Origin of the sequence: Acinetobacter sp. YH12108, from assembly GCF_013419055.1 — a bacterium.
In the GTDB taxonomy this organism is placed as follows: domain Bacteria; phylum Pseudomonadota; class Gammaproteobacteria; order Pseudomonadales; family Moraxellaceae; genus Acinetobacter.
In genome coordinates this window covers 115,017-172,687 of sequence record NZ_VPAW01000007.1, presented here as the reverse complement: position 1 = coordinate 172,687, position 57,671 = coordinate 115,017, and the positions used below count along the sequence as shown (strand labels likewise).

The window sequence follows — 57,671 nt, the reverse complement described above, 5'->3', positions numbered from 1 at the left end:
CAACTCATCCTGCGTTTATTTATTTTACCGTTCCGTCCTAAGCGGGTTTCCCGTGCTTATGCACAGGTCTGGGGTCAGGATTCACCGATGCGTGAGATTCTTTTGCAGCAGGTGAGTCAAGTAAAGGCCAAACTCATTGAACAATATCCGCAATTTGAGCTAAATGTGGTGCCTGCCATGACTTATGGCAATCCTAATATTCAGGCTGTCCTTGATCAGATTTCGGTTCAACCGCAAGATCACATTATTCTGTTTCCGTTATTTCCCCAGTATTCAGCGACCTCTACCGCACCTCTGTATGATGCAGTCGCAAAATGGGTATTGAAACAGCGCAATTTACCTGGTTTGTCGATTATCCGCGATTATTTTCAGCATCCTTTATTTATTCATTCACTGGCGCAAAGTGTTCGGGATTATCAGGCGATTCATGGGCAGCCGGAAAAACTATTGATGTCATTTCATGGTATCCCGCAGCCCTATGCCGATAAAGGCGATCCCTATGCGGATCGTTGCCGGATCACAGGCAAACTGGTTGCAGAAGCCTTAGGTCTATCTGAAGATCAGTATGCAATTAGTTTCCAGTCCCGGTTTGGTAAACAGGAGTGGGTTAAGCCTTATACGGATGCCTTAATTGAAGAGTGGGGCAAACAGGGCGTGAAATCAATTCAGGTGATGAGTCCGGCTTTCTCGGCCGACTGTTTGGAAACACTGGAAGAGTTGGCCATGGAAAATGGAGAGACCTTCAAGGCCAATGGCGGGGAAAGCTACAGTTATATTCCGGCTTTGAACAACCGTGAAGATCATGTGCAATTGCTCAATACGCTGTTACAGGCTAATCTTGAAGCATTGAATCAGACGCTTGCCCATTAATCTTTTGAGGTTTCTTATCCTATGTTACAAGTCAAAATTGTTCCTGTGACTGCATTTCAGCAAAACTGCTCGATTCTTTGGGATAGTGGCAGTAAAGAGGCCGTTTTGATTGATGCAGGGGGCGAACCTGAAAAATTAAAAGCGGAAGTAGAAGCACTGGGCTTAACGGTCAAGGCTTTATGGCTGACTCATGGTCATCTCGATCATGCTGGAGCAGTTGGTGCTTTAAAAAAAGTTTGGGATGTGCCGGTGATTGGTCCGCATAAGGACGATGCATTCTGGTTAGATATGATTCAGGAAGTGTCTGCCCGTTACGGTTTTCCGATTCCGGAAAAAGTAGAAGTCACGCAATGGCTGGAAGGTGGAGAAGTTCTCAAACTGGGTGATGAAGAGTTTGAAGTGCGTTTTGCTCCGGGTCATACCCCAGGTCATGTGATGTTCTATAACAAGAATCATGCTTTGTTATGGACAGGGGATGTACTGTTTAAAGGCTCAATTGGACGGACAGATTTCCCGCGTGGCGATCATCAGCAGTTACTCGATTCAATCCAGCGCGAATGTTTTAGCCTGCCGGATGAAACCCGGTTTATTTCAGGACATGGTCCGATCAGCAATATTGGTTTTGAAAAACAGCATAATCCTTTCGTTGCGGGAAAAGCAGGTTAAAGTAGGTGAAAAGATCAGCCTAGCTGGTCTTTTTATTTGCTAAAAGGGTTATTCAAAGACTGGCGGGTTTGTGTATAGATCAGCCAAGTCATAATGGCAAGGAGAATTCCAACAACAATAAATAAGCCATCCTGTTGGACAATGCCTATCCCTAATGACAATATCGCAAGTATTCCTACCCCAATTAAAATGATCTTTAGAATAATGTAGCCCATGTTCTTGCTCTAAAATAATGTGATATTTCTGCGTAAGAACATAGTATTAAACTGGCATATGTGCTGTTAACTTGTGTTGGTTTTCTATAAGCCTTTTATAAAAATCATGTGATTATTTAGGATATGCTTAAATAGGATATTTTAAAAGGTTCAGTCTTCTTCAGAAGATTCAGTTGTTGGAGCATCTTGGGTTGGCAGTTTGTATTCCTCACTGGCCCAAGCGCCTAGATCAATCATTTTGCAGCGTTCCGAGCAGAAAGGACGAAATTCATTATTTTCCCAAGTGGTCAGTTTGCCACAGCGTGGACATTTTAAAGTGGTCGGCATCAGCACACTCCCTAGAAAAATAAAGCTTCGATTAGGCAAATATAACTGCACTTGTTAGACTTATACAGTTTTTATTAGTTTGATCTGATTATGTCGATTCGTCAATTTCAAGCACAGCGTATGCATGCGCCTCGTGATTTCCAAAGTATCAGTTCTGAACCGGTTTGTGTGGAAATCGGTGCGGGCAAAGGTAAACACGCATTGCTCTTTACCCAGACCAATCCGAACAGCAAGCTGATAGCGATCGAGCGGACTCGAGAGAAATTTTTAGCCATGCAAAAACAGCATGCGCTGGAAGGACAACCGAATTTACAGACAGTTCATGCCGATGCCTTGCCTTGGATTGTGCATGCTCTCTATCCAGCGCAAGTCGAACAGTTTTTTATTTTATATCCGAACCCTGAGCCGCATAACCCGGCGCAGCGCTGGTTGAATATGCCATTTTTTGAGTTTTTATTATCGCGTTTAAAAACCGGTGGCACGATTACTTTAGCCAGCAATATTCCTGAATATATTGATGAAGCAGAGCAGCAGGTTCAAAACCTGTGGAAGCTGCCTTTTGTTAAAGAAGTCATTGGCCAAGACTCGGCAAGAACTCATTTTGAAATTAAATATCTAGAGCGTGGTGAGTTGTGCCAGCAATTGATTATTAGTAAACCGGAAGGCTATACAACGCGTTTTGATGAGTTTCAGCCGTTACAAGGGCAGAATGCGAGTTCGGCGGAATAAGTCATGACGAAGCGCATTGCAATTGTGGGTGCTGGCCCGGCAGGCTTGATGGCTGCAGAAGTACTGAGCCAGTCTGATTATGAGGTGCATGTGTTTGAACAAAAACCTTCGGCTGCACGCAAATTTCTGATGGCTGGCAAAACCGGTCTAAATATTTCTCATGCCGAACCCGTCGAGCAGTTTGTGCAGCGTTATGATCAGGTGAACTGGTTAGCACCTTGGATCAAACGCTGGGATGCCATATGGATTCAAAACTGGATGAGAGATCTTGGTATTGAACCTTATATTGGTTCTTCAGGTCGGGTCTTTCCTACCGAAATGAAAGCCGCTCCACTATTGCGTGCCTGGTTAAAACGTTTAACTGAGCAAGGGGTAAAATTTCATTATCGCCATCAAATTCTAGATCTAAAAAATCATCAGCTACAGATGCATGATTTAAAAAATGATTGCGCATTCACAGAAAACTTTGATGCGATTGTTTTGGCTTGTGGTGCAGTGTCATGGTCAAAACTCGGCAGTGATGGGAAATGGCAAGCATGGCTTGATTGCAGCGAGATTGAACCTTTTCAAGCCAGTAATGCGGGTGTGGAATATTCATGGTCCAAGTTTATGCAGCCAATCTTCGGTCAGCCCCTAAAACGGGTCGAGGCTTGGGTTAATGGCGGTGACAAGACTATGGGTGATATTGTGATCAGTCACTATGGTCTGGAAAGTGGTCTGATCTATAAACAAGGCCGGGGGCTGCGTCAACAGCTGAAACAGGGGCAGCCGATGCAGCTGAATCTGGATCTTTTCCCGGATCAAACAGTTGAGCAGCTGGCTAAAAAATTACAGCCATGTAAAAAGCAGTCTTTGAATAATATCTGGCGGAAAGCAGGTTTGGAGGGTGCAAAAGCTGCTCTGGTGCGTGAACTGTTACCAAAGCCACTTTGGCAAAATGCTACTGAATTAGCACAGCAGATTAAGCAATTGAAAATTCCTTTAACAGGTTTCCGTCCTATACAGGAAGCGATTAGCTGTGCAGGTGGTGTTAAACGCGAGGTTCTGTCAGAGCAGCTTCAGCTTAAATCCAATCCACATGTGTTCTTATGTGGTGAGATGCTGGACTGGGATGCGCCTACAGGGGGTTACTTGCTGACAGCCTGTTTTGCCACTGGACGAGCAGCCGCAGAAGGGGTGCAGCAATATTTAGTTCAAGCTCAATAATACGCATTCTTCAGAAAGTGAAAGTTAAATCTTAGAACTGCATATAAAATTTCAGGAAGCGTCCGCTTCCTGAAATGTATTATTTATTGTGCTGGGGCTTTATTTGCGGTGGTCATCTCTGGATATTGCGAACGCCAGCGTTCCAGTTGCTCTTGGGCATGTAGATATTTGCCCAGACCTTTTACATTTTCACTGGCTTCATTTACGGTAGAGGCCTGAGATTTCGGACTATTCACCAGTTTTTCCTGATGTTCCCAGTATTGATACATCAAACCCTGAATATAACGGCCCTGTTCAGTTTTAAGCTCCAGATCTTTGAGCATATTTAGCGAAGACTGGACATGATCGCGTTGACGTTGCTGGACAAATTCCGGAGTCAGATTGTCATCATTGCGCATGCCATTGAGCTCAGCTTCCAGATCCGCGCTCATTTCCTGAAAACGTTCTTCATAGTCATTCAAGACAGCAATATCATGGGGATCATCTTCCGTTTTAGGGAAGTTTTTCACGGGTCCAGTTTTCAATTCCTGCATGATTTCCTCTGATGCAGAGTCTTCTGTTGCTTGCTGTTCTACAGATTGTGAACTTTTCTGGTCACAGGCCATCAAAAACATGGCAGCAGTGAAAAGTGCAGTTCGTGACATCAATTGAATCGTGTGCATGATTGAATCCTGTTCCTAATTATTTTTCTTGAATACATAAACATAGGTGATATAAGGGAAATTAATCATATCTTCTGCACCCTTGTCCGTATAGTTTTTGATAATTTGTTCGAATTGCTGCTTGAGCTGTTGTTGCTGTTCTTTTGGTAGTGCGGCAATAAAGCTGGTCGACAATAAGCGTTTGGAAACTACCTGCCCGACAGGGCCATGCTGTAGCTGTTGCATTTGCGTTTCAGCATAAGGCTGAAAGAGATTCTGTTCCTCAAATACTTTACGCCAGGCACCACTATGATAGCGTGGTGTATCGCCTTCCAGTGGTGCAATGCAATCTGCCAGAGCTTTGACCCAGTCGACTGTGATATCACGCTGGTTCCAGACCAGTACCAGAAAGCCTTGAGGTTTAAGTACCCGATCCAGCTCCTTTAAGGTTTTCAGATTGGAAAACCAGTGAAATGACTGTGCACAAAACACAGCATTCACGCTATGATCGGGCAGAGGAAGCTGGTGGCTCATCCCTTCGAGGGTATGAATATCCGGATGTGCCAGTTTTAACTGGGCCAGCATCTCAGGGACAGGATCAATGGCGGTGATGTGACTACTGAGTGGACGCAAATAGGGAATAAATTTACCTGTTCCTGTTCCCAAATCGACAAGATCTGCATCTACAGGCAATGACAGTGTCTCGGCAAGCCATGGGCTAAGATCTGCCGGATAGTCAGGGCGTACCTGCTGATAAAGCTCAGCCGCTGTACTAAACCCTTGTTGAGCTGCAGGATGCAGTGATTGTGTCATATTTTGCGCTTTTTAATCTTTTTCATCGATATAAAATAGCATATTCACTTTTTCGGCCCTATTCATTGAGTGAATTGTTGCCGAAAAGTTAGATTCACCAGCACGGGAAAGTTATGGATAAGCAGATTGTTTTTGAAGATGAGCATATACGCGCAATTTTTATGCCGGGGTCATCTTCAGAATTGATTTTTTCATTTGGAGATTTGATTACCCGTGCCAAGGGCTTGAGCATCAATGCCGAAAAATCATTAGCGAAATTTGAATTTAATGTTTTGGGAATCATGCCCAAACATAAATCCTGGTTTCCAAAAAGTTCCATGTGGAACATGTTGCAAGCCATTGCCGAGCTGATTGCGCCGTTTCAGCAGCGCATTGCCTATGGTGGCTCCATGGGCGGCTATGCTGCGATTAAATATTCCAATCTGCTGAATGTTCAGCGAGTGGTGGCGATGGTGCCGCAATATTCGATTGATCCGGAAGATGTCGAAGATGCCCGCTACAACATGTTTTACCAGCCTGAGCTGAATGAAGGTATGCGGATTGAGGCAGAAGACGTCAGTCCGGAACGGGAATATATTCTGGTATATGACCCGTATTGCACCGAAGACCGGGTACATTACCTGAAACTAGAAGCCGTACTTCCGCAGCATCATGTACTGCATCTGCCATTTACCGGCCATGACGCCATCGCTGTTCTGGCCAGCTCCGAGCTGCTGTATGACTTTTTATTGCATGAATATGATGAAAGTTATTTCTACCAGAAAATGCGCCGGGTCAAAAAAAACAGCAAGTTCTATTATCGCAAGGTGATTGAGAATATCCTGCCGAGGCATCGTTTTGCTTTAGGACGTATTCTGAAAAATAATGATCTGCTGCTGGATACCCAGTTTTTTGATGCAGCGCAAAAACAGGTGATTTTGCGTGAATTGCTGAGTAATAAACAGGTCGATCAGCAGGATCTGCTTAAGCTCGGAATTCACGTCAATCTGCCGCAGGAAAAGCGCCAGTTATTGCTGGATGCCTATGGACATGCACTGGTCTTTAACGTCATCAGCAACAAGATCGAAAGCTATACCGGTGATGCGATTGCACTGAACCATAAATTCCTGATTCCAATCTATGCCAAAGGTAATGGCTTGCTGACCATCAATCTGAATGATGAACGTTATCTGGTAGTGATGAATGACCGGCATATCATGAAACTGGTCAAGGAGCAGGATGAATTAAATGTAGGCATGCATCCGATTATTATGAAACGCTATGCTGATTTTTATATGTTCAGCTATAAACATCTGAATTTGCATACAGATGAATACGGCGCTTCCGGTTTCGTTGACGCAAGTGACAAAAATACACAGTTTGTGACACGAAGTGAAATGAACTAACCAAAAAATTTATCTAAAAAACAAATACTTGACTTATGTTTGCTAAGGCCTAATATGGTCTTAGGCGGTATGAAAAATAGTCACACCGCTCCCGGTTGTTTATATGACAAGGGAGTAAATATATGCAATCCAAACAAGTTACAAGTATTTGTTTTATTCTTGGACTGATGCTGCCTAATTTTGCACACGCGGAAAGTGTGCATCCTGCAGTGATCTTGCTCAGTTCTTCTCTTATTTTTCTGATCTTTCTCAGTGTATATGTGATTTATAAGGTGCGCCGTTCTCTGCGTAACCATATTGATAAGTCTGTAGATTAACCACTTCTGACAGTAAGTTGCTTGAAAACCCTGCAGGACTTGTTTTAAATGGCAATCAAAATAAATTGTCAAACAAGGTTGAGGGTAAAGCCATGAAAGCCGCTTATTTAGATTATGCTTCTTTAGACCAACAGGATTTGGACTTTCATGCACTACATGCAGTATTTGATCAGCTGGTCTTATACCCGGCCACATCGGCTGCAGAGATTCAGTCTCGTGTGGCCGATGTCGATGTCATCATTACCAACAAAGTTATGATTGACGCGGCAACCATCCAGCAATGCCCTCAACTGAAACTGATCCTGATTTCTGCTACGGGCACCAATAATGTCGATCTGGCTGCGGCCAAGGCATGTGGCATTGTGGTGTGTAACTGTCAGGCTTATGGCACCTCTGCCGTCGCTCAGCATACCCTTATGCTGATGCTCAATCTGGCCACTTCATTTTTAACCTATCAACGTGCAGTACAGCAGGGCGAATGGCAAAAGGCCAGCCAGTTCTGTCTATTGGGTGCGCCAATTGTAGAATTGGCAGGCAAGACCTTAGGTATTGTTGGTTATGGTGAGCTGGGCCATGCAGTTGCCAGACTGGCAGAAGCCTTTGGCATGAAAGTACTGATTGCCGCTTTGCCCAACCGTCCAGCAGATGATTCCCGTATTCCATTTGCAGAGTTATTGCCACAAGTGGATTTTTTAAGCCTGCATTGCCCTTTAACGGAAGATACCCGTCATTTAATCAGTCATGCCGAACTGGACACGATGAAACCAAGTGCATTTTTAATTAACTGTGCACGTGGCGGAATCGTTGATGAACAGGCATTGGCTCAGGCCTTATGCGAAGGCAAAATTGCCGGTGCTGCGACGGATGTACTTACCGTGGAGCCACCAAAAGAAGGCAATGTATTGCTCGATGCCTCAATTCCTAACCTGATTGTTACACCGCACAATGCCTGGGGTAGTATCGATGCCCGTCAACGCATTGTGGATCAGATGGTTGAAAATGTAGCAGCCTTTAAGCAAGGCCGGCCTATCCGTCAGGTAAATTAAAAACTGCCAAATAAAAACTAAATGCTGATTAAATTCGATCAGCATTTTTTTCGGTTTTCTGGCGTAATATATTTATCTAATAGCTTTAAAAATTCACTCTGAACCAGTGCAGACCGGGGGTTAAATATAATTTCCTGATAGACGCGCTTAAATTCGGGTACCCGTTCATCGGGACGCTTGTCATAAGATGTTCGATAATGGGTTTCAAACATATAGATCAGATGATTCTGCGAAAAATAAGCTGTTCGATAACTATAAATGTCATCTCCCTGAACCCCGATTCTTAATTTACACATATCCTTGATCCGATACAGGTCGGCATTATTGCCAGAGGCGGGCCTAAATTCAGCTTCCTCCAAGTGTTCTATATGCTGGATTTTTTCGCCTTCGGTTTTATGGTTATAAGAAGCGGCACTAGACAGGCTCGGGATGGAGGATAATTCATCATCAATGGCAGCAATTGAGGTTACGGTTTCACCTGAAACCAGTAAAGTAATGTATAGAATGGCTACGCCACACAGAATGCCGGCGATAAAGCTGAGGAGAATTTTTTTCATTTTTATTATCTTCTCATGATTTTATTTGAGTTCAGTCTAAAGAAAGACTCAACTATCTTCAATGCTTAAAAGAAAAAGCCCGTAATGGGCTTTTTTCAATGCGATGATTTAGAGATCATCTACTGCATAACTGGTCGCTGTACCGGAACTTGACTGGGGCTGTGATACCGATGAATTTTGAGTTGCGGTAGATGGCTGACTCAAAGGCTGCTGCACGATCGGTGCCTGTTGTGAATTGCCGCGCCAGACTTCACGGGTCTGCTGAATTTTCTGACCCGTTTGCTGTGCTGCCTGAGTCGCACCCTGATCTACTTTCTGGATGGTATCTGATGCTGCAGACTTGGTATTGCCCCAGGCACGGTCTACACCCGGTTTGATTTTGGCAATGCCTTTTTCAGTGACTTCACCTACTTTTTCAGCGGTATTGATAACGCCTTCCTGTGCTTTATAGGCAAACACATGCAGCAGGTTCGGATTCTCACCATAAGGTGCAATCGGTTTAGTGGTCTGAGTGGTTTCGGTCTGTGCAAATACAGGTGCGCAGAACATTAAAGCTGTCGTTAAAATAATTGGGGTTTTGATATTCATTATGGATCGACCTCGAATTCGTCAAAGAGCGGTCTGAGTTTGGTTTTCAGTGTAACGGATAATCAGCCAAAAACAATGAATAAGCTATGGAGAGAGTATAGGTTCAGCGTAGTTTGATGCGAGGATCTTATAATTTTTAAAAGGAAGAAAAGGCAGTTTAAATCAGAAGAAAAATTAAATTTCTGTTCATTCAAATAAATAGCCCTATTTTCATCATAAAAACAGGGCGATCTATTTAATCACATTGAGTTAGGGCATCTTTAGCAAAATGATTGCGCAGAATTACAAAGTTCTTTTGTACTGCCGTATCGTGCAGGTCAAATTTTTGTGCCGTGCTGGTACCGTCACGCTGGAAAGTTGCTGAACCGGCATCAATCAGGGTCAGGCCTTTAAATGACCATTGTTCAACTGAACGGTTGTTGCCGATGTCGCCAGTAAATTCAATCACGCATTTGTCGAGGAATTTGGTCAGTTTCGCCTTATTGTTGGTTGTTTCTGGAATAACTTCGAGATTTTGTACTTCCTGTAATACACCCAGTTCCAGCTGTGGAATGGTCGGTTGAGATGTACATGCTGTAAGTGCGATACCCGCAAGAGTCGTCATAATGAGTGTTTGAAATTTCATGCGCTTCTTTCTTGTTGAGTGTTGTTAGGGTGAGTATATGAAATATATAGGGATATGCCTATAGTTTTTGAGCTTAAGGGCTAAGGTGTATGGTCTGTTTTTTTTCGTGCATAGTTATATAGGATCACCAAAACGGTGATCATAATAAAGCTAAAAAAATGTAGCCAAAAAGTACGTTGAATCCCTGCAAATACTAAAATTTCAGTGATGATTGGGGGGAGAATACCAATCATCAAATATTGAGCTATTGAAAGGGATTTTCTATTTTTCATAGTTTTATTGTGATCTTATGGGAGATGTAAAGATCAGCTAATTTGACCTTTGACCCTAAGTAATCAAGCCTGAAGGACCGATTCGATCTTCACTTAAGTAATATTCACCTTTGTAATTTAGTAAGGTTAAAATATATTTTCTTAATAGATTACTTACATTATGGAAATCATTTTCAGCTTTTTCAAAGTAATTCTCATGTCCAAATGGAAATACTAAGCCCTCATGTATCAGATCGTTTCGATTTTTAAGGGAAAACTTAACCATAGGGTTGTCTCTAGATCTTCCAATGTCTTCAAACATGCGCCTAGTCATTTCTGCTGAACCAACTTGCCCGAATTTTTTATGTATATATTGTTTCGTTTTTCTGGTAGGCGGGAAATAATTTTCTAAGTCTTTAGGTGCAACATCTAAAGCAGGATAATCTTTATGTGAAAAATATCCTCTAGAGTATTTATATCCTTTATCTAAGGCAAATGTCTGCTTCAAATTTTCTATAGCAACGTAGTGAGAAATTAGAGAAATCTCATAAGCTAATGATGGGCGATATGCCTCACAAATATAGCCAAAGATTACTGTTAATTGCCTTTTCGATTTTAGTTTTTTAAATGTTGGATAAACTTGCTCAATGAAGTATCTAATGTCTTGACCTCTATTTTCTATGATATTGTTTTTATTATTTATAGTACCTAAAGTGCCATGCCAATGTTCTCCGCTATCGTATTTATAACCAGCTCTGCAAACATATGATTGCTGACAAAATGAAAGTAACCAACAAAGATCATCAATAATTTGTAATATAGATTCAATTTCCGTGGATTGAACATTCAGTATTTTTACTACTGTTGTGATTTTTTGCTGGTTTAGAAATTTATATTGGTTAAAGTGAATATCAATTTGTTTGAATTCAAAAATATATCCTTCACACTTAATAATTGTTGTATTTCTAGAGCGTCTTGTTTCAGAAATATTTGAAAAATCCTCCCCCACCATGAATAGATTGAATAAAAAGATTTCTAGTGTTTTCATAGCAATATTAATAAAAAACCCCACTAATTTATAGCGGGGTTTCGTGTATTTTACAACCAATTAGGTTTTAGTGTTGAAGCACTGAAATATCTGCAACTTTAGTGAACAGGTCACGTAGCTGAGCAAGCAGGCGTAAACGGTTTGCTTTTAGTTCAGTATCATCAGCCATCACCATTACACCGTCAAAGAACGCATCTACTGGCGCACGTAGGGCAGCCAATGCAGACAACGCAGCAGTGTAATCTTTAGAAGCGAATAGAGGTTCAACCGCTGGTGTGATTTTTTGCAGTTCAGCGAACAATGCTTTTTCAGCATCTTCCACCAGATTGGCTTCAACCACAGCACCTTCAGGTGCAGCTTCTTTGGCAAGGATGTTGGCAACACGTTTGTTGGCAGCAGCAAGTGCAGCAGCTTCAGGCAATGCACGGAAGTGATTTACCGCATTTACACGCTTGTCAAAATCAAGAGGTGATTTAGGTGACAGTGCTTGAACAGCCTGGATCACGTCAACATCAACGCCTTGGTCTTCGTATTTCGCACGGTAACGACCTTCAAGGAATGCAACTGCATCTGCCAAAGTCTTCTCATGGTCTTTCAATACATCGCCATAAGCAGCTAGAGCCAGTTTGATCAGGTCTTCAATGGATACATCAAGTTCGTTTTCAGTCACCAGACGCAGGATACCAATCGCAGAACGACGTAGCGCAAATGGGTCTTTAGAACCTGTTGGTGCCTGACCGATACCGAAAATACCAGTCAAGGTATCTAAACGATCCGCAAGAGCAATCGTTGTACCAGTTTTAGTCTTAGGCAGAACGTCACCCGCGAATTTAGGTAAATACTGCTCACCTAAAGATTCAGCCACTTCATCATTTTCGCCTTCAAGACGTGCGTAGTAAGTACCCGCGATCCCTTGAAGTTCCGGGAATTCACCGACCAGCTCAGAAGTTAAGTCGCATTTTGCAAGTAAAGCTGCTTTTTCAGCATCTTCAGCTTTGGCACCGGTAATCGGAGCAAGTGCTACCGCCAGTTTGGCAATACGTTGAGATTTGTCCCAAAGTGTACCCAGTTGTGCTTGGAATACCATGTTGGCCAGTTTCTCTTTACGAGACGCAAGCGGTTGTTTCTGGTCTTGCAGGAAGAAGAATTCTGCATCTGACAGACGCGGACGAACTACTTTTTCGTTACCTTCAATGATTTGAGTCGGATCTTTAGACTCAATATTAGAAACGGTAATGAAGTAAGGCTGTAATTTGTTTTCAGCATTCACCAGACAGAAATACTTCTGGTTGTCCTGCATGGTAGTGATCAGCGCTTCTTGTGGAACTGCAAGGAAGCGTTCTTCGAAGCTGGCACGTAATGCAACCGGCCATTCAACCAGTGCAGTGACTTCGTCACGGAGATCCGCAGGAACAATGGCAATCGCATTCACTTCATTAGCCAGTACTTTGACTTGCTGATCGATGATTGCTTGACGCTCTTCAAAAGACGCAATCACTTTCGCAGCGCGCAGGGCATCCAGATACGCATCTGCATTGGCCAGAATAATCGCTTCAGGCGCATGGAAACGGTGGCCATAAGTCACGTTGCCTGCTTTATGATCCTGAATGGTTGCATCAATCACATTGCTGTCTTTTAACAAGACCACCCATTTTACCGGACGAACGAATTCAGTACGGCTAGCAGCAGAACGCATGCGTTTTGCGATTGGCAATTGATCCAGAGCATGTTGCAGGATTTGTGGCAGTAAAATGTCAAGGCTTTGGCCTTTCACATCTTTCAGGTAGCAGACTTTTTCAACTTTACCGGCCTGGAAAGTAGACACCTGATCAACCGTAATGCCTTGACCGCGCATAAAGCCTTCAAGTGCTTTGGTTGGTTTGCCTTCAGCATCATAAGCCGCTTGCACAGCAGGACCGTCAAAACGTTTTTGCGTATCCGCTTGAGCAGCATCAACATTTACGATTTTAAGTGCCAGACGACGTGGCGCTGCATAAGCTTCGATCGCATCGAAAGCCAAACCCGCATCTTTTAAGCCTTTTTCAGTTTCAGCTTTTAAAGCATCACGTAATTTTTTCAGGCTTTTTGGAGGAAGTTCTTCACAGCCAAGTTCAAATAAAACTGTATGTTTAGACATTATTTGTTCTCCGCTGATTTTTCTGCTTGAGCCGCTTCTGCTTCTACTTGAGCTTTAAGCTGAGCCAGGACTTCGTCACGTAGGTGAGGTTCTGCCATTGGGAAACCAAGTTTCGCACGTGCTGCTACATAACTGGTCGCAATTGAACGTGCCAAAGTACGCACACGCAGAATATAACGCTGACGTTCAGTCACAGAGATCGCGCCACGCGCATCTAACAGGTTAAAGCTGTGTGATGCTTTAATCACTTGCTCATAAGCAGGTAATGGCAGTTCAGCTTCGATTAAACGGGTCGCCTCAGCTTCGTAGAAATCGAACAGTTCGAACATTTTTTCTACTGGTGCATATTCGAAGTTATAAGTCGATTGTTCTACTTCATTTTGATGGAACACATCGCCATACGTCACAGTACCGAACTGACCTTTGGTCCAAACCAGATCGTAAACTGAGTCTACACCTTGCAGATACATCGCCAGACGTTCCAGACCATAAGTGATTTCACCGGTTACTGGGTAGCATTCAACACCACCGACTTGCTGGAAGTAAGTGAACTGAGTCACTTCCATGCCGTTCAGCCAAACTTCCCAGCCTAGACCCCATGCGCCCAGTGTTGGAGATTCCCAGTTATCTTCCACGAAACGGATGTCGTGAACTAAAGGATCAATACCGATTGCCTTTAAAGAATCTAGGTAAAGCTGCTGGATGTTGTCCGGGTTTGGCTTAAGCACAACCTGGAACTGGTAATAATGTTGCAGACGGTTCGGGTTCTCACCATAACGACCATCTTTCGGACGGCGTGATGGCTGAACATAAGCAGCATTCCAGGTTTCGGGACCTAACGCACGAAGGAAAGTTGCAGTGTGGAATGTCCCTGCACCCATTTCCATGTCGTAAGGCTGTAACACGACGCAGCCTTGCTCCGCCCAGTAGTTTTGTAAGGCAAGAATTAAGCCTTGGAAGGTATCAATATGCGATATGGCGCGACTCATGGTCATCCACTTAAAATTAGAGAAAAATTGTGCTTGATTATAAGGATTTTACAGGGGAGTGGCAAAGGGTTAATACGCTGAAAATATTTTGGAAAAAATTAAAATGGTCTTCATTCATGCCAGATTTTGCGCGGCTTTGCTGCAATTTTATGCTGGAATAGCAATGGGATGAGATCCAAAAATCAGGAATAAATCAGATGTATAGCATCCTGTTCACTGAAGCGCGATAAAGTTAAACTGATCTCATACGATTGCGGTCTTAGAATTAGTTTAATCTTCACACAATATAATAATGCCTAATAATAAGGAACTTCATGACCACTTACCAAATTCAGTGCCATTTAAAATACAAGATTGTGCAACCTACCGAATTTATTTTTATGGTTCAGGTCGCCCATCATCCCGATCAGAATATTCTCGGAGAACAGCTCACTATGAATATGCCGGTCAAGTGGCATGAATTTCAGGATGCTCAGCATCAAAACCGTCATATCCGGTTGCAACTCGAACCCTGTGAGGCATTTGAACTGAACTATAGCGCGACAGTTACCCGTCAGCCGAGCATTCCGAATGATCTGAGGCAAAACTTGAGTGAAGTCAAAATTCCAGACCTGCCGGATGAAGTACTACCTTATTTGCTGGCCAGCCGCTATTGCAATTCAGATTTATTACTAGAAATGGCGAAACGTTCATTTGGCTGGATGATACCCGGCTATACGCGTGTAAAAGCCATCGAACAGTGGATTTATAACAATATTTTTTATGTCTCTGGCTGTTCTGATCAGTTTACGACTGCAACGGATGTGCTGGTCCACCGAGCAGGTGTATGCCGTGACTTTGCTCATTTGGGCATTGCGCTGTGTCGTGCTTTAGGAATTCCGGCACGCATGGTGGTCGGTTATGTGGAAATTGAAAAATTTTTACCCGATTTTCATGCCATTTTTGAAGCCTATCTGGAAGGAGGATGGGTACAGTTTGATCCGACCCGTTTAGCCCCGGTCGACGAGCTGATTCGCATTGGTACTGGGGTAGATGCCGGAGATGTAGCATTTTCAACCTATTATGGTCAGGTCGAGCTGCTCAAAATCGAACCTCTGATTAAATCTGGTTCTCATAGCGAAGCTGAGACTAAAATCACCTGACATGAATGATCTTATTGAAAATCCTATGAGAGATTGAATAGTAAAATAGGACTAGATGGATGGTTTTTCTCTGGTGTGTGACTTAGCTTTTTAAACAGCATCCATTTAAGTGTAATTAAAAGATATAAAATAAATACATCTTTAAAGCGACTAGTTTTATAATGCGCAAAATCTGTAAACATTAAAATCAGGCGCGCCGTGTTCCATTCCAATCTCGACTGGCTCAATACCTTAAAACCGAATTTTAAAGTTCTTCCACTCAAGGACCGTTTACTCTGCGGTATTGGGGCACTACTGGGTCTCACGGTATCATCATTACTGAGTTTATGGATTCTGGGTGATTTTGAAGCCTGGTATATTGCGCCGATGGGGGCCTCTTCGGTACTGCTGTTTGCAGTTCCGGCCAGTCCCTTGGCACAGCCCTGGAATATTCTGGTAGGTAATACTATTGCTGCGGTAGTGGGTGTGACCTGTGCCTTGTTTATTGCCAGTCCGACGGAAGCTTTTAGTCTAGCGGTAGCTTTGGCTATTATCCTGATGATGACCACCGATTCCCTGCATCCACCGAGTGGTGCTGTGGCTATTACGGCGGTACTCGGCGGCAATGCGGTGCATGAACTCGGCTATGCTTTCGTTTTCTATCCGGTGCTGCTGAATTCGATCTTATTGATGGTAATTGCGATCGTCTTTAATCGAATGATTGGCAAGCGTTATCCGCAGCAGGCGCAATTGAATACCCGTTCCAAAGATCCGACCCCGACCCAGAAAGTCACTATTCAGCCGCAAGATATTCAGGAAGTACTAGATCAGCAAACCGAGCTGCTGGACATTAGTGAATATGACCTGCAAAAGATTATTCTGGAAGCGCAGGACCGAGCCAATGCCCGTGCGGTCAACCAGTTTACCTGTCAGGACATTATGACTAAAGACGTGGTGACCCTGCATGCCAATGATAATATTCAGCATGCACTGGATAAATTTAAAGAAATGAACCTGATGAGCCTGCCGGTGGTTAATGCGGAAGGCAAGCTGGTGGGAACGCTGGCCATGTATCAGGTGGTAGAATGGTTTAAACGTGCTGCAGATGTGCGCAGCAGCTGGGAACATCAAGTCAAACATATTATGACCCGCAAAGTGGTCACTGTGCAGCCATTGCAGCCGATTCAGGATCTGGTGCCCTATTTTGTGGAGCGTTCCTTTAACTATATTCCGGTAGTGAGTGAGCAGCGTCTGGTCGGAATTATCAGCCGCGCAGATATTATCGCTGCCCTGAATCAGGAACTGAACCATTTTAAAATGAGAGCTTAAAGCTGTTTTGAATAGTTCTGAAAAAAAAGCACCCTCGGGTGCTTTTTAATTTGGAATCTGGATTTATTTAAACTTAGATAAAGAACCAGTAAATAAACAGGGAAACCAAGAAAATACACATGATATTCAGGACAAAGCCGACTTTCATCATTTCACTTTGTTGAATATGGCCAGTACCAAACACAATCGCATTCGGTGGTGTCGCCACAGGTAGCATGAAGGCACAAGAAGCCCCAATCCCGATCACAATCACCAGAATCTCTTTAGGCATACCCATCTGGTCGGCAATGGCGGCAAAGACTGGTACTAACAGTGCAGCAGATGCAGTGTTACTGGTGAATTCTGTTAAAAAGACAATAAATGCTGCTACAACAAAAATAATCATCAATGGTGAGGTATCACCAAACACATTTGCAAGCGTTTGACCAAGTACCAATGAACTGCCTGAATCTTTTAAAATTGCACTGAGGGTTAAACCACCGCCAAATAAAAATAAAACGCCCCAATCTGTATTTTCCGCAACTTGTTTCCATGTTGCAGTGCCGATAATCACGACCAAGCATGCTGCCAGAACAGCAATCCAAGTATCAGGTTGTGAAATACCAAAGTTCTCGGTCAGCTTTTTGCTGAAGATCCAAGCAATTGCGGTACAGATGAACAGCAGCATCGTGGCAATACGTGTACCCGTCCAAGGAATATCTTCAGTCACAAATTGTACTTTGTAATTCAGTTTTGGACGTAGTACCAGATATAAACTGACCAGCATGGCGGGAAGAATAATGAACATCATCGGCAAGCCGATTTTCATCCAGTCGGCAAAATCATAGCCGAGGGCCTTGGCAGCAATGGCATTCGGAGGTGAACCGACCATGGTGCCCAGTCCGCCAATACTGGCCGAATAGGCAATGCCGAGCAGGATAAAGACAAAAGTTTTACGATCCTTGCTGACATCCAGATGTGAAAGCAAGCCTAGGGCCAAAGGCAGCATCATAGCAGCAGTCGCCGTATTGGAAATCCACATGGACAGCAGCGCCGTCACCACAAAAATCGCCAGTACAGAAATGCCCAGATGCCCTCTGGACAGGGAGATGATCCACATGGCAATTTTCCGGTCCAGTTTCTGGATATGCAACGCTGTGGCCAACGCAAAACCACCAAAAAACAGGAAAATGACAGGATCGGCAAAAGTAGCCAAAGCGGCTTGCGTGGTAATCGGAACCAGTTCTTCACCAGAGGCCATTGGCATGGCCAGCAATACTGCCATCACGGGGATGAGTAAAGCTGTAATCGTGATATGAATGGCTTCAGTCAACCATAAGATACCGATAAAGGCTAAAAGTGCCAGTCCTTTATTGGCATTCTGGTCATAGGGCAGGTAAAGATATAAGCCATAGGCCACAATGGCTGCGACAAGAATAAGAATCCAGCCTTTAAGCAGCCCTTTAGGCATGGCATTGGTCGGGGTAGCTAGGTTGGTCTGAGTCATATGCTCTCCTTGCAAGGTTTTTATTTACATCATTTTTTATATTAACTTTGAATTTGTAATTTTGTTTTGCTTAAAAAGCATCCTATTTAAAGATACTATAACCAGATTGTTGCAATAATCCAGTACTTTGCCATAGGGCATACAGGCCCAAGCCAAAAAGTAAAGCCAGGACAATCCATTTGAAGTGCTGCTGAGACAAACGATGGCGTATTTTGCCTCCGATCCAGACACCAGCAAGGGCGAATAGGCTGATCCCGATCAGAATATGCTGTTGATGGGTTTCCAGTGTGATCAGAATTGGAAACAGTAAAATCAGCTGGATCAGTTTACCGGCAATGAAATTGAGATTGCTGATAATGACAATATCTGTTTTAGACAGCTGGCAACTCATCAGATACATCATCAGAAAAGGTGCCATGGCATTGGTCGCACCTCCAATGATGCCGGCCAGAAAACCAAAACAGAGCATGCTGGAAATATGTGGACTAACTTGCAATGGCCGTGCCCGTAACTGGTCCAAGACATAAAATACAATCACCAGACCCAATAACAGTTTTAAATAAGCCTCATTTAGCCAAAATAACAGCTTGACCCCGAGTACACTGCCGGTCAGGCTACTGAGTATCAATGGCCAATAGCGTTTTATATAATAGCCAATGCTATTCAACATGCTATGCACAGGATCGGCATTCAGCATGATCAGATTCAGCAGCAGGCAGGGCAGAATGACAAGAGTAACCGCGATACTAAGCGGATATGCACTGGACAGAACAGCCGTACTCATCATGGGAAAGCCAAAGCCGCTTAAACCATGCAGCAGGGCTGCTACGGCACAGAGCCAGAGCATCATCCATTCTGCCTGAATCATGTGAAATCCATTTCAAAAATTAGAATATTGAACTTATCGTGAATTCAACTGAGAAAGAAAGTGAAAAGCTGTAATACAGCAGGGAAATAACAAAAATATAGGCAAAAAAAACCACGATCTTTTGGGGGAAAGACCGTGGCATAAAAATTTCACCATATGAATATTTAGGTGAAAGAGGAAACGATTTTATCGGTAGTCTTTATCCTGATTCACGGTACGCACAGGACGTTCATAATCAGTTCTGCTCGCAGCATAATCAGGCATAGAATTCTTTTTTGGCATCACTAACCATAGAACCAGATAAACTAAGATACCCGGGAAAGCAGCACTCATAACCGAAATAATCACGAAGATCAAGCGTAATAAATTTGCGTTCCAACCAAAACGTTCAGCAATACCACCCATTACACCTGCAATCATGTTTGAGCGGTTAGAGCGATATAAACCAACATTGGTCATCCAGGTCTCCTGATAGAAAAAAATAAGGTTGAGTCTAAAAAATGACTCGTATTTATAAGAATGGAGTTTTATCTGAATTTTTAAAGTATATATTGAAAATAAATTCGTTAAGTAATGTTACGGGAGATTAAATAATCCTTAAAAAATCACTAAGATCATAAAAATTCCATTGAATTCATTATTAAAACTTATAAGTTTTCAGTGAGTCGTCTGCCTATATCGATGTGCACCCCTTCAGGTATATTTTTAAAATGAAATCGAATGTATCGCATCATTTAAGTGGTTTATGCCGGCTTGGATTTGTGCTGGGAAGTGTTGCAGGACTGATTGCCTGTGATGACCATCAAAGCAAACCCTTACCTGATACTACGAAAACTTTGGCACAAGATGGCGTAGTCATCTCCGCCGCCAATGAAAGTTATGACACCCGTAATGCTAAATCGCTCACCCAGACTGCAACCTATAAGGCATTGCCTGTAGAACCAAATGTCGATCCTAAACTTGTACCGGATTATGCCAAAAGCTATGTCGGGCGTTATCTTACCCAGATTGATTGTGACGGGCGGTTTGCACCTTGTACGGAAGGGAAGTCAGTGTTTATTTTGACTTTATTGCCAGATGGTACAGTGCATCGCAGTATCGTACATTATGGCAAAGTATTTGTGAATAATTCCAGACGGGTTCAGACCGAAAGTAATGTGAACTATCGTAAGGACCGCTGGATGATTAATCCGGAACAAACTGAACTGATCGTGGACCGTAAAGAGGGGGCAAAATTCTATTATACAATTAAAAGCCCAACCCATCTGGTCATGAATCTGGAAAAAATTTATGACGAAAAAGAACGGGCAAACCAGCAGTTATTTGATCAGGGTTATCCTGCACCTTCTAAAGCGTATGAGCTGGTCAAAGATTCTGAATTTAAGATGACAGAATAAAAGCGATAAAATCTGTAAAAAATTTAAAAACAGAGTAAATGGAAATGGCGATTCTAAAATTGTCAGGATGAATTGCGCTTAAATAAAAAGAATGAACTGAATAATATAGGAAATATTATAAGAATATTGAAAGAAGAAATAAATATAGAGGGGAGAATGGTGGGCCGTCCGCGACTCGAACGCGGGACCAATGGATTAAAAGTCCACTGCTCTACCAACTGAGCTAACGGCCCATTCGGGTAATCAAAGTAGCTTTGATTGAAGTTTCTAAAAAGAGATTTTAGAAATGATGGTGGGCCGTCCGCGACTCGAACGCGGGACCAATGGATTAAAAGTCCACTGCTCTACCAACTGAGCTAACGGCCCATCAGGGGATATCAAATTTAATGGTGGGCCGTCCGCGACTCGAACGCGGGACCAATGGATTAAAAGTCCACTGCTCTACCAACTGAGCTAACGGCCCTGAACCAACAATCAAGCAAGGCTTAATTGTGCAGTGCAAAAGAAACTAAAGAGTTCTGAAAGCACCACTTTGTTTGATGGAGCGTATTGTAGCAAGATCTCATTGCAGCGCAAGTAAAAAATAACAAAGTTGCCTATGTTTGATTATAAATACAACAATTCTGCTTTATCTAAACAAAAAATAGGCAACTTCAGCACTTAGAAACGATATTGATAGGCTTGAATGTTCTCAAAAATTTCTTGAGTCAGCTCACAATACGCATCGCTGCCTGGCAATAAAACCAGCAAGCGTTCATCGGTTTTGTTTGGGTCAAAAGCCTGTTCTTTCAGTTTGTTTTTCTGATACTTGAAGGTACCGGTCGTTTCTACCTGTTCTTGAATGCGCAGAAAAACTGGAACTGCATATGCAGGCAGACAGCGTTTAAAGGTGCTGACCATATTTTTCAGGTCTTGCTCATCCAGGGTGCTTCCCGGTTGCAGGGTAATTGCAGCCATACCGGCACGGCCATTGGTATTTGGAATTTCTACACCATAAACTACAGCTTCGATAATTTTGTCATACTCGGTCAGCATGTTTTCGACTTCAGTCGTTGAAACATTTTCACCTTTCCAGCGGAAGGTGTCACCGAGACGGTCGACAAACTGGGCATGACGGAAACCGATATTACGCACCAGATCGCCGGTATTGAAGTAGGAATCACCTTTACTGAACACGTCATGCATGATGACTGCCTTGTTCTTTTCTGGATCGGTATAACCATCGAAAGGGGAGCGGCGGGTAATTTTACCAATCAATAAACCGGTTTCACCTTTTTTTACCCGTTTGCAGCGACCTTTGGCATCACGCACAGGCTCATTTTTATCTTTATCAAATTCGATAATGGCATAAGGTGTTGGTGAGAAACCGACAGTATTGTCAAAGTTAAAGACATTGCTGAAACCGACATTACCTTCACTTGAGGCATACAGTTCCAGTACTTCCTTGATGCCAAAACGGGATTTGAATTTATCCCAGATATTCGGGCGCATGCCATTACCAATCATCTTGGTGACACGATGGCCTTTTTCCAGTTCAGACGGTGGCGCATCCATCAGGTAGCGGCAAAGTTCACCGACATAACCAATCGCTGAAGCATCAAATTTTTTGACATCTTTCCAGAAGGAAGAGGTGGAGAACTTGCGACGGATGGCAAAAGTACTGCTTCCGGCAATCACCCCACACCAGCACACCACAATACCTGTCGCATGATAAAGTGGCAGGGTGCAGTACATCACGTCATCTTTATTCAGGTTCAGGACATGGCCATAGGTGCCATAGGCGAGTGTCCAGCGGCTATTGGTAAAGATCACCGCTTTAGGTAAGCCGGTAGTACCTGAAGTATAGATATAGAACAGGCCGTCTTTGCCTTGTACCGAATGCGTAGTCGGTGTATTGAATTTCGGGAACTGGTCAATCTGCTCTGCTAGGTTGATAAACCCTTCAGGTGCTTGTCCGGTATTTTCTTGTGTGTTCTGATCGGCAAACCAGTGGAAACGGTCAGCGGCAATATTGAGATTATTGCGGATTTCATCAACGGCAGCACGGCACTCTTCACCGACAATGACCGCAATCGGTTTCACCAGATTAATACTATGTGTCAGGACTTTGCCGACCTGAGAAGTATTCACGAGTGCAATCGTGATGCCCAGCTTGGCCAGGCCAATCACACTGGCAATGAACTCCGGACGATTCTCGACCATTACAGCCACCACATCACCTTTCTGTGCACCGAGAGAAAGGTAGAAATGTGCGATCTGGTTCGCCCAGCCATTTAGGTGAGCATAGGTATAGGACTGATCCTCAAAACGTAATGCAATACCTTCAGGATTACGCTGCGTTGCTTTTTCAAAAGCCAAACCCAGGCCTGCGGGCGTATTGGGAGTACGTAAATAAGCCTGTCGCAGTCCGTTCAGCAGATTAGGGACCTTACTGATGAAGGCAGGGATTTTGGCTGCGACATCTGCAATGCCAATAAGATCGGGTTGGTTCGTCTGGGTCATGAGCGTCCTATTATTTTTCGTATCCAATGCGTTTAATTTATATGCAATAAACGGATGATAGCCATCTTTTAGCGTGTTGAAACTAGAGTAATCAACCTATTCTGACAAAATCTAGCAAAAAAAACCTAGCCACCGAAATGACTAGGTTTTTTTAGTTAACTGCAATTGGGCGAATTATGACTCAGTTGCAGTATTGGTTTTTTTCGGTGGACGGCCACGTGGGCGACGTGGGCGGGTAGCCGGTTTTTCAGCTTTTGCTACAGTTTCTTCAGCTTTATCGGCTTCCGGAGTTTCGGTAGGCGTAGCTTCGTTTTCTGCTGGAGTTACTTCAACTGTAGTCGTTTCAGTGACTTCTTCAGCGGGAGCTTGTTCAGCTTTCGCAGTTTCTACAGATGCTTCAGCAGCTGGCTCAGGAGTTTGAGTCGCTTCAGTTGTATCAGCACTTTCTACTGCAGCTACCGGAGCTTCAGCAGGTGCAGCTTCAGCACTTTCAGCTTTCGCTTCTTCTGCTGGAGCCGTTGCTTCTGGAACAGGTTCAACCGCAGTAGATTCTGCTTCAGCTTGTGCTTGCTGTTTTGCCTGCTGTAACGCTTGCTCGGCAGCCAGTTTAGCAAGACGGCGACGCTCACGTGGATCATTCGCCACACGTTTCTCTGAAACCGGTGCAGGCGGAGTTAAATCCAGCACAGGTGCAGGTTCTGCTTCAGGTTGCGCTTTGCTGACTTCTACATCGCGAGTTACAGGTTTTTTCTCTGTGGCCGCGGTCGAAACCGTTGCTAAAGTCGCATTATATTCCTGCGTGAACTTTTGCAATGCACGGTTAAATGTTGGTAACAGACCGAACTGTTCAATCAGGACTGAACAGTCTTCACCATAAACATGGCGAATCAGGCTACCAATAGTGTATTGGCCAAGTGTTGGCACCTGTGATGGTGTCAATTGCTGAGTTTTCGCCTGTTGGCCTTGTGCAGCACGACGGTCGCGGCGACGTTGACGTGGGTCATTGCTGGCACGCTGTTTTGATGATGACTGAGCTTCAGGCGTTTTCTCTGCAGGAGCAGATGCAGTCACTTCAGCCAGGAACTCTTCCGCAGCTGGTGCTTCTACAGGAGCATCGGCAGGGGCAGTCACTTCAACAGCAGGTTTTGCGACTGGAGCAGTGTCATTCAATGCCACAATTTCGCTTTTCGCCTCGTCAATATTTACCACCATTGCTGTTGGCATCACTTCTTTACGAGGAGCATCGACCAGTTCCACACGAACTTGCTTTTCATTGACTGCTGGCGCTTCAACGGCAGCAGGTGCTTGAGGTGCAGCTTGTTCATTTAGAACACTTGGATCGCGGTGGCGATTTGGACGTTCTGGACGTTGCTGGTTGCGACGGTCACGACGTGGCACGTTTTGCTGTTGCTCATTGCCGTGAGTATCGCTTTGCTGTGCAGACTCATTGTGGTGCTGACGGCGAGAGTTGCGTTTGTTTTCACGCGCTTCCTGACGTTGTTCCTGACGAGAAACCTGAACCACTTCTTCATGCACCTGATGTTGTGATGCATTATCAGACTGCGCCTGTTCACGTGGCTCTTTGTGCTTGTTGCTACGTGCTTTCTTGTTATGACGCTGTGATTTCTCTTCACGTTCAGCTTTTTCAGACTGATCACGCTCTGGTTTATGGACTACAGTCGATGGCGCCAGATAAGCATTGCCGGTAGTTGCTGGTGCTGCAACAGCTGTTGGCTGTGCGGATACTGCTGGTGTTACAGGAGCAACCTGGCCGAACTGGCCACGGCTCACTGCACCGCCATTCACCATCTGTTCAATAGCAGCAGCAGCATTGTTCGCTGTGCGAGATTGATCAACAGTAGTTGCCTGTTTTTGTACAAACAGGTTTTCTAACCATGCACATGGGCTGGCAGCAGGTGCGGCAACTTGAGCAGGTGCCTGTTGTGCAGCAGGTGCTTGCTGTACGTTTTGCTGATTCTGGTTATTGCGGCGTTTATTGTTTTTGCCGTTGTTTTGCTGCTGAGCAGGTGCTGGTGCAGCGGTATGCGTATGTTCTTCTTCTAAATGCCACTCAGAAGACTCATAGCCCAGTTCTTTTTCGCTTGAACGGGTTGCTTCAGTACGCTCGTAACTTGTCGGTGCGAAACCTTCAGGATTATACGAAATTTCGTAGTGAGGTGTTTCCAAGTGTGGATGTGGAAGTACAGTCACACGTGTATTTGAAGTTTGTTCCAGATATACCAGGCTGTGACGTTTTTCATTGAGCATGAACGCCGCAATTTCTACCGGTACTTCAACCTGAACTTCACCATGACGTTCACGTAGTGCGATTTCTTCCACTTTACGCATAATTGAAAGTGATAGAGAACGCAGGTCACGTACCATACCGGTACCATGACAGCGTGGGCAGACATAACCAGTTGCTTCTTCAAGCGATGGACGCAGACGTTGACGGCTCATTTCCATCAGGCCGAAACGAGACAGTTGGCCGAACTGGATACGTGCGCGGTCGCTTTGAGTTGCTTCACGCAGTTTCGCTTCTACCATACGCTGGTTGCGGTCTTTGGTCATGTCGATGAAGTCGATGACAACTAAGCCACCGATATCACGTAAACGTAATTGGCGAGCAATTTCTTCAGCGGCTTCAAGGTTGGTATTTAACGCTGTATCTTCAACGTCCTGACCGCGAGTTGATTTTGCCGAGTTAATGTCGATTGAAACTAAAGCTTCAGTTTGATCGATCACGATCGAACCGCCTGAAGGCAGTTTTACTTCACGTTCATAAGCAGTTTGGATCTGGCTTTCGATACCGAAATGCGCAAACAAAGGCTCATTCAATGTATAAGTTTTCAGTTTGTCTAACTGAAGCGGCATTACTGCTTTAACGAAGTTATAAGCTTCGTTATAGGCTTGCTCAGAGTCAATCAGGATTTCTGCTACATCATCACGCAGGTAATCACGGATGGCACGAGTTACCACACCTGCTTCCTGATGGACCAGCATAGGTGATGGACCTGAATTTGCAGTGCTTTGAATTTGTGCCCAAAGGTCTAGCAAATGTTGCAGATCAAGCTGTAATTCTTCTTGAGAACGGCCAATGCCTGCTGTACGAACAATGACGCTCATACCACGTGGCACATTTAAAGAGGCCAGCATTTCTTTCAGTTCTTCACGTACTGAACCAGAAATCTGACGGCTGATACCGCCACCTTTCGGGTTGTTTGGCATCAGAACCAGATAACGACCAGCTAAAGAGATGAAAGTTGAGAGAGCAGCGCCTTTATTGCCGCGCTCTTCTTTTTCCACCTGAACCAGAAGTTCAGTACCTTCAGTAATCAGTTCACGGATATTTGAAGTTTGGCGAGGATCGGCTTTGTAATAAGAGTTTGCGATTTCACGCATAGACAGGAAGCCTTGGCGACCTGCGCCGTATTCAACGAATACAGCTTCTAAAGAAGGTTCAACGCGAGTCACGTGACCTTTATAGATATTAGATTTTTTTTGTTCACGGGTACGATTCTCTAAATCGAAATCGTAAAGACGCTGACCAGTGACAAGTGCAACGCGAATTTCTTCGGCATGTGTTGCATTAATCAACATACGTTTCATGGGTGTAACACCTTATAGTGATACACAGCAAAAAATCGCTATTCACGTAGCGAACATCACACATCACGGATCAATGGCCCAGATCTCCAATGAGTTTCATTGTGGTCTGAGTCTTTTATTCCCGGCGTCTACTTGAATATAGATCAGCTTCGGTATTTTGATTCACGTATTGATGATGGCAATACGGCTTCAATCTTTAAACGATTAAAGTCACCTGAACGTTTCACTGGCGGACAAGCGGTGCATTAGATGTGAGTAACTTTCACTGTCACATTGCTCGAAGATCATCCCTTCTTTATAGAAAGTGTCTTGATACGGAATTGTCGTCGTATCTTTACAAACTGTGCAGATCCAATGCATCAAACGCTGTAGCCTGAAGTCGTCTTCAGGGTGCGACTAATCTGATGTGTATCAGTTTACGTTTAAAAACCAACTAGGTTGGCGACATATTTTTTCAGACAAACTGATTTATGTACCTGAGGTACAATTAAACGCAACAGTTTGCTTTGTTTGCCGATATAATAAGCCTTCGGCGTCGGCATAATTCTTTTGGGACCTTCCCGTATCATGTGAGTCTTTAATTGAATAATCAAGTTCAGAGAAATCTGAAATGCTTCAACTTTTACTCACAAACGATGGTTTCCGTGCGCTGACTATATCAAACCTTGCATCATCTGCCTATGGGCTAAGCTTATGTTTCTTGTGTAAAGCATAACCTAAGTGATCAGTTTTTAATCAATTTTAGTAATTTTTGGGTCATAGTAACTGTATGAATTCTACACAACAATGGCAAAGCGTCACTTGGTTTGAAGTGGATGAACATCAAGATGGACAGCGAATCGATAATTTCTTGTTCAGTCGTCTGAAAGGGGTGCCTAAAAGTCGGATTTATCGTCTGATTCGTGAAGGACAGGTTCGCGTCAATAAAAAACGCATTAAGGCCGAAACCAAACTGGCGATTGGCGACCAGATTCGTGTGGCACCTATTCGTTATGAACAAAAAGATGAATCAGAAGCGCCGATTTCGGACAAGGTGGCTCAAGGTCTTCTGTCACGTGTGGTATATGAAGATGAAGGCTTGATGGTTGTCAATAAACCATCGGGTATTGCTGTGCATGGCGGTAGCGGTGTGGCGTATGGCCTGATTGAAGGCCTACGTGCTGCAACAGGTAAAAAATACCTGGAATTGATTCACCGTATTGACCGTGACACATCGGGTCTGGTGATGATCTCGAAAAAGCGCAGTACCTTAAAAACGCTACAAGATTTATTACGTGAACATAAGATTAAAAAAACTTATGCCGCTGTCGTGAAAGGGCAGGTAACGCTAGATAAGCAACTCATTGATGCACCTTTGCATCGTTATGAACTTTCTAATGGTGAGCGCCGTGTCCGTGTCTCTAAAGAAGGCAAAGAGTCTAAAACCCAGTGGAATGTGGCAGAGCGTTTTATGCATGCGACACTGGTGTATGCTTCTCCATTGTCTGGTCGTACCCATCAGATTCGTGTACATGGTCTCAGCATTGGTCATCCGCTGGTAGGTGATGAAAAATACGGACATGAAACTGAATATCGTGGACCAAAACCACGCCGCTTATGTCTGCATGCGATGCGTCTGGAAATTCCAGGCTATCCGACGATTGAAGCACCGTTACCTGAAGATATGCAGAGCTTGGTGGCACAGCTTCGTGCACAAAAGGCGGATAAGGTGGTAACACCTGCGGAAGATGACGAGTAATTTTTAGCTTTTTAATGAGTCTTATCTTGCTTTACTTGAGTGGGAGAAATTTCCCTCTTTATTAGAGATGATTCAAGACAATTTCTAAATCAATGAAGGGCGACATGGATGTCGCTGTTACTCTGTGGTACAGGGACGTGCCATCAGAGTAACAAAGGATTTTTGCTACTTTTCATCCTTGAAAAGTAGATAATACCTATACGAAAACAGCTGCTCACTGATGTTAATTGTGGTGGGGAATTAATTTAACTCACCTCTCCCAAACCCTCTCCTAGAAGGAGAGGGCTTAAAGACACTGAATCAAATACTAGGAACCTTATATGAATTCACCTGTAAAACTGGTCATTTTTGATTGGGATGGCACTTTATTTGATTCAGTGGGTCAGATCGTGTCGAGTTTACAGTTTGCTGCGCAACAGTTTCAGCAACCTTTAACTGATGCAGATGCGAAGGGCATTATCGGGCTGGGTTTGCCAGAAGTCGCACAGCGACTATTCCCAACTGTGCCAGAATTACATGCGGATATTTTGCAGGCCTATTCAGATCATTATGTGGCGAACTCTGTTGAAGATGCGTGGTTTGAAGGCATATCTGAAATGCTCTATGCATTAAAGGATGAAGGCATCAAACTGGCAGTGGCGACAGGTAAAAGTCGTAAAGGTTTAGACCGGGTACTAAAACAAACGAATAGTCTGGAACTATTCCATGCTACTCGTGCAGCAAGTGAAACCCGCTCGAAGCCGGATCCTTTAATGCTGGCTGAAATTCTGGCTGAAACTGGTGTCAATGCGCATGAAGCGATTATGGTCGGTGACACTTCTTATGATCTGGAAATGGCGATGAACATTGCCATGCCAAGTGTAGGTGTGACTTATGGCGTACATACACCGGAAACTTTGGCACAGTTTAATCCACTGTCGATTGTAAAGGATGTCAGCAGTTTGCATGACTTTTTATTGGCTAAAGTCCAATGGAAGGAAGCGATTTAATTCAGTATCTTAGTCATTCTTCAAGATCCGGCATTTTCTGAAATAGAAGATGCGGATCAATGCGGTAGATTTGAACAACTGGTCTTATCTTTTAGTCTAAAGTTGTGATTACAGTGGTTTTGTTCTGTCATGATTGTTGAGTTATTTAGTTGGATACAACTTAATTCATAATTATAAAGCTATGTTTTTAATTGATTTTTATAAATTTAATTTATAGATAATAGCTATTGCAAAAAATAAAATAACTATTGGCATTCACGTCATATTTTTCCCATCCTAAAACTGTTTATTCATATGCCCGTACTAGGCGCAATTGTTTATTGGAATGATCGAAATGATCAGGTCAGAACATTTTGCCTGTCTTAGTTCTCGGCATAAGCCTCATTTTTGCAGTTTAAGGAAACATTGATGTCGAATTCTGCTGTTGTTGAATCAGTTGCACAAGCATTACGTACTGCTGAACTCTCAAAAACTGCGATCGCACCGATTCGCCCGGAACTTGGTGGTGAAAGTGCTGACGTAGATATTGCCTATGCCGTTCAGGAAGTAAATACCGAGCGTGCTCTGGCGGAAGGTCGCCGTCTGGTAGGTCGTAAAATTGGTTTGACATCGAAAGTGGTTCAAGCACAGCTTGGCGTAGATCAGCCTGACTTCGGTATGTTGTTTGCCGACATGGCCTATGGCGATGGTGAAGCAATCCCTGCAGGTTTGCTGATTCAACCGAAAGTTGAAGCTGAAATCGCATTGGTCATCAAAGAAGATCTGACTAAAGCAAAACATACGTATGCAGACATCATTAGTGCAACTGACTATGCACTTCCTGCTGTAGAAGTGGTCGATAGCCGTATCGAAAACTGGAAAATCAGCCTGATTGATACCGTAGCTGATAACGCATCTTCTGCTGCATTCGTTCTGGGCTCTAAGCCTGTCAAACTGGAAAACCTTGATCTTGTGAACTGCAAGATGGTCATGACACGTGGCGACGAAGTGGTTTCTCAAGGCGTGGGTAAAGCATGTCTGGCAAACCCGTTAAATGCTGCTGTGTGGCTGGCAGATGAAATGGTACGCCGTGGCCGTCCATTGCTAAAAGGCGACATTATTTTGACTGGTGCTTTGGGTCCAATGGTTGTAGCTCAGCCTGGCGACGAATTCAAAGTTGAAATTGAAGGCTTTGGTTCAGTAACAGCTGCTTTTGCTGCTGAATAAGGGAATACAAGAGAGTACATTCATGAAAAAGATTAAATGTGCATTGATCGGTCCAGGTAATATTGGTACTGATTTGCTTTATAAACTGCAACGCAGCGAATGGTTAGAACCAGTATGGATGGTGGGGATTGACCCAACTTCTGAAGGTCTAGCACGTGCAGCAAAAATGGGTTTAAAAACCACTGCTGAAGGCGTAGACGGTTTGCTGCCTCACGTAGTTGAAGATGACATCAAAATCGCCTTCGATGCAACTTCTGCTTATGTACATGCTGAAAACAGCCGTAAGCTGAACGAGCTTGGCGTGTTAATGATTGACTTAACACCAGCTGCAATTGGTCCTTACTGCGTACCACCTGTCAACCTTGAAGCATTGCTTGAACAAGGTGAAGTGCCAAACGTCAATATGGTAACTTGTGGCGGTCAGGCAACGATTCCTATGGTTGCAGCGATTTCTCGCGTTCAGCCTGTGAACTATGGCGAAATCATTGCGACTGTATCTACTAAATCAGTTGGTCCTGGTACACGTAAAAACATCGACGAATTCACGCGTACGACTGCTGGTGCAATTGAGAAAGTCGGTGGTGCGAAACAAGGTAAAGCGATCATCATCATTAACCCGGCTGAGCCACCACTGATGATGCGTGATACTGTTCACTGTCTAGTAGAAGGTGAGCCAGATCAGGCAGCGATCACTGAATCTGTACATGCGATGATCCTCGAGGTTCAAAAATACGTACCAGGTTACAAACTGGTGAATGGTCCAGTATTTGATGGCAACCGCGTATCGATCTTCCTTGAAGTTGAAGGTCTGGGTGACTTCCTGCCGAAATATGCAGGTAACCTCGACATTATGACTGCAGCAGCTGCACGTACCGCAGAGATGTTTGCAGAACGTGTTTTAAATGCAGTTGAAGCTTAAGGAGCACCTTCATGTCTAAGATTATTATTAATGATATGACTTTACGTGATGGTATGCATCCCATGCGCCATCAAACTACACCTGAGCAAATGGTTGCGATTGCAACTGCTCTGGATGATGCAGGTGTACCGCTGATTGAAGTAACACACGGTGACGGCCTTGGCGGTAACTCTGTGAACTACGGTTTCGCAGCTGCAACTGATGAAGAATACCTGAAAGCGGTGATTCCAAACCTGAAACAAGCGAAAGTATCTGCACTTTTACTTCCTGGTATCGGTACGGTTGATCACCTGAAAATGGCACATGATGTAGGTGTAGCAACTATTCGTGTAGCGACTCACTCTACTGAAGCAGACGTTTCTGAACAGCATATTACTGCTGCGCGTAAACTGGGTATGGACACTGTGGGCTTCCTGATGATGGCTCACATGGCAACACCTGAAAAATTACTTGAAGAAGCACAAAAAATGGTGTCATACGGTGCTAACTGTATCTATGTGACTGACTCTGCTGGTTATATGCTTCCGCAAGACGTGACTGACCGTGTAGGTATCTTACGTGCTAACTTGGGTTCAGATATCGAAATCGGTTTCCATGGTCACCACAACTTAGGTATGGGCGTAGCTAACTCTGTTTCTGCTGTACAAGCGGGTGCAACACGTGTTGACTTGGCATCTGCCGGTCTGGGTGCTGGTGCAGGTAATACTCCACTTGAACTGTTTGTTGCGGTTGCAAACCGTATGCAAATGGAAACTGGTGTTGACCTGTTTAAAGTACAAGACGTTGCAGAAGATCTGATCATTCCAATGATGACTCATCAGATCCGTGCTGACCGTGATGCTGCAACTCTGGGTTATGCAGGTGTTTACTCTTCATTCCTATTGTTCGCTAAACGTGCTGAAGCAAAATATGGCGTATCTGCTCGTGAAATTCTGCTTGAGCTTGGTCGTCGTGGCACCGTTGGTGGTCAGGAAGATATGATTGAAGATTTGGCATTGACTATGTCTAAAGCGAAAGAGCTTCAAGCTTAATAGTTAAAAGCTAAATTTTAAAAAAAGCGTCCGAAAGGGCGCTTTTTTATTTATTTGAATAAAATGAATAAGATATTAAAACGATAGAATAAGATATTTTAATTATTACTATTTATTTTAAGAAAATAATCACGCACATTTCCTTAAACATAAAAACGATAAATAAAAAGTTATTTTTAAATAATAAAAAAATAATAGCTGTTTATATAATAGAAAACATGGATTTATATTGATTATCTGGTTAATTTTTTATTTTAGTTAATTGTTTATAAATATAAGTCTTTTTCAAATTTCAGCATACTTATTCTATCTATAGAGATTAATAGAAAAATTTTAATACTGTAGTCGGATTTTTAAAAAAACTAGAGTTGAGCATGATAGCGGCATAGCTTAATTTGATTACTAGGAATAAGCCATGCGTCGTCAAAACTTATGGATAGCAATGCTTGCTGCAACAGCAAGTTTAGGAACAACTGCAGCGAATGCAGATTTTATTGACGATAGTAATGTCCAGCTTAAATTTAAAAACTTTTATCTAGATCGTCAGTATCAAGATGATTTTTCTTCACGTAATTGGGGTTCTTGGTCACAAGGTGTGACTTTGGATGCGAAGTCAGGCTATCACGATATTGGTGGTGGGGTGCAGGTTGGTGCAGATGTTCTGGTTCAACATGCAGTTAAACTCAAAGGCCGTGATCAAAATCCGGATTGGGTGTTGCCTCACGATGGTAAAGAATCTAAAGATCATTTTGGTAAAGTTGGCGCAACCTTAAAAGCTAAAGTTTCTGAGACTGAGCTGAAAGTGGGTGAGTTATTGCCTGTATCTCCAGTGCTAGTATTTGATCCATCTCGTCAGCTCATCACTACTTATAGCGGTGCATGGTTAGAATCTAAAGAGATTAAAGATACCAAACTGACTTTGGCTTATATTGATAAAATTAATAATCGTTACGACAATCAGTTCCGTGATTTAGCTTTATTTTCTCCAGGTAGAACTTTACCTGATGGTACACAAGGTCATTATGACTTAGGTCCTGAATCTGATGGTATGTGGATTGCCGGTGTAGATCACCAGTTCACGCCTGAAATTGGTGGTAGCTACTGGTATGCAGATGTTCAAGACATCTACCAACAGCATTACTTGGGTGTGAATTACAAAACTGCGCTAGGCGAAAAAACCAAATTAGATAGCCATGTGCGTTATTTTGATAACTCAGATTCAGGTGACAAACTGTATGGTGATATTGATAATCAGGCATTGTCAGTAGGGGCAAAACTTAATCATGGTGCGCATACCGTAGGTCTGGGTTATCAGCAAATGTTTGGTGATACTGCATTTCCATCACTCGGCGGCTGGGTGCCGCAGCCTTATCTGGTGAACTGGGGCGTTGCAACCTTTACTGCACCAGAAGAAAAGTCATGGAATATTTCTTATGGCTATGACTTCTCTGAAATGGGTGCCAAAGGCTTAAATGCGACTGCAGTTTATTTCAAAGGTTATGATGCTCAATCAGGTGATCAAAACTTTAATACTGATGAGTTAAATCTGATTGCGAATTACACTGTTCCAGAGGGTAAGTTAAAAGGATTAGGCATTCAAGCGATGTATATCGATGTGAATTTTGCTAATCCTACTAAACCAGATCTTCAAGAATACCGCGTAGCGACGACTTATACCCATAAATTCTAAGTTAAGCGCATTTTAAGGGCAGTCAGTATTCTGACTGCTTTTTTTTGAGTTAAGAACTTAATCAAAGCCTTAAATTAAACAGGGTTTTAAATTTAAAATAATTAATTAAAACAAATACTTAAATAATATATTTTTTGTAGTATGCAATCGTAATTTTATATCAGTTGAAGACAGTAGAGCGGTTAATATAAGACGGTAAAAAGATCATTTTTAATGAGTCAACTTGACGTCGAGTTCTCGTCATCGAGGAACACGCAAGCAAGAAACTGTAAGAGGAATCATGATGAGCACTGTTCAAATCCCTGATTATAAAACAGATCCTTTCTTCGGCTTAGAAGACAAATGGATTGAAACTGCAGAAGGTGAGTTGACTCACTACCATGAAATTGGTGAAGGTACGCCTATTCTGTTCCTGCACGGTTCAGGTACGGGTGTGTCTGCTGCTGCAAACTGGTGGTTAAACCTGCCTTCAATTGGTGAACAAGCACGTTGTATCGCAATCGATACCATTGGTTATGGTCAAACTGTGGTTGCACCAGGTACTGCTTATGGTATCCGTGCATGGGTGGATCATGCTGTACGTACTCTAGATGCATTAGGTATCGAAAAAACCTGGTTAGTGGGTAACTCTCTGGGTGGCTGGTTGGCATTCCAGATGGCACTTGATTATCCTGAACGTGTTCTAGGTATCGTGTCTATGGGTACTGGCGGTGCAAAACAGACTGCTGCACTAAAAGCACATGCAAACCCTGTATTAACTGAAGAAGGCATCAAGAAAACCCTGTCTATGTTTGTCGTGAACAAAGACCTGATCACTGACGAACTGGTGAAAGTACGTTTTGCTTCTGCTGCAAATGACTATGCATCAAACCGTTTGATGGATGTAGTAGGCGCACGTGACCGTGACCGTTTCGAATTCCCATTAGACTTCGAAAAAATGAAAGACATCACTGTACCTGTATTATTGATTCATGGTACTCAAGATGTGGTCATTCCGGTTTCTCGTACTTGGGACATCCTGAACATCGTGCCAAATGCTGATGCACACATCTTCAGTCAATGTGGTCACTGGTCTCAAGTTGAAAAATCAGATGAGTTCAACACTGTGATCAAAAACTACCTGGCTGTACACGGCGTAAAATAAGTCGTACTCAGTTTAAAAAAAGGATGGCTTCGGTCATCCTTTTTTTCTTTCTAAAATATTAGATTTACAGCTGCCAAATGAACACCATTTCATTCAGTGAGTTTTTTAAACATTTTTAATGCTTTTTAGCTATTAATCAGAATTTCAAAAATTAAAAATGGGCCCTAGACTTCTTATTAGACTTAAGTTGTAAAAGAAGCCTAATTTGAGCAAAAATTAAACCTAATAAGCCATGGTCGGAGATGTTGGAAGCCATGCTAGACGTGGTCTGTCATAGGAAAAATGAATATAAAATGAAATTTTGATCAGAAAAAATAAAAACAAAAAAGCACACGTATTCTCAGAGGAAATTACGTGTGCTGCTATAAAAATAGAAAATTAATGTGGTTCGTCGCGGTTAATGTCTAGGTAGAATACGCGAGTCAGGAGTTCCAGGAACTTCTTCACTGCGACTGAATTACTATCCTTGCGATAGCTAACATAAAGATCTAAAAAGGGAAGTTCTACATCCAGCGGGCGGATTACAGTATTGTTCATGGTCAATGGCGCGATATAGCCTGGCAGAATGGCACAGCCCAAACCCATTCCAATCGAGTTGATATTAAACAGAATATTATCGGCCTTTTGCACAATATTAAGCTCAATGCCATTGGTCTTGGCAAATTCCATAATCGTATTGTGCAGGGTGAGTGACTGTTCTGCAGATGGAATAATAAAATCTATACCATTCAGTAATTTAACTGGAATACGGTCGTATTTCGCTAAAGGATGATCCTTCGGCAAAATGAAGATCAATGGCTCACGAATCACAAACTGGCTTTCAATTTCATCACTATGGAAATTGTGACGGGTGAAAGTTAGATCCAGTTCACCTTTCTTCAATAATCGCATTTGCTCATTATTGTTCAGACTGAGCAATTCAATTTTTAAATCAGGGTTTTGCACGCGCAGATTCGGCAAGATATACGGGAAGATTTTCATCTCTGCGACAGGGACGAAACCGATGCGTAGCATCTGCTGCTTGGCCTGTGAGACTTGACGGGCCATGGCAATCGCCTTATCGGCTTGTGCCAGCGTTAGGCGAGCCTGTTCAAGGAATACAGCACCTTCTTCGGTCAGTTCGACTTTACGCTTGGTACGGTGTAGCAGTTTGACACCGACATCTTCTTCCAAATCTTTGATTTGCTGACTAAGTGATGGCTGAGCCGTGTAAAGTTTGAGTGCTGCCTTACTGAAGTTGAGTTCTTCAGCCACAGTAATGAAGTAGCGGAGGTGTCGTAATTCCATATCATCAGCCCGTCGAGTAATCCAAAAAATGTCTTACTATAATTTCAGAAGAGTATAATCTATAAACAACTATGTCGTGAAGATTATTTTGTCATTTAGAAAGTAAATGCTTTGGAGGGATTGATTAGTGTTTTAATATAAAAATACACGCCTAGAATAATTGCTTAAAACTATTAATTGAAACAAAAAAAATATTTCCCCAAAACCGCCCTAAAATCCATCATCGTTGAAAAGTTGAGTCTATTACTTTGTGCCATAACTGGTCACAGGAGAGCTTTTCATGAGTGGAAAAATTGATGTGCGCGAAATCGACGCTTTAGTCGATGCACAAAATGGACGTATCACGCCATCTATCTATACAGATCCTGACATTTACGAATTAGAACTTGAACGTGTCTTCGGTCGTACATGGTTATTCCTTTGCCATGAAAGCCAAATTCCTAAGGCTGGCGATTTCTTCAATACCTACATGGGTGAAGATCCAATCATCGTGGCACGCCAAAAAGATGGCTCAATCAAAGCATTCTTAAACCAATGCCGTCACCGTTCTATGCGCGTAAGCTTCGCAGACTGTGGTAATACACGTGCGTTCACTTGCCCATACCACGGCTGGTCATACGGTATTGATGGTTCTCTAAAAGACATCCCGCTTGAAGATCGTGCTTACCCACATGGTGCATGTAAAGAGCAATGGGGTCTGGTAGAAGTTAACCGTGTTAAATCATACAAAGGCCTGATTTTCGGATGCTGGGATGAAACTACGCCAGATCTAGAAGAATACATGGGCGATATCGCTTGGTACCTGGACGGCGTTGTAGATCGTCGTGAAGGCGGTACTGTGATTGTGGGTGGTGTACACAAATGGGAAATCGAGTGTAACTGGAAATTTGCAGCTGAACAGTTCGCATCTGACCAATATCACGCGTTGTTCTCTCACGCATCTGCAATTCAGGTGCTTGGTGCGAAACCAGACGACGAATCTTCTAAGAAATTAGGTGCTGCACAAACTGCTCGTCCAGTTTGGGAAACTGCGAAAGACGCGATCCAATACGGTTCACGTGGTCACGGTTCAGGCTTCTTCTTCACAGAGAAACCAGACGCAAACGTATGGGTTGACGGTGAAGTAGCAAACTACTTCCGCGAAACTTACGAAGAAGTGAAAGAACGCCTAGGTGAAACTCGTGCGCTGCGTCTTGCAGGTCACAACACCATGTTCCCTACATTGTCTTGGTTGAACGGTACTGCGACTCTTCGTGTATGGCACCCACGTGGTCCAAACAAAACTGAAGTTTGGGCATTCTGTATCTGTGATGCGGACGCACCAGAAGATGTACAAGCAGCATTTGAACGTTCTGCAACTCGTGCCTTCGGTCCTGCAGGCTTCCTGGAGCAAGATGACTCTGAAAACTGGATCGAAATCCAAAAAGTTTTACGTGGTTACAAAGCGCGTCAAAACAAACTCATTATGGAAATGGGTAAAGGTAACGAGAAAGTACGTGAAGATGGTATCCCGGGTATCACTAACTATATTTTCTCTGAAACTGCAGCACGTGGTATGTACCGCCGTTGGGCAGATTTATTGATTCATGAAAAATGGGAAGACGTTGAAGCTGCGGCTGACGAATATGAGAAGGAGCTTATGAAATGAGTCAAATCAGTTTAGAACTTCATCACCAAATTAGTCAGTTCCTGTATCAAGAAGCCAAGCTTCTTGATGACTGGAAATTCCGCGAGTGGTTAGACACGCTAGCTGAAGATATTTCTTACACGCTACGTACTACACCAAACGCTCAAACGCGTGACCGTCGTCGTTCAGTTGAACCACCTACTACCTGGGTATTCAACGATACGAAAGATCTTCTGGAACGTCGTGTTGCACGTCTGGAAACTGGTATGGCTTGGGCTGAAGAGCCTCCATCACGTACCACTCACATGGTGAGCAACGTGATTGTTGAGCCGACTGAAGTTGAAGGCGAATACGATGTATACGTGACATACCTACTGTACCGTACTCAGAAAGAGAAAGACGTTACGATTTACTGTGGTAAACGTCATGACAAGATCCGCAAAGTTGAAGGCGGCCTGGGCTTCCAGATCTTCAACCGTAAGATCACGCTTGACCAAGTTACCTATAACTCACATAACCTGAGTGTGTTCTTCTAATGAATAAGATTTTTGTTTGCCAAGTTGACGAATTAGACGAAGGCGAAGCGTTAAAAGTGGATTGCGGCGTAAACGGTATCGAAGCGCTTGCAGTATTCAACAACGGTGGCGAATTCTTCGCAATGAACGACCGCTGTTCACACGGTAATGCTTCTATGTCTGAAGGCTACCTTGAAGACGACGGTACAGTGGAATGTCCACTTCATGCAGCTCGTTTCTGTTTGAAAACAGGTCAGGCACTTTGCTTACCAGCAACTGACCCAATTCAAACATTCCCAGTTGTACTTGAAGATGGTGCGTTATACGTAGAGATGGCAGGAGAGTAATCATGGGTTGGCTACAAGGCGAAGTTGCACTGATCACTGGTGGTGGTTCAGGTCTCGGTTGGGCACTGGTAGAACGTTTCCTGGAAGAGGGTGCACAAGTGGCCGTTCTTCAACGTTCACAGTCTAAAGTCGATGCACTGAATGCACATTTTGGTGACCGCGTGCTGGCAATCGCAGGTGATGTGGCCAGCTATGAAGACAACGTCCGCGCTGTTAAAGCAACTGTAGAACGTTACGGTAAACTCGACTGTTTCGTGGGTAATGCCGGTATCTGGGATCACTATGCAGATATCGTCAATACTTCAGGTGAGCAGCTGGAAAAAGCCTTTGATGAGATTATGGGGATTAATACCAAATCTCTGATCTTGGGTGCCAAAGCTGCACTTGATGAGCTCGTGAAATCTGAAGGTTCGATCATTTTTACACTGTCAAATTCTGCACTTTATTCTGCAGGTGGCGGTCCGGTTTACACAGCATCGAAACATGCCGGTGTAGGCATTATGAAAGAACTGGCTTATGAACTTGCACCTAAAGTCCGAGTTAATGCCGTTGCGCCATCAGGTATGAATGTGAACATCAAAGGTGCTGCATCTTTGGGTCAGGAAAATCTTGGCCTGCTCGATGCACGTGATCCTGAGAAAATCGCCCGTGGCATGCCACTGAATTTCTTACCTGAGCCGGAAGATATGACAGGTTCATATGTGCTCTTGGCATCTCGTCAAAATAACCGTCCTTTGACTGGCGTTCTGATCAATGCAGAATGCGGTCTGGGTATTCGCGGCTTACGTCAGCCACGTGCCGGTTTCTTTGACGAATAAAAATCTAGTCTGAAATGGACTTTTCGGCAGCCTGTTCTAAGGCTGCCTTCCTTTTAAGGAGTCTCTCATGGCCGTTAAACTTATTTGTGCATCGCACAGTCCTTTAATGGAATTTGCTTCACCGCAGGAAAAACGCAAAGAACAGGCTGTTCGTGAAGCGTTTGAAAAACTGTCTGCTGAAGTAAAAGCTTACGACCCAACCCTGATCATTACCTTTGGTCCTGACCATTTCAATGGTTTCTTCTATGACCTGATGCCGAGCTTCTGTGTGGGCATTCGCGCGACTGCTGCAGGTGACTGGGACTATGGTAAAGACAATGCACACATTGATGTACCAGAAGACAAAGCACTGGGCTTAGTGCGTCGTGTACTCGATGAGGGCGTGGACGTTGCGTATTCTTACCGTATGCAAGCTGACCATGGTGTGACTCAGCCATTGCACTTCCTGTGCGACGGCAAACTTGATCGTTATCCAACGATTCCAATTTTCATTAATGGCGCTGCAGCACCGATGCCAACTACGAAGCGTACCATCGCTTTAGGCCGTGCTGTAGGTCAGTTCATCAAATCTCTGAACCTTGAAAATGAGCGTGTACTTGTCCTAGGTACAGGTGGTCTGTCACACGATCCACCAACTCCGCAAATGGGTTCTGTACCACCAGAAGTGGAAGAGTTCCTGATTGCAGGTCGTAACCCGACACCTGCAGCACGTAACGCGCGTCAGTCAAAAATTATTGCAGTGGGCCAGAAACTGGCAGCGGGCGATACCTCTGTTGCAGTTCCTCTGAATGCTGAATGGGATATCGCATTGCTTGAAAAATTCAAGAATGCCGACTTCGCTGCACTAGAAGCCATGACTGAAGCTGAAATCCGCCGTGATGGTGGCCGTGGTGGTCAGGAAGTCCGTTCGTGGATGGCGGCATTTGCTGCTTTAAGCGAAATGGGCGAGTACGAAATGACAACGCACTGTTATGAAGAAATCAGTGAATGGATTGCGGGCTTCGGCATCGTATCTGCAGAGTTAAAAGGTTAAAGACATGAGCAACATCGAAACCATCGTAATTGTAGGTGCTGGCCAGGCAGGTGCAAGCGCGATTTTAGAACTTCGTGGCAACAAATACGAAGGTAAAATCATTCTGATCGGTGATGAAACGCATCTTCCTTATGAGCGTCCACCACTGTCTAAAGACGTGATTCTAAAACCTGAAGAGACCAAGATTGAAATCCTGTCAGAAGAAAAACTGGCGGAACTTGGTGTAGAAACCATTCGTGGCAATGGCGTGAAAAAAATCAACGCTGAAGCGAAAACGGTTGAACTTCAAAATGGTGACGTTGTTGCTTATGACAAACTGTTGCTTGCTACAGGCGGCGCAGCTCGTCGTCTGCCGAACTTCGATGCGCTGGGTAAACATGTTTATACGCTACGTAACCTAGAAGATTCACAAGCACTGGTTCCAGTATTGCAATCAGGCCGTCGTATTGTCCTGATTGGTGGTGGCGTGATCGGTCTGGAACTGGCTTCTTCAGCACGTTTCAAAGAGTGTCAGGTAACTGTGATCGAAATGGGTCCTATGGTGATGGGCCGCTGTTCACCTCGTATCCTGAGCGAATTCCTGCTTGAACAACAACGTTTGGCAGGGATCGACGTTCGTCTGGAAACCAAAATTGCAGATTGCAAACTGGATGGTGAAGAAGTGGTGATTACCCTTGAGGGTGGTGAAGAACTTCGCGCTGATGCTGTAGTTTATGGTATTGGTATCGTGCCAAATGCACAGTTGGCAGTTGAAGCTGGCCTGGATGTTGATTTCGCGATTAAAGTAAATGAAAACTGCCAGACTTCAAATGCAGACATCTATGCAGCAGGTGATGTGGCAACTCAACTTCGTAATTGCGGTAACCACCGTCGTGTCGAAACTTGGGAAAATGCCAACCTGCAAGCAGGGATCTTTGCACGTCATGTGATGGGCGTTGAGCATCCGACACCTAACCCGGCATGGTTCTGGACAGATCAGTTGGACATCAACTACCAGTTCGTGGGTGACATGGCTGCTGCTGAATGGCAAGTTCGCGGTGAAATCAATCCAGAGCTTCGCGCTGAATCATCATTCGTGATGTTTGGTGTGACTGATGGCGTTATTGTCGGCGGTATTACGGTAAATGCGGCAAAAGAAATGCGTCACCTGAAAAAGCTGATCAGCAAGAATGCAGCGTTTGAAGCAGATAAATATTTAGATCTCAGCCAGGATCTTCGTAAACTTGTGAAATAACTTTGTTTTATTGATAAGTTTACAAAAGGGCAGACCTTGGGCAACTTGGGTCTGCTTTTTTATGAGTATTAAAAAATATTGAAAGATGTAGGGACTTGATTGTGATGAGCAGTTATCATGACCTCCAATTTTGATTCTACTTATATAAGTTATAGAGTAGGTGCTTTTACTTTTAAAAGATGAGCCATATATGGCGCAAGGTAACAAAAATCTTTTGAGCATTTGAGGCTACTTCCCTGTATCCCAAAAGCTCGAGCGGCATCCCTGCCACCATCAGTATTGTCGATTGTGGATTTGAACGAGAAGTTAGTTCAATTCTTTCTAAAAAAATTTAATTGAGTCTTTTATGAATTCAAATTCATCTCCCATGCTGGTGACGGCAAGTATTTATGCCTTGCTGGTGCTGATCTGGGCAGCAACGCCACTGGCGATTGTCTGGAGCGTGCAGGAAGTGCACCCGATGTGGGTGCTGATCATCCGTTATTTCGGCGCTTCTCTGCTGGCGTTGGCGATCTTGGCTGCCATGCGTAATCCATTGCCATTTGATCAAACCTCCATGATGAGCTATGTAGCAGGTAGCCTGAACTTGATCGGCGCGCAGTTATTTATCTATCTGGCGGCGAATTATTTGACCTCTGGCTTAATGGCATTGATTTTCGGTTTCTCACCACTGGTTGCAGGTCTAATCGGGCATGTCATCCTGAAAACCAATCGTCTGATTTGGCTGCAATGGCTCGGTATGGCAGTTGCCGTCGGTGGTTTAAGTTTTGTCTTTGCGGAGTCAGCAGATAGTAAGGTGAATCCGTGGGGCGTGGTCCTGATGCTGATTAGCATGGTGTCTTATATCAGCTCGATTTTCTGGGTGAAGCAGATCAATGCACCGTTAAAACCAATGTCACAAGCAACGGGTTCTTTGATTGTTTCCTCATTGGGATCATTACTAATCATTCCTTTTATCTGGCAATCTTTCCCAACACAAATGCCAAGTATGCAGGCGCTATTCGGCTTTGGTTTTACCATGATCCTGTCTTCGATTGTGGCGATGCTGTGTTACTTCTGGCTGATTCGCCGTCTGGCTGCATCCACCGTATCCCTCAGCAATGTGATGACGCCAATCATTGCCCTGATTCTCGGTGCAACCCTGAATAACGAAGTGATCAGCAGTCATGCCTTTGCCGGAATTGCCGTGGTGATGTTCGGGATCGTGATGTACTTCTGGAAAGAATGGCGCGAGCAGTATTTTTCTAAATCTTAAAATAGATTGTTCAAGTTAAATTCAGACCTAAAAGGAAGCTTTGGCTTCCTTTTTTATTTTTGCAGTTTTAGATGCAGAATTGGGTAGGGATTACCTTCAGCATCGGTTTCTGAACGGCTGATCATCTCGAAACCATGTTTTAAATAGAAAGCAGTCGCATCAGGATTCTGCTCATTCACATCGACTTCAGTCACACCTAGAGCAAGCGCATGTTGTAATAACTGGCTGCCTATGCCTTTTCTAAATGCCGCAGGAGAGACAAACAGCATTTCCAGTTTGTTGCCTGCAATGCCCATAAAACCCAGAATCTGCTGCTGATGTTCCACATGGAACAATTGCACGTGGGTGAAATAATTATGATCAATAATCTGCTGACGGATCTTTAGGATCTGCGCGTCATTTAGGAAATGATGCGTAGCACGGACGGATTGTTCCCACAATTCTAGGAGCTGAGGATGCCGATCGGCAGAAGTATGGACAATTACAGGCATGAAGATTCCGATTAAAAATGAGAACAACAAAACAATAAACAATTTATCGCAGCAGTTTATTAAGATGCAAAGAGATAAAATGAAAAATCAAATAGATCCATCTGTTTGAGGAAAGACTAGGACAACTTTGAATGTCATCTGAATCTAATAAAATTGTGGTCTATGCAGCGTTATTTGGCAACCTGGCTATTGCGCTGGTTAAATTTGTCGCAGCCTATATTACCAATAGTTCTGCCATGTTGAGTGAAGCTATTCATTCGGTAGTGGATACCCTGAATGAAATTCTGCTGCTGCACGGTATGAAAAAATCTCAAAAACGCCCCGATGCATTGCATCCCTTTGGCTATGGTCGTGAGCTATATTTCTGGGCCTTTATTGTCGCCTTAATGGTCTTTGCTTTGGGCGCCATTGTATCAATCTATCAGGGTATCCAGCACATTATCCACCCTGAAGAAATGCGGGACCCGATGATTAACTATATTGTGCTCGGTATTGCGATTTTATGTGAAGGAACTTCTTGGTTCGTGGCTTTAAAAGCCTTTCGCAAACACAAAGGCAAAATGGGATATTTTGAAGCTTTTAGACGCAGTAAAGACCCAACGACTTTTACTGTGTTATTTGAAGATACGGCTGCATTGATCGGACTTTTTATTGCGCTGGTAGGTATTTTTCTCGCACATCAGCTAAATATCCCTGAGCTAGATGGAGCTGCCTCAATTCTGATTGGTGTTGTATTGGCGGTATCAGCCTGGTTGCTGGCACGTGAAACCAAAGGCTTATTGCTAGGTGAAACAGCAGATCCTAGACTGCGTGAAAATGTACTTAACATTGCCCAGCAGGATGCTGCGGTCTATAGCGCCAATGGTGTACTCACCGAGCAGATGGGCGCGCATCAGGTGATTGCCTCCTTAAGTCTGGAATTTAAAGATGATCTTACTTCTGATGAAATCGAAGCTTGCGTCAACCGGATTGAAGCGCAGATCAAACAGCTACACCCTGAAATTATTACTCTGTTTGTGAAACCTCAAACCAAAGCGGTATGGCTGGAACGGACCCAAGGTCGTATTTGAGGAAGTGAAGATTTCAGCAGATAACTTTCGTCGGATAGTCAGGAGGGCATCAAGCGTGATTACATGAATACGGGATAAAAATTTAGGTCATGAAATCATGTACAGTCAGGTATGGAGTGAGAATTATCGGATGAATATCGATCATTCTCCTGTCTTTTTAGAAAGAAGAATGGACACAAACTTGATCTCGAGTATTCATTTTTTTAGAAGCTTTTCATCGGTTTTAGTCTTTCCATGGGCTCGATGTTTTGCTAAAAATAACAAAAACATAAATGAATCTTAGGCACGTATTTCATACTATGCTGAAATACCGAAGTATATAAGTTTGTATGCGATTTAAAGAGATGCTCCGTTTGAAAATTCCAGGTGGATGCTGTCTTGCATATAACAAATAATAAATAGTGGATATTTATGCAAGATCTTTTCAAGACTAAAAAATTTCAGCTTGAGACTGAGTCCAGTTGGAAACATCTCTGGTCCAAGCCGGTATTTGATTATCTACATTCCGATCATTTTGATGGTGAGCGGTTTAAGAATCTGGAGCATCATTCGCTCGAGCAGAGTCGCTTTGACTTGTATAAATGGTTATTCACCAGAAAATCCAGAACTTGGGAAGTAAATCTGGAACAGGAACGTGCCGAGTTTTTTTCACGTCCGCGTGCTTTACCACAAAATCGGCCGGAAGCCACTTTAGATGACTGGCAAATCTGGTTTATTGGGCATGCTACCGCTCTGATCCAGATCGGGCCGTATAATTTTCTGACTGATCCGGTCTGGTGTGAATATGCCAGTCCTTCTGCATCCCGAGGGCCACAGCGCGTCATTCCTGCTGGCATTGCCCTGGATGAGCTGCCGCATATTGATGCCGTATTGCTCAGCCATAACCATTATGATCATATGGATCTGGCGACCTTGGCCTGGCTGCATCAGACCTATCAAATGCCGATCTATACCGGCCTTGGTAATGGCTGGTACCTGCCTAAAGACTATAATGTCATTGAAATGGACTGGTGGGAAAATGCATTTTTTGAAGATATCCAGATTGTCTACTCGCCAGCACAGCACGCTTCAGGACGTGGAATGCGTGACCAGAACTGCGCATTATGGGGCGGTTTTTCCTTATTGAATGGCAAGGATCATTGCTATTTTGCCGGGGATAGCGGCTATGCGCCGCATTTCAAGGAAATTCGCAAACGCCTTGGACCACCACGAATTGCGCTGTTGCCGATCGGTGCCTATGAACCGCGTGAACTGATGCGCAATATTCATATGAATCCGGAAGATGCTTTTCATGCCCATCAGGACTTAATGGCACGTTGTTCTATGGCCATTCATTATCGGACCTTCCAGCTCACCGATGAAGCACGTGACCAGCCTGAAAATGAATTGCAGCATATTATCCAGCATTCCTCCAAGCTGATTAACCCGTTTTACTGTATTCGTGAGGGCAAACGGATTATTGTCTAAGGGCTTAAGATCACTCCTGTATAACGATTGAGTCGTTAGCTAGCATATAGAGTAGCTCTCATTTGTATAGGATTAAATCCTATGCTGAAGGGTACAGGTGCCAATCGTGGTGGAAACAAGCATGGCATACTGACTGATCGGGTGGGTATGTTGAGCAATGATTTCTTCGTGAATCTGATGGATATGAAAAAGATCTGGGTACCGGTAGAAGAACCTTTTTGAAATCCGTGACCGTCAAACACATGACCTGAAATGAACTGCAATTCATATTCCTAATGCTTTAATTTAACACCAATAAAAAAACCACCCTCGGGTGGTTTTTTATTCGCTCAGTTCAAGCTAAAAAACTTAGAGAAAGCTTGGTAGGCCTTTAGCTGGATCAGTTGCTCGAGCCATCTGGGCATCAGCTACGCTCATCCCAAGAGCTTGAGCAATACCTTCACCATAGGCGGGATCACAGGCATAACAGTTACGGATATGACGGTACTTGATGAAATCAAGCGCATCACCCATTGCGGCTGCGGTATTATTAAATAGAGCCTGTTTCTGCTCATCATTCATCAGGTTGAACAGGGCACGTGGCTGGCTGAAGTAGTCATTATCATCTTTGCGATAATCCCAGAAATCTGCATCACCCGTGATTTTGAGGGGGGGCTCTCTGAATTCTGGCTGTTCCTGCCACTGGCTGAAACTGTTCGGCTCATAATGCGGCAATGAACCATAGTTGCCATCCATACGGCCCAAACCATCACGGTGATTTGAATGTACCGGGCAACGTGCGGCATTGACCGGAATCTGGGCATGATTCACACCTACACGGTAACGTGCTGCATCAGCATAATTGACCAAACGTGCCTGTAGCATGCGATCCGGTGAATAGCTGATACCTGGTACCAGATTGCTTGGCGCAAAAGCGGCTTGTTCTACGTCCTGGAAATAGTTTTCCGGATTACGGTTGAGTTCGAATTCACCTACTTCAATTAGTGGATAATCACCTTTCGGCCAGACTTTGGTCAGGTCAAACGGATGATAAGGCACTTTCTCGGCATCTGTTTCAGGCATGATCTGAACGTACATTTTCCATTTCGGATAATCGCCACGTTCAATCGCATCAAACAGGTCGGTTTGACTGCTTTCACGGTCTTTAGCAATCAACTCTGCTGCCTCAGCATCAGTCAGATTCTTGATACCTTGCTGGGTACGCATATGGAATTTTACCCAAAAGCGTTCATTTTGGGCATTGATAAAACTGTAGGTATGACTGCCGAAACCGTGCATATGACGGTAACCAGCCGGAATCCCACGATCGGACATTACGATGGTAACTTGATGTAGTGCTTCCGGCAATAAAGTCCAGAAATCCCAGTTATTGGTGGCGCTACGTTTATTGGTTTTCGGATCACGTTTTACTGCTTTGTTTAAGTCAGGAAATTTACGTGGATCACGCAGGAAGAATACCGGTGTATTGTTACCGACTAGGTCCCAGTTCCCTTCTTCGGTATAGAATTTCAGGGCAAAACCACGAATGTCACGTTCTGCATCAGCTGCACCGCGTTCACCGGCGACGGTCGAAAAACGGGCAAAGAGTTCGGTTTTTTTACCGACTTCCGAGAAAATTTTTGCACGGGTATATTCAGTAATGTCATTGGTTACGGTAAAGGTACCAAATGCACCTGAACCTTTTGCGTGCATACGGCGCTCAGGAATCACTTCACGAACAAAGTTAGCCAGTTTTTCATTCAGCCATAAATCTTGGGCCAGCAATGGGCCACGGCTACCTGCCGTCATACTGTTCTGGTTGTCGACTACAGGTGCGCCAGCTTCAGTAGTCAGATGGGTGACAGGGCACTTTTTCATATCTTGGCTCATATTTCTCTCCAAGCGTTGAGAATTTTATTCGTTATTCCAGCATTCAAAAAAATCATCTATAAGCGCAGGAATAACATTAGGGGCTTTATTTCCAACAGATTTTTAATTAAGTGAGTTGTTGAATTGGGTGTTTTGGCAATAAGTTTGGTTTTTCTGTAACTTCAGAAAATACTGCCTAAATGAATAAAAATTAAGTCATTGAAAATAAATAATCTAATTTGAACATAAGATATTTCTAGAAATGTGACAATGTTAAAATATGCAAATTTTTCACTCAGTTTAAAATGATTAAATAAGAAAATCAGAATTTAAGATGTCTTCTCTAAGTCAGAAAAATGCTTCAATATCTCTTTTAGATTTCATTAGGTTTTATTAAATATTTATTAAGTTATTAATTTTATAAATATTTTTTAAATAGAAAGATTTAAGGATTAAAATTCAAGGATTAAACAGGTAGTTAAATCAGCATTCTCTTGCTCACAATTTTCTGATTTTTACAGCAAGAATATCTACCAAATTATCTATTTTCTGGAAAATATTTAAGTCCTGATCTGCTTGAAAATTGGCCAGTCGCCCTTATAATCATTTCACATCCCGAGCGGATCATTTCCTTAGTCCAAATTAAACAGAGAGCAAGATGGCAAAGAAAAAAGCTGTAGAGGCAGTCATGCCAAACTTCGTGGCCAAACATATGCATGAAGTCAATAAAAGCCAGGTTTTTGTAGACCGGAAGAAAAATGCAAAACGTGGTTATACCAAACACAAACAAGGGCGATATCAACAAGATGATCGCCCTTTTTTATGGGCGGCTTAGGGCGGCCAGGAAGAAGTGGATCTGCTTTGGACAGGAGCTGACTTTAAGGGATTCTGGAGGGTATAGTGAAAAGATGAATTTCTTTTCGAAGAATGCGGTGAAGTCCGCCGGGTGGTTGAAGAAGCTTCTTCGGGAAACATATTTTGAAAAAAACGGGGCAGGGTCGCAGAACTCGAAGATCTATTTGGATCAGCATCAGCCATAGGCCGGGTTTGCTGAAAACTGGCAAATTTTCCTAGCTGTTGCCGATACAGTTTTGCCGCAATGACCGATGGATCATTCTTGCCTAAACGCCGTTGCTGGGTACGAGAAATTTCAATTCCCCATAAGGGACAGGCTTTAGGACGTTCAGTTTCACGGATATACTGATGACTGGTACTTGTGTTATTACGACCACGAGAAGATGTATATCTGGATTTTTGCGAACGTAAGGCCGGTGCAACAATAATAAAATAAAACGCTGCAGCCAGCATAAGCAGGATAAGCACAAATTCCATAAGTACCTCGACAGATGCAGAGGAACCTGGAAAAGTTCCTCCTTAAGCGCTGACCATACGGGTGGTGGATTTCACCATATCTCCTAAACCATGTGTTCTAAAATAATGCTCCATCCAGCTTTTTACCATGAGTGGATTGTCCAGTTTTAGTACATGTTTGAGTAATTCCTGTGCATCCGGCATGGGAACATGACAAATCGTTTTTCGGACTCTCAAAATATTGCTAGAACTCATGGACAGGGTATTGAATCCCATGGCCATTAATAGTACGGCCGATAGAGGATCACCGGCCATTTCACCACAGATACTGATCGGTTTGTTATTACGGTGACAATCCTCTACCAGACGGGTCAGGGCACGCAGGATCGCTGGATGTAAGTGTGAATAGACATTGGCCACACGTGGATTATTCCGGTCTACAGCAAGTAAATATTGGGTCAAATCGTTAGAACCGACCGAGAAGAAATCGACCAGTTCAGAAAATTCATCAATCTGATGCAGTACGCTTGGTACTTCGACCATAATTCCGATTTGCGGTTTGGTAATTTTGACCTGCTCTTCTTCCTGAACGGCATAATGATCACGCTCTAACAGATACAGTGCTTCTTCAACTTCACTGACACTGGTCACCATCGGCAACAGGATATGCAGATTGTTCAGACCGATACTGGCTTTTAGCATGGCGCGAATCTGTGAAGAAAAGATTTCAGGATGATCCAGCGTGAAACGAATTCCGCGCCAGCCCAATGCTGAATTTTCTTCTTCAATCGAGAAATATGGCAGGTCTTTATCTGCACCAATATCCAGCGTTCGCATGACTACCGGTTTATTGGCAAAGTGACTCAGTTGCTGCCGGTAAATGGCCCGCTGTTCCTCTTCGCCCGGGAAGCGGTCACGTAGCATGAACGGGATTTCAGAGCGGTATAGGCCAACACCTTTGGCACCGCGTTGTACACCACGAACCACGTCAATCATCAGGCCAGTATTTACGAACAGACGTACAGCGGTACCATCTGGCGTAATTGCATCTTTGGTCTCGTATTGACGTAAATCTTTGGCAATCTGCTCTTCTTCTTTCTGAATTTCTTTATAGCGGGTACGCAGACGACGTGGTGGATTGATAAAGATACGGCCCTGATGTGCATCGACAATCATCTCGACGTCATCCAGAGTATTGATGGGCAGTTCGGTCACACCCACGACAGTTGGAATACCGAGTGCGCGTGCCACAATCACCATGTGTGAATTCATGGCACCTTCAGTGGTGACAATTGCTGCAATCTTATCAACAGGCAGTTCCACCAGTGCAGCCGTTGAAATTTCTTCACCAATCAGGATGCTTTCATCGGTCAGTTCGCGATGGCTTTCATCGGCTTCCTGCAACTTGGCCAGAATACGGCGACCCAGATCTTTCAGATCAGCGACACGTTCACGCAGGTAATCATCTTCCATCTGGGCAAACTGCGCCACATGGTTATCAATCACGATGCGAACTGCGCCTTGTGCCCAGTGACCATCACGAATCAGTGCTTTAATTTCAGATGGCAGGGCATTTTCATCCAGCATACGCAGGAACACACTGAACAGGGCACGCTCTTCGGCCATCAGCGCATCCTGCATCTTGTCATCCAGGAACTGAATTTCTTCACGTACCGAATTTAAGGCATTATCCAGCAAAGCCAGTTCTTCGCTAATATCATCTGCTTCACGATCCGGAACAGCGCCCAGATCTGCAGGTGGATAAAGCACAATGGCACGGCCGAGTGCAATACCGCCAGAACCCGATACGCCCTGGAAGGTTTTATATGCCGGTAAATTATTTGGCTTGCGGAATACATCAATATTGCCGACTGCATGGGCGTGAGCGATTACGCCCGAAAGCTGGGCACATAGCGTAACCAGGAACGATTCAGCCGCTTCACTAAAATCTTGGGATTCTTTATTTTGGACAACCAGTACGCCCATGACCTTACGGCGGTACATGACTGGAACGCCCAGAAAGGAATTATAAATTTCTTCGCCCGTTTCCGGTAAATACAGAAAACGATCATGCTTAGGGGCATTGTCGAGGTTAACGATTTCCTCACGCTGACCTACCAGACCTACCAGACCTTCACCAGTATGTAAAGAGACGTGACCAACAGCTTCAGGTTTCAGGCCTTTAGATGCCATCAACAGATAGCGCTGGTTGCGTTCATCGAGCAGATAAATGGAGCAGACATCCACATGCATGGCCTCGGCCACCTGATTGACCATAATATCGAGTGATTCATGCAAACTGGCAGACGCATTAATCTCTTGGACAATGCGTCTTAGGGTATCCAGTTGCATATTCGACATGGGAGCTGCTCCGTATTTTTTTAGAAGTCCGGTAATTTAGTTTATTTATAACAATAGCCGAGCAAAAAATCTGCACATGCACGCGATTTTTTTAAGGTTTTTGTTGTGGTAATTGCTGACAGAGTTCAATCATGGCCTTGCGATAAACATCGCGTTTAAAATTCACCACTTGGCCTAATGGATACCAGTAACTGACCCATTGCCATTGATCAAATTCGGGCGGATCGGACAGATCAAGTTGAATGTTCTGTACGGGCGCCGTCAGTTTGAGTAAAAACCACTTCTGTTTTTGACCGATACATACCGGATCTGAATCCGTGCGAATGTATCGATACGGCAAACGATAACGCAACCATCCTTTGGTCTGCGCGATAATCTGGACGTGTTCAGGCAGTAAGCCAACTTCTTCTCTCAGCTCACGATAAAGTGCCTGCTCAGGGGTTTCTCCATATTGGATACCTCCTTGTGGAAATTGCCATGCATTATGACCAATGCGTTTTGCCCATAAAACCTGTCCAGCATCGTTTGCCAAAATGATCCCGACATTCGGTCGGAAACCTTCTGAGTCGATCATTTGGCTACCTAAAATTGTTTAATTTATGCCTTTGCTTTCGGGGAATATTATTTCTTTATCCAACTCGAAAAAAAGCAAAGTTTAAAAATGTTAAAATTGCTATGATCTTAACGAATTTCTATCGACTAGCGGAGATAGATTTACAATTTTTTTCTTAAATTTCAGTTTTTACGAGTATTTTCATGAAATTGGCGCTATTTGATCTCGATCACACCCTGTTAAACACCGATTCGGATCATTCCTGGGGGGAATTCCTGGTCAATGAAGGCCTGGTGGATCCCGTTCATCACCGCGCCATGAATGACAAGTTCTATGAGGACTATAAAAAGGGTCAACTGGATCCCTATGCCTATAATGAATTTGTGTTCCAGTTTTTGACCCAACATGACCATGATTATCTGACCGAATTACATCAACTGTTCATGCAAAAAGTCATTCGCTCCCAGATGCGTCTGGAAGGTTTTAAAGCGATTCAGCGCCATAAAGATGCAGGGCATGAAATTGTAGGCATTACTGCAACTTCGGACTTTATTACTGCACCGATTTTCCGTGAGTTTGGGATTACTGAAATTATTGCCACCAATGCTGAAGTCATTGATGGTAAATATACCGGTAAGGTGACCAATATCGCCTGCTATCAGCAAGGCAAATTGACCCGTCTGAATCAATGGTTGGCTGGTCGTGGCGTGACTGAGTCTTGGGCCTATTCAGATTCAATCAATGATCGTTTTCTGCTGGAATATGCCGATCATGCCATTGCCGTAAATCCGGATGATCGTCTGGAAGCATTGGCCAAAGAACAGGGCTGGGAAATTCAGGACTGGTCGATTTAAGCAATTCTTTTGATTTAATCAGGCACAACTTCGGTTGTGCTTTTTTATAAGCAGAATAGGGTACTTTTTGACATGCCCGTTGCTGAATAAACATGCTATGCTCAGAATAAATAAAGCAAGTCGACAATAACGATAGCAAGCGCTGAGGTAATGAAAATGACCCAAGTTAGACCGCGTATGACTCATCTATTTGCACAGTTAGGTCTGGATTCGAGTGCAGAAGGGATTGCCCAATTTATTCATGAGCATCAATTACCCAAAGATGTAAACCTGATGGAGGCGCCGTATTGGTCAGATGCACAGCGCCAGTTCCTGGCTGAAAAAATTGCTTCAGATGGAGAATGGGCCATTGTGGTGGATCAGCTCAATGAATCTCTGCATGAGGATGCCACTAGCGGAATTGAGTAGTGAACAAAAAGCCAATCAACTGATTGGCTTTTTCATTTTGGAATTATCGTACCCTTTTCCATAAAGTTATTTGGGACAGGGTATGTTGATATTTACGCGCTGTTTCTCGGATCACAAAAGGCACATCCACAGGTTCGTCCAGCATTTCAAAATGTGGACTGAGTAAAGCTTTGATACCCTCTAAGGTACTCAGGTTTTCTCCCGCCTGCTTAAATCCGCCGATCCATTCACTGCGTGCTGTATGTTCTTCCAGCCAGGTATAAGGCGAGGCTAGCATCAGGATTCCGCCCATATTCAGCCGATTATGAATCTCACTTAGAAAAGCTTTAGGATGATGCAGGCGATCAATCAGGTTGGCTGCCAGAATAAAATCATAATCTTTAAACTGCGGTTTCAGGTTGCAGGCATCGGCCTGATAAAACTCGACCTTATTGGCAACCTGTTTAAGTTCAAGTTCTGCCAGTGAGCAGGATTTATATTCCACCAGTTCACCCTCAACAGGAATGCTATAGCGCAGGGTCTCTCCTTGCGCCAGCACCACACCTTGCTGAATAAAACGGGCTGAAAAGTCTAAACCTGTGACCTGATCAAAATCTTGGGCCAGTTCAAAGCTGGCGCGTCCGGTGGCACAACCGATATCCAGCGCTTTATGACACGGAATGTTTTGAAAATAGGGACGGGCCAGTTGAATGAGGCTTTGGGCAAAGTTTGGAACAGCAAAATATTCCGCCCCATACTGGAATTCTAGATATTGGGAAATCAGCTGATCGCTTTCATATTGAGAGTGAAACTGCGGTGATGTCTCTTCCGCGGCAACATAGCGAAAACCGGCATGCTGGAAAAAATGTCGCCGGAACGCATAGCGTGAACTGTGCAGGGCTTCATTACCGGCTGAAATCCAGGAACCGCCTTTAATCAGATGATGTTGGCCATCGAAGGTTGGGGTACTAAAATCATCATAGAAAGGATGGACTTGAAAGCCTTCGAAAGGATAAATCGGGGTCTCGGTCCATTGCCAGACATTGCCCTGAACATCATAAAAATCGCCATGCTGAAAATGATCCACCGGAAAAGAGTTAGGGCCATATTTTAATTCAATATTGGCTTGCTCAGGACTTGGTAATTTTGGATCCAGTCCTGAAACTGCATACAATCGATACCATTCATCCTCAGTGGGCAGACGAATGGATTCTCCGGTCTGTGTTGATTTCCAGTTACAGAAAGCTTTGGCTTCATGATAATTCACTTCGACTGGCCAGTCCCAAGGCATCGGAACTTCTTCCAGCATCAATCTTAATGACCAACCCAGTTCCGTTTTGACCCAGAAGGTAGGATGTGTGGCTTGAGAAAATGCTAACCATTGCTGGCCCTCTTCAGTCCAGTAGTCAGCTGTCTGATAACCTTCTGCTTCAACAAAGGCTAAAAACTCCTGATTGGACACCAGATATTTAGAGGCTTCGAATTCTGCAATTTCGGCATGATGGTGGCCGTATTCATTGTCCCAGCCATAAAAAGCATGTTCGAAATTTTTATGTAAATTGACCTGACCTGCCGGTACCTTTACCAGACTATTTTCAGGCGCAATACCGGTAATGACATTGGCACGCCACTGCGGATGATTCTGTACATAACGTAACTGATGCTGGCGAATTAAAACTGAAGAGGTTTCCAGATGAATCCGTTCATGCTCAATGCCCATGATGATGGTCCACCAGGGATTGTGCCAGTTCAGTGGAAGTTGTAGCGGCGCATGTTCTATCACTTTCAAGACCAGGGCACGCACCTGATGCCGGTAATCACGTACCGCCTGAATGCTAGGCCAGTGATAGTTCTTTTCATCCAGATCATCCCAGCTCATTTCATCTACACCAATCGCGAAGATACTTTCCAGATGCGGATTTAAACGTTCCGGGATCAGTTGAGCCAGCAACAGCTTATTGATAAAAAAAGTGGCAGTATGACCAAAATAAAAGATCAGTGGATGACGTAAGGCAATCGGTTTGTCATAAAAGGCTTCTTCATTTTTCAGACAGTCAAACAGTTGCTCATAGGTGTCAAAGGTATTTAGAAAATAATCACGTAATACGGCACGCGCTGTCGGTTCATCTTCAAAATCAAGGTTGGGAGTCGGGTGTAGCGTTGGTTTAAGCGGTTTCCATAAACCCATTTCTTCGAGCAGGTCATGAGAAGAAGATAATAAAGTTTTGGAATCAGAAGATTTGATCTGCATTCTGTGCTTCCTTGAATACGTTTTAATTTTTCATCTTCAGGAAAATGAATTTGATACTTTTAAAAGTACTTGAAAGGAAGCAACTGATGCGATGTATTTAGGTAACAAAATGCTGCATCGATATTGATGCAGCAGAGAAATGTGAAAATTAATTTTAAATTGATGGACCTTGCATCAGTTGAACCAGTGCTTCAGCCGCCTTCGATTGTGTACGTCCCGGATGCCAGACCATACCGAGCTGACGGTTCATTTCCAGATTCAGATCCAGTTCTTGCAGGTCATGATTGACCAGGGTTTTGGGCAAGACTGACCAGCCTAAACCAATCGAAACCAGCATCCGGATCGATTCAAGCGGATTATTACTCATGGTCGTTTTCGGCTTGATACCCTGTTTTTCAAACTCAGCCATCGTAATCTGCGTGGTATAGGTCTGCGCAGAAGGCAGCAGGCTTGGGTAATTCACCAGATCTTCAAGAGACAGGTTTTTTTGCTGAGCCAACGGATGGAACGGTGCTACCACAAAAACCAGAGGATCATTCCAGATAGTGACATATTTCAGGCGCTCATCCCCATGCGGCGGTAGCGTCAGAAAAGCCAGTTCCAGATCACCGGCAATGACCTGTTCATGTGCCTGTTCAGAATCTACAAAATGTACATCCAGGGTCACATTCGGATATTGCTGTACATATTCACGCAGATGGCTCGGTAAATGATGCAGACCAATATGATGGCTGGTGCCAATTTTCAGTTTGCCTTGTACCTGACCTTGTTCATGACTCAGGGTATAGTGAATATCACCCAGCTCGTTCAGCCAGTTTTTTACTTTAGGCAGCAGGGAATGTGCTGCATGAGTGGCCTGTACACCACGGCCCGCAGATTCAAATAATTTCACCCCGAAATATTCTTCCAGACTGTGAATACGTTTGGTCACAGCTGGTTGGGTAATAAAAAGCTGATCTGCAGCCAAAGAAATCGAACCTGTTTCCATGACTTTTACAAAGGCTTCAAAAGCTGCGAGATTCATCTTGATCACCTATAAAGTTTTTTTATGCTTAAGTTTATTATTGTAATAATTTAAGAATAAATCAAAGTAAAAATATAGAACTATTGGTTTAATGTTGAATTAATACACATTTTTAAATGTTTTATTTTATGTCATAAAAAAAGCCACCGAGGGGTGGTGGCTCAAAGAGGAAGATCGACAAAAAATTATGCGGTGATTTCCTCATCCTGTTGCTGGCTTTTTGCTTCCCAGATTTTCTCGTGGAAGAAGAAAGCAACTGCCTGTACAGTCGGTTCTAATAAACTCAAGGCAATCGCCATGGTTAAACTGCCTGTGACAAAATAGCCCACTAACATCGCGACAGTGATGTGCATGATGTAATAGCTAAATGTCTTTTTGAACATACGCTGATTGTTATCTACAAAACGTTGAATATGTGCCATGTGGATCTTCCTCAAAACAAATGATCTGTGCCGATGAGGAAATAATAATAATTCTCATTTAATTTGTAAAAACGAAT

Annotated in this window: 54 protein-coding genes, 3 tRNA genes and 1 pseudogene (1 of these 58 only partly in view); 31 read left to right on the top strand and 27 right to left on the bottom strand. The window is 43.7% G+C overall.

The window, feature by feature from the left end:
- Both hemH and FTU46_RS06525 read left to right on the top strand, forming a co-directional pair.
- Positions 1-870 carry the 3' portion of a ferrochelatase gene (hemH, locus tag FTU46_RS06530; protein WP_125278824.1) on the top strand. Its footprint begins 144 nt before the window's first position, so the window shows 870 of its 1,014 coding nt (coding positions 145-1,014); its start codon lies off the left edge, out of view; it ends in the stop codon at positions 868-870.
- A gap of 21 nt (positions 871-891) precedes the next feature.
- Positions 892-1,536: an MBL fold metallo-hydrolase gene (locus FTU46_RS06525; protein WP_180104587.1), complete on the top strand. Its 645-nt coding sequence runs from the start codon at positions 892-894 to the stop codon at positions 1,534-1,536.
- A 32-nt stretch (positions 1,537-1,568) separates the two neighbouring features.
- On the opposite strand, the gene FTU46_RS06520 is transcribed toward FTU46_RS06525, so the two are convergent.
- The gene (locus tag FTU46_RS06520; protein WP_180104586.1) at positions 1,569-1,751 is read right to left on the bottom strand and encodes a hypothetical protein; all 183 of its coding nucleotides are present in this window, start codon (positions 1,749-1,751) and stop codon (positions 1,569-1,571) included.
- A gap of 150 nt (positions 1,752-1,901) precedes the next feature.
- Complete coding sequence (locus FTU46_RS06515) at positions 1,902-2,078, bottom strand: DNA gyrase inhibitor YacG (protein WP_179992857.1); 177 nt, start codon at positions 2,076-2,078, stop codon at positions 1,902-1,904.
- An 84-nt stretch (positions 2,079-2,162) separates the two neighbouring features.
- Between FTU46_RS06515 and FTU46_RS06510 the strand changes: the two genes are divergently transcribed.
- Together FTU46_RS06510 and FTU46_RS06505 are read left to right on the top strand one after the other, a co-directional pair.
- Positions 2,163-2,807, top strand: coding sequence for an SAM-dependent methyltransferase (locus tag FTU46_RS06510; protein ID WP_180104592.1), 645 nt, complete (start codon positions 2,163-2,165; stop codon positions 2,805-2,807).
- Positions 2,808-2,810: 3 nt separating this feature from the next.
- Positions 2,811-4,013, top strand: a complete 1,203-nt coding sequence (locus FTU46_RS06505) for a TIGR03862 family flavoprotein (RefSeq protein ID WP_180104585.1) — start codon at positions 2,811-2,813, stop codon at positions 4,011-4,013.
- 83 nt (positions 4,014-4,096) lie between these two features.
- On the opposite strand, the gene FTU46_RS06500 is transcribed toward FTU46_RS06505, so the two are convergent.
- Both FTU46_RS06500 and FTU46_RS06495 read right to left on the bottom strand, forming a co-directional pair.
- Positions 4,097-4,675 carry a hypothetical protein gene (locus FTU46_RS06500; protein WP_005232438.1) on the bottom strand — a complete coding sequence of 193 codons (579 nt, stop codon included), beginning with the start codon at positions 4,673-4,675 and terminating at the stop codon, positions 4,097-4,099.
- Between the two features lie 15 nt (positions 4,676-4,690).
- The gene (locus FTU46_RS06495; protein ID WP_180104584.1) at positions 4,691-5,467 is read right to left on the bottom strand and encodes a class I SAM-dependent methyltransferase; all 777 of its coding nucleotides are present in this window, start codon (positions 5,465-5,467) and stop codon (positions 4,691-4,693) included.
- A 113-nt stretch (positions 5,468-5,580) separates the two neighbouring features.
- On the opposite strand from FTU46_RS06495, the gene FTU46_RS06490 reads away from it, so the two are divergent.
- The 3 genes from FTU46_RS06490 to FTU46_RS06480 all read left to right on the top strand — a co-directional run bounded on the left by FTU46_RS06490 (position 5,581) and on the right by FTU46_RS06480 (position 8,215).
- Entirely contained in the window at positions 5,581-6,852 is a 1,272-nt protein-coding gene (locus FTU46_RS06490) for a hypothetical protein (RefSeq protein ID WP_180018238.1), read from the top strand.
- Positions 6,853-6,974: 122 nt separating this feature from the next.
- Entirely contained in the window at positions 6,975-7,169 is a 195-nt protein-coding gene (locus tag FTU46_RS06485) for a hypothetical protein (RefSeq protein WP_005232434.1), read from the top strand.
- 92 nt (positions 7,170-7,261) lie between these two features.
- Entirely contained in the window at positions 7,262-8,215 is a 954-nt protein-coding gene (locus tag FTU46_RS06480; protein ID WP_180104583.1) for a 2-hydroxyacid dehydrogenase, read from the top strand.
- Between the two features lie 38 nt (positions 8,216-8,253).
- Here FTU46_RS06480 and FTU46_RS06475 read toward each other — a convergent pair whose 3' ends face one another.
- From FTU46_RS06475 to glyQ, 6 genes are all read right to left on the bottom strand, one after another.
- Entirely contained in the window at positions 8,254-8,772 is a 519-nt protein-coding gene (locus FTU46_RS06475; protein ID WP_180104582.1) for a hypothetical protein, read from the bottom strand.
- A gap of 108 nt (positions 8,773-8,880) precedes the next feature.
- Positions 8,881-9,360 (bottom strand): hypothetical protein, encoded by a 480-nt coding sequence (locus FTU46_RS06470; RefSeq protein ID WP_180104581.1) that lies wholly within the window; start codon positions 9,358-9,360, stop codon positions 8,881-8,883.
- Positions 9,361-9,595: 235 nt separating this feature from the next.
- Positions 9,596-9,985 carry a hypothetical protein gene (locus FTU46_RS06465; RefSeq protein ID WP_180011895.1) on the bottom strand — a complete coding sequence of 130 codons (390 nt, stop codon included), beginning with the start codon at positions 9,983-9,985 and terminating at the stop codon, positions 9,596-9,598.
- Between the two features lie 327 nt (positions 9,986-10,312).
- Positions 10,313-11,284 (bottom strand): hypothetical protein, encoded by a 972-nt coding sequence (locus FTU46_RS06460; RefSeq protein ID WP_180104580.1) that lies wholly within the window; start codon positions 11,282-11,284, stop codon positions 10,313-10,315.
- Between the two features lie 67 nt (positions 11,285-11,351).
- A complete protein-coding gene (glyS, locus tag FTU46_RS06455) occupies positions 11,352-13,421 on the bottom strand; it encodes a glycine--tRNA ligase subunit beta (RefSeq protein ID WP_180104579.1) in 2,070 nt (689 codons plus the stop codon).
- The gene (gene glyQ, locus FTU46_RS06450; protein WP_005232423.1) at positions 13,421-14,410 is read right to left on the bottom strand and encodes a glycine--tRNA ligase subunit alpha; all 990 of its coding nucleotides are present in this window, start codon (positions 14,408-14,410) and stop codon (positions 13,421-13,423) included. Before glyQ ends, glyS begins: the two co-directional genes overlap by 1 nt.
- A 314-nt stretch (positions 14,411-14,724) precedes the next feature.
- On the opposite strand from glyQ, the gene FTU46_RS06445 reads away from it, so the two are divergent.
- Both FTU46_RS06445 and FTU46_RS06440 read left to right on the top strand, forming a co-directional pair.
- On the top strand, positions 14,725-15,552 hold the full coding sequence (locus FTU46_RS06445; protein ID WP_180003003.1) for a transglutaminase family protein: 828 nt from the start codon (positions 14,725-14,727) through the stop codon (positions 15,550-15,552).
- Between the two features lie 198 nt (positions 15,553-15,750).
- Positions 15,751-16,860: an HPP family protein gene (locus tag FTU46_RS06440; RefSeq protein ID WP_034704289.1), complete on the top strand. Its 1,110-nt coding sequence runs from the start codon at positions 15,751-15,753 to the stop codon at positions 16,858-16,860.
- Positions 16,861-16,933: 73 nt separating this feature from the next.
- On the opposite strand, the gene FTU46_RS06435 is transcribed toward FTU46_RS06440, so the two are convergent.
- From FTU46_RS06435 to FTU46_RS06425, 3 genes are all read right to left on the bottom strand, one after another.
- Positions 16,934-18,346: a DASS family sodium-coupled anion symporter gene (locus FTU46_RS06435; protein ID WP_180104578.1), complete on the bottom strand. Its 1,413-nt coding sequence runs from the start codon at positions 18,344-18,346 to the stop codon at positions 16,934-16,936.
- 82 nt (positions 18,347-18,428) lie between these two features.
- A complete protein-coding gene (locus tag FTU46_RS06430) occupies positions 18,429-19,214 on the bottom strand; it encodes a sulfite exporter TauE/SafE family protein (protein WP_144724187.1) in 786 nt (261 codons plus the stop codon).
- 186 nt (positions 19,215-19,400) lie between these two features.
- Positions 19,401-19,673: a PspC domain-containing protein gene (locus FTU46_RS06425; protein WP_004781800.1), complete on the bottom strand. Its 273-nt coding sequence runs from the start codon at positions 19,671-19,673 to the stop codon at positions 19,401-19,403.
- A 251-nt stretch (positions 19,674-19,924) separates the two neighbouring features.
- On the opposite strand from FTU46_RS06425, the gene FTU46_RS06420 reads away from it, so the two are divergent.
- Complete coding sequence (locus tag FTU46_RS06420) at positions 19,925-20,611, top strand: hypothetical protein (protein WP_180104577.1); 687 nt, start codon at positions 19,925-19,927, stop codon at positions 20,609-20,611.
- Between the two features lie 157 nt (positions 20,612-20,768).
- Here FTU46_RS06420 and FTU46_RS06415 read toward each other — a convergent pair.
- The 5 genes from FTU46_RS06415 to FTU46_RS06395 form a co-directional block, all read right to left on the bottom strand.
- Positions 20,769-20,844: transfer RNA gene (locus FTU46_RS06415), tRNA-Lys, on the bottom strand.
- Between the two features lie 57 nt (positions 20,845-20,901).
- A tRNA-Lys gene (locus FTU46_RS06410) sits at positions 20,902-20,977 on the bottom strand.
- A gap of 21 nt (positions 20,978-20,998) precedes the next feature.
- Positions 20,999-21,074 (bottom strand) — tRNA-Lys (locus FTU46_RS06405).
- A gap of 197 nt (positions 21,075-21,271) precedes the next feature.
- On the bottom strand, positions 21,272-23,113 hold the full coding sequence (locus FTU46_RS06400) for a long-chain-acyl-CoA synthetase (protein ID WP_180053048.1): 1,842 nt from the start codon (positions 23,111-23,113) through the stop codon (positions 21,272-21,274).
- Between the two features lie 174 nt (positions 23,114-23,287).
- Positions 23,288-26,722 carry an Rne/Rng family ribonuclease gene (locus tag FTU46_RS06395; protein ID WP_180104576.1) on the bottom strand — a complete coding sequence of 1,145 codons (3,435 nt, stop codon included), beginning with the start codon at positions 26,720-26,722 and terminating at the stop codon, positions 23,288-23,290.
- Positions 26,723-26,821: 99 nt separating this feature from the next.
- On the opposite strand from FTU46_RS06395, the gene FTU46_RS06390 reads away from it, so the two are divergent.
- From FTU46_RS06390 to FTU46_RS06355, 8 genes are all read left to right on the top strand, one after another.
- A complete protein-coding gene (locus FTU46_RS06390) occupies positions 26,822-26,971 on the top strand; it encodes a hypothetical protein (protein ID WP_180018640.1) in 150 nt (49 codons plus the stop codon).
- Positions 26,972-27,491: 520 nt separating this feature from the next.
- Positions 27,492-28,460: an RluA family pseudouridine synthase gene (locus FTU46_RS06385; RefSeq protein WP_005232406.1), complete on the top strand. Its 969-nt coding sequence runs from the start codon at positions 27,492-27,494 to the stop codon at positions 28,458-28,460.
- Between the two features lie 320 nt (positions 28,461-28,780).
- Positions 28,781-29,449, top strand: a complete 669-nt coding sequence (locus tag FTU46_RS06380; protein ID WP_180104575.1) for an HAD-IA family hydrolase — start codon at positions 28,781-28,783, stop codon at positions 29,447-29,449.
- A 408-nt stretch (positions 29,450-29,857) separates the two neighbouring features.
- Complete coding sequence (locus tag FTU46_RS06375; RefSeq protein ID WP_004781809.1) at positions 29,858-30,655, top strand: 2-keto-4-pentenoate hydratase; 798 nt, start codon at positions 29,858-29,860, stop codon at positions 30,653-30,655.
- A 22-nt stretch (positions 30,656-30,677) separates the two neighbouring features.
- Positions 30,678-31,574, top strand: a complete 897-nt coding sequence (locus FTU46_RS06370) for an acetaldehyde dehydrogenase (acetylating) (RefSeq protein ID WP_004781810.1) — start codon at positions 30,678-30,680, stop codon at positions 31,572-31,574.
- Positions 31,575-31,585: 11 nt separating this feature from the next.
- Positions 31,586-32,605: a 4-hydroxy-2-oxovalerate aldolase gene (gene dmpG / locus FTU46_RS06365; RefSeq protein WP_125279391.1), complete on the top strand. Its 1,020-nt coding sequence runs from the start codon at positions 31,586-31,588 to the stop codon at positions 32,603-32,605.
- A gap of 415 nt (positions 32,606-33,020) precedes the next feature.
- Positions 33,021-34,295: an OprD family outer membrane porin gene (locus tag FTU46_RS06360; RefSeq protein ID WP_180104574.1), complete on the top strand. Its 1,275-nt coding sequence runs from the start codon at positions 33,021-33,023 to the stop codon at positions 34,293-34,295.
- Between the two features lie 283 nt (positions 34,296-34,578).
- The gene (locus FTU46_RS06355; protein WP_004781813.1) at positions 34,579-35,439 is read left to right on the top strand and encodes an alpha/beta fold hydrolase; all 861 of its coding nucleotides are present in this window, start codon (positions 34,579-34,581) and stop codon (positions 35,437-35,439) included.
- 378 nt (positions 35,440-35,817) lie between these two features.
- On the opposite strand, the gene hcaR is transcribed toward FTU46_RS06355, so the two are convergent.
- A complete protein-coding gene (gene hcaR / locus FTU46_RS06350) occupies positions 35,818-36,726 on the bottom strand; it encodes a DNA-binding transcriptional regulator HcaR (RefSeq protein ID WP_159123907.1) in 909 nt (302 codons plus the stop codon).
- A gap of 280 nt (positions 36,727-37,006) precedes the next feature.
- Between hcaR and hcaE the strand changes: the two genes are divergently transcribed.
- From hcaE to FTU46_RS06315, 7 genes are all read left to right on the top strand, one after another.
- The gene (gene hcaE, locus FTU46_RS06345) at positions 37,007-38,374 is read left to right on the top strand and encodes a 3-phenylpropionate/cinnamic acid dioxygenase subunit alpha (RefSeq protein WP_004781815.1); all 1,368 of its coding nucleotides are present in this window, start codon (positions 37,007-37,009) and stop codon (positions 38,372-38,374) included.
- Positions 38,371-38,889 carry a 3-phenylpropionate/cinnamic acid dioxygenase subunit beta gene (hcaF, locus tag FTU46_RS06340; protein ID WP_004781816.1) on the top strand — a complete coding sequence of 173 codons (519 nt, stop codon included), beginning with the start codon at positions 38,371-38,373 and terminating at the stop codon, positions 38,887-38,889. Before hcaE ends, hcaF begins: the two co-directional genes overlap by 4 nt.
- Positions 38,889-39,215, top strand: coding sequence for a 3-phenylpropionate/cinnamic acid dioxygenase ferredoxin subunit (gene hcaC / locus FTU46_RS06335; protein WP_004781817.1), 327 nt, complete (start codon positions 38,889-38,891; stop codon positions 39,213-39,215). The genes hcaF and hcaC overlap by 1 nt, the downstream gene beginning before the upstream one ends.
- Positions 39,216-39,217: 2 nt before the next feature.
- The gene (gene hcaB, locus FTU46_RS06330) at positions 39,218-40,033 is read left to right on the top strand and encodes a 3-phenylpropionate-dihydrodiol/cinnamic acid-dihydrodiol dehydrogenase (protein WP_004781818.1); all 816 of its coding nucleotides are present in this window, start codon (positions 39,218-39,220) and stop codon (positions 40,031-40,033) included.
- Between the two features lie 67 nt (positions 40,034-40,100).
- Positions 40,101-41,066: a 3-carboxyethylcatechol 2,3-dioxygenase gene (locus FTU46_RS06325; protein ID WP_180104573.1), complete on the top strand. Its 966-nt coding sequence runs from the start codon at positions 40,101-40,103 to the stop codon at positions 41,064-41,066.
- Between the two features lie 4 nt (positions 41,067-41,070).
- Entirely contained in the window at positions 41,071-42,300 is a 1,230-nt protein-coding gene (gene hcaD, locus FTU46_RS06320; protein WP_034704704.1) for a 3-phenylpropionate/cinnamic acid dioxygenase ferredoxin--NAD(+) reductase subunit, read from the top strand.
- A 346-nt stretch (positions 42,301-42,646) separates the two neighbouring features.
- Positions 42,647-43,555 (top strand): DMT family transporter, encoded by a 909-nt coding sequence (locus FTU46_RS06315; protein WP_180104572.1) that lies wholly within the window; start codon positions 42,647-42,649, stop codon positions 43,553-43,555.
- Positions 43,556-43,608: 53 nt separating this feature from the next.
- On the opposite strand, the gene FTU46_RS06310 is transcribed toward FTU46_RS06315, so the two are convergent.
- Positions 43,609-44,046 (bottom strand): GNAT family N-acetyltransferase, encoded by a 438-nt coding sequence (locus FTU46_RS06310; protein ID WP_004781822.1) that lies wholly within the window; start codon positions 44,044-44,046, stop codon positions 43,609-43,611.
- A 131-nt stretch (positions 44,047-44,177) separates the two neighbouring features.
- Between FTU46_RS06310 and FTU46_RS06305 the strand changes: the two genes are divergently transcribed.
- The 3 genes and pseudogenes from FTU46_RS06305 to FTU46_RS06295 all read left to right on the top strand — a co-directional run.
- The gene (locus FTU46_RS06305) at positions 44,178-45,116 is read left to right on the top strand and encodes a cation diffusion facilitator family transporter (protein WP_180104571.1); all 939 of its coding nucleotides are present in this window, start codon (positions 44,178-44,180) and stop codon (positions 45,114-45,116) included.
- A gap of 411 nt (positions 45,117-45,527) precedes the next feature.
- Positions 45,528-46,583: an MBL fold metallo-hydrolase gene (locus FTU46_RS06300; protein ID WP_034704696.1), complete on the top strand. Its 1,056-nt coding sequence runs from the start codon at positions 45,528-45,530 to the stop codon at positions 46,581-46,583.
- An 84-nt stretch (positions 46,584-46,667) separates the two neighbouring features.
- Positions 46,668-46,787 (top strand): annotated as a pseudogene (locus tag FTU46_RS06295) (catalase-peroxidase 2); the annotation flags it as partial.
- A 144-nt stretch (positions 46,788-46,931) separates the two neighbouring features.
- Here FTU46_RS06295 and FTU46_RS06290 read toward each other — a convergent pair.
- Positions 46,932-48,452 (bottom strand): catalase, encoded by a 1,521-nt coding sequence (locus FTU46_RS06290; RefSeq protein ID WP_004781832.1) that lies wholly within the window; start codon positions 48,450-48,452, stop codon positions 46,932-46,934.
- Between the two features lie 637 nt (positions 48,453-49,089).
- Here FTU46_RS06290 and FTU46_RS06285 point away from each other — a divergent pair.
- Entirely contained in the window at positions 49,090-49,266 is a 177-nt protein-coding gene (locus tag FTU46_RS06285) for a hypothetical protein (RefSeq protein ID WP_004781833.1), read from the top strand.
- Here FTU46_RS06285 and FTU46_RS06280 read toward each other — a convergent pair.
- From FTU46_RS06280 to FTU46_RS06270, 3 genes are all read right to left on the bottom strand, one after another.
- Complete coding sequence (locus tag FTU46_RS06280) at positions 49,263-49,763, bottom strand: hypothetical protein (protein WP_166138117.1); 501 nt, start codon at positions 49,761-49,763, stop codon at positions 49,263-49,265. The two genes, FTU46_RS06285 and FTU46_RS06280, sit on opposite strands and share 4 nt — an antisense overlap.
- A gap of 42 nt (positions 49,764-49,805) precedes the next feature.
- Positions 49,806-52,103, bottom strand: a complete 2,298-nt coding sequence (ptsP, locus tag FTU46_RS06275; protein WP_034702391.1) for a phosphoenolpyruvate--protein phosphotransferase — start codon at positions 52,101-52,103, stop codon at positions 49,806-49,808.
- 91 nt (positions 52,104-52,194) lie between these two features.
- Positions 52,195-52,677 carry an RNA pyrophosphohydrolase gene (locus tag FTU46_RS06270; RefSeq protein ID WP_004781838.1) on the bottom strand — a complete coding sequence of 161 codons (483 nt, stop codon included), beginning with the start codon at positions 52,675-52,677 and terminating at the stop codon, positions 52,195-52,197.
- 182 nt (positions 52,678-52,859) lie between these two features.
- Here FTU46_RS06270 and FTU46_RS06265 point away from each other — a divergent pair, with 182 nt between their 5' ends.
- Positions 52,860-53,510: an HAD family phosphatase gene (locus FTU46_RS06265; RefSeq protein ID WP_180104570.1), complete on the top strand. Its 651-nt coding sequence runs from the start codon at positions 52,860-52,862 to the stop codon at positions 53,508-53,510.
- A 156-nt stretch (positions 53,511-53,666) separates the two neighbouring features.
- Positions 53,667-53,918: a DUF2789 domain-containing protein gene (locus FTU46_RS06260; RefSeq protein ID WP_005232362.1), complete on the top strand. Its 252-nt coding sequence runs from the start codon at positions 53,667-53,669 to the stop codon at positions 53,916-53,918.
- Between the two features lie 43 nt (positions 53,919-53,961).
- Here the strand turns inward: FTU46_RS06260 and ovoA are convergent, their stop codons facing one another.
- The 3 genes from ovoA to FTU46_RS06245 all read right to left on the bottom strand — a co-directional run bounded on the left by ovoA (position 53,962) and on the right by FTU46_RS06245 (position 57,594).
- Positions 53,962-56,085 (bottom strand): 5-histidylcysteine sulfoxide synthase, encoded by a 2,124-nt coding sequence (gene ovoA, locus FTU46_RS06255; RefSeq protein WP_257224608.1) that lies wholly within the window; start codon positions 56,083-56,085, stop codon positions 53,962-53,964.
- Positions 56,086-56,302: 217 nt separating this feature from the next.
- The gene (locus FTU46_RS06250; RefSeq protein WP_004781845.1) at positions 56,303-57,172 is read right to left on the bottom strand and encodes a LysR family transcriptional regulator; all 870 of its coding nucleotides are present in this window, start codon (positions 57,170-57,172) and stop codon (positions 56,303-56,305) included.
- A gap of 185 nt (positions 57,173-57,357) precedes the next feature.
- Positions 57,358-57,594 carry a DUF2061 domain-containing protein gene (locus FTU46_RS06245; RefSeq protein ID WP_159123642.1) on the bottom strand — a complete coding sequence of 79 codons (237 nt, stop codon included), beginning with the start codon at positions 57,592-57,594 and terminating at the stop codon, positions 57,358-57,360.
- Between the last annotated feature and the right edge of the window lie 77 nt (positions 57,595-57,671).

Bases quoted from the DNA above. Each gene is read 5' to 3' on its own strand.
- FTU46_RS06525 (WP_180104587.1), top strand. From the start codon at position 892: ATGTTACAAGTCAAAATTGTTCCTGTGACTGCATTTCAGCAAAACTGC.
- FTU46_RS06520 (WP_180104586.1), bottom strand. From the start codon at position 1,751: ATGGGCTACATTATTCTAAAGATCATTTTAATTGGGGTAGGAATACTT.
- FTU46_RS06515 (WP_179992857.1), bottom strand. From the start codon at position 2,078: ATGCCGACCACTTTAAAATGTCCACGCTGTGGCAAACTGACCACTTGG.
- FTU46_RS06505 (WP_180104585.1), top strand. From the start codon at position 2,811: ATGACGAAGCGCATTGCAATTGTGGGTGCTGGCCCGGCAGGCTTGATG.
- FTU46_RS06500 (WP_005232438.1), bottom strand. From the start codon at position 4,675: ATGCACACGATTCAATTGATGTCACGAACTGCACTTTTCACTGCTGCC.
- FTU46_RS06495 (WP_180104584.1), bottom strand. From the start codon at position 5,467: ATGACACAATCACTGCATCCTGCAGCTCAACAAGGGTTTAGTACAGCG.
- FTU46_RS06490 (WP_180018238.1), top strand. From the start codon at position 5,581: ATGGATAAGCAGATTGTTTTTGAAGATGAGCATATACGCGCAATTTTT.
- FTU46_RS06485 (WP_005232434.1), top strand. From the start codon at position 6,975: ATGCAATCCAAACAAGTTACAAGTATTTGTTTTATTCTTGGACTGATG.
- FTU46_RS06480 (WP_180104583.1), top strand. From the start codon at position 7,262: ATGAAAGCCGCTTATTTAGATTATGCTTCTTTAGACCAACAGGATTTG.
- FTU46_RS06475 (WP_180104582.1), bottom strand. From the start codon at position 8,772: ATGAAAAAAATTCTCCTCAGCTTTATCGCCGGCATTCTGTGTGGCGTA.
- FTU46_RS06470 (WP_180104581.1), bottom strand. From the start codon at position 9,360: ATGAATATCAAAACCCCAATTATTTTAACGACAGCTTTAATGTTCTGC.
- FTU46_RS06465 (WP_180011895.1), bottom strand. From the start codon at position 9,985: ATGAAATTTCAAACACTCATTATGACGACTCTTGCGGGTATCGCACTT.
- FTU46_RS06460 (WP_180104580.1), bottom strand. From the start codon at position 11,284: ATGAAAACACTAGAAATCTTTTTATTCAATCTATTCATGGTGGGGGAG.
- glyS (WP_180104579.1), bottom strand. From the start codon at position 13,421: ATGTCTAAACATACAGTTTTATTTGAACTTGGCTGTGAAGAACTTCCT.
- glyQ (WP_005232423.1), bottom strand. From the start codon at position 14,410: ATGAGTCGCGCCATATCGCATATTGATACCTTCCAAGGCTTAATTCTT.
- FTU46_RS06445 (WP_180003003.1), top strand. From the start codon at position 14,725: ATGACCACTTACCAAATTCAGTGCCATTTAAAATACAAGATTGTGCAA.
- FTU46_RS06435 (WP_180104578.1), bottom strand. From the start codon at position 18,346: ATGACTCAGACCAACCTAGCTACCCCGACCAATGCCATGCCTAAAGGG.
- FTU46_RS06430 (WP_144724187.1), bottom strand. From the start codon at position 19,214: ATGATTCAGGCAGAATGGATGATGCTCTGGCTCTGTGCCGTAGCAGCC.
- FTU46_RS06425 (WP_004781800.1), bottom strand. From the start codon at position 19,673: ATGACCAATGTTGGTTTATATCGCTCTAACCGCTCAAACATGATTGCA.
- FTU46_RS06420 (WP_180104577.1), top strand. From the start codon at position 19,925: ATGAAATCGAATGTATCGCATCATTTAAGTGGTTTATGCCGGCTTGGA.
- FTU46_RS06400 (WP_180053048.1), bottom strand. From the start codon at position 23,113: ATGACCCAGACGAACCAACCCGATCTTATTGGCATTGCAGATGTCGCA.
- FTU46_RS06395 (WP_180104576.1), bottom strand. From the start codon at position 26,722: ATGAAACGTATGTTGATTAATGCAACACATGCCGAAGAAATTCGCGTT.
- FTU46_RS06385 (WP_005232406.1), top strand. From the start codon at position 27,492: ATGAATTCTACACAACAATGGCAAAGCGTCACTTGGTTTGAAGTGGAT.
- FTU46_RS06380 (WP_180104575.1), top strand. From the start codon at position 28,781: ATGAATTCACCTGTAAAACTGGTCATTTTTGATTGGGATGGCACTTTA.
- FTU46_RS06375 (WP_004781809.1), top strand. From the start codon at position 29,858: ATGTCGAATTCTGCTGTTGTTGAATCAGTTGCACAAGCATTACGTACT.
- FTU46_RS06370 (WP_004781810.1), top strand. From the start codon at position 30,678: ATGAAAAAGATTAAATGTGCATTGATCGGTCCAGGTAATATTGGTACT.
- dmpG (WP_125279391.1), top strand. From the start codon at position 31,586: ATGTCTAAGATTATTATTAATGATATGACTTTACGTGATGGTATGCAT.
- FTU46_RS06360 (WP_180104574.1), top strand. From the start codon at position 33,021: ATGCGTCGTCAAAACTTATGGATAGCAATGCTTGCTGCAACAGCAAGT.
- FTU46_RS06355 (WP_004781813.1), top strand. From the start codon at position 34,579: ATGAGCACTGTTCAAATCCCTGATTATAAAACAGATCCTTTCTTCGGC.
- hcaR (WP_159123907.1), bottom strand. From the start codon at position 36,726: ATGGAATTACGACACCTCCGCTACTTCATTACTGTGGCTGAAGAACTC.
- hcaE (WP_004781815.1), top strand. From the start codon at position 37,007: ATGAGTGGAAAAATTGATGTGCGCGAAATCGACGCTTTAGTCGATGCA.
- hcaF (WP_004781816.1), top strand. From the start codon at position 38,371: ATGAGTCAAATCAGTTTAGAACTTCATCACCAAATTAGTCAGTTCCTG.
- hcaC (WP_004781817.1), top strand. From the start codon at position 38,889: ATGAATAAGATTTTTGTTTGCCAAGTTGACGAATTAGACGAAGGCGAA.
- hcaB (WP_004781818.1), top strand. From the start codon at position 39,218: ATGGGTTGGCTACAAGGCGAAGTTGCACTGATCACTGGTGGTGGTTCA.
- FTU46_RS06325 (WP_180104573.1), top strand. From the start codon at position 40,101: ATGGCCGTTAAACTTATTTGTGCATCGCACAGTCCTTTAATGGAATTT.
- hcaD (WP_034704704.1), top strand. From the start codon at position 41,071: ATGAGCAACATCGAAACCATCGTAATTGTAGGTGCTGGCCAGGCAGGT.
- FTU46_RS06315 (WP_180104572.1), top strand. From the start codon at position 42,647: ATGAATTCAAATTCATCTCCCATGCTGGTGACGGCAAGTATTTATGCC.
- FTU46_RS06310 (WP_004781822.1), bottom strand. From the start codon at position 44,046: ATGCCTGTAATTGTCCATACTTCTGCCGATCGGCATCCTCAGCTCCTA.
- FTU46_RS06305 (WP_180104571.1), top strand. From the start codon at position 44,178: ATGTCATCTGAATCTAATAAAATTGTGGTCTATGCAGCGTTATTTGGC.
- FTU46_RS06300 (WP_034704696.1), top strand. From the start codon at position 45,528: ATGCAAGATCTTTTCAAGACTAAAAAATTTCAGCTTGAGACTGAGTCC.
- FTU46_RS06290 (WP_004781832.1), bottom strand. From the start codon at position 48,452: ATGAGCCAAGATATGAAAAAGTGCCCTGTCACCCATCTGACTACTGAA.
- FTU46_RS06285 (WP_004781833.1), top strand. From the start codon at position 49,090: ATGGCAAAGAAAAAAGCTGTAGAGGCAGTCATGCCAAACTTCGTGGCC.
- FTU46_RS06280 (WP_166138117.1), bottom strand. From the start codon at position 49,763: ATGGAATTTGTGCTTATCCTGCTTATGCTGGCTGCAGCGTTTTATTTT.
- ptsP (WP_034702391.1), bottom strand. From the start codon at position 52,103: ATGTCGAATATGCAACTGGATACCCTAAGACGCATTGTCCAAGAGATT.
- FTU46_RS06270 (WP_004781838.1), bottom strand. From the start codon at position 52,677: ATGATCGACTCAGAAGGTTTCCGACCGAATGTCGGGATCATTTTGGCA.
- FTU46_RS06265 (WP_180104570.1), top strand. From the start codon at position 52,860: ATGAAATTGGCGCTATTTGATCTCGATCACACCCTGTTAAACACCGAT.
- FTU46_RS06260 (WP_005232362.1), top strand. From the start codon at position 53,667: ATGACCCAAGTTAGACCGCGTATGACTCATCTATTTGCACAGTTAGGT.
- ovoA (WP_257224608.1), bottom strand. From the start codon at position 56,085: ATGGGTTTATGGAAACCGCTTAAACCAACGCTACACCCGACTCCCAAC.
- FTU46_RS06250 (WP_004781845.1), bottom strand. From the start codon at position 57,172: ATGAATCTCGCAGCTTTTGAAGCCTTTGTAAAAGTCATGGAAACAGGT.
- FTU46_RS06245 (WP_159123642.1), bottom strand. From the start codon at position 57,594: ATGGCACATATTCAACGTTTTGTAGATAACAATCAGCGTATGTTCAAA.